Raw genomic sequence first — 57671 nt, forward strand, 5'->3', positions numbered from 1 at the left:
CGGCTCACAAGGGCAGGCCGACCAACGCAATGCCAGCGGCGCCACCGACAGCGGCGGTCGCGGCGAAGCGGCGCGCATGAAAGCCCCCTGGTTGCACCTGGCCTCGCCGGCGGGGATCACCCTGAGTACCCCCGAATCCACCCACCTGGCCCAGGGCCATTCACTGAGTGTCTCCAGCGGCGAAGACGTCAACATCGCCACCGGCAAGAGCCTGGTCGCCTCGATTTCGGAGAAGCTGTCGCTGTTCGTGCAGAAAGCCGGCATCAAACTGTTCGCCGCGCGAGGCAAGGTGGACCTCCAGGCGCAGTCGGACAACCTCGAAACCACCGCCCGCAACGACCTGACCATCACCTCCAGCGACGACACCATCGACTTGTCGGCCGCCGAAGAGATTCTGCTGGTCAGCGGTGGCGCCTACGTGCGCATCAAGGACGGCCATGTCGAGCTCCACGCCCCGGGCAAGGTCACCATCAACGGCGCGACGAAGAGTTTTGGCGGGCCGACGAGTATGTCCAGCGCCTTGCCGAGCATGCCTGACGGGATTTGCGTGGAATGTCTGCTTAAAAATCTGTCCAGTGGATCGCCCATCGTGAACGTCACTTGAGAATGCCATGCAATTGATTGACCACTACTCGTCCGATTGGGCCAGCGAAACGCAAGCGATGATCGACGCATGGCTGGCTCAAGCACCACGGGCCTCTGTCTATTTTCTGCTAGACGCGTCTTTCAGGCACGAAACGTTGTTGGCCTTGATCAGAAAGTTGTGGCCTGAAAACTGCTGGCGCTCGCTCTATCAGGACGCACCCAACACCAGTGAGCGCGTATTGGCGATTTCACCGTTGCTACTCGCTGTCGATAGCGAACGCCTTGATGCCTTGGACGCTCTTGCTAAAGAAACATCCGGCCAGCCCATGTTGAGCCTGATCGTGAGCGACGAATCCATGGATTCCCTGTGGGAGCGACTATCGGTTTTTCGTCTGGTCACCGTCCAGAACGCTCGATATGTGCTGCGTCTGACGGATACGCGCCGCCTGCCGCAAATCACCGAGATGTTGACGGAAGAGCAGCGGGCGCGACTCATGAGTCATATGGCGGCGTGGCGCTATATAGGGCGAGATGCCAACTGGCATGACCTGGATATCACTTTGACTTCCGAGCCCGGCGATATGCGCGACGTGCGCCTCGATGAGCGACAGACGCAAACGCTGCTCGACATGAACCGAATCGATGCGCTCGTCGATGGCCTGCGACAGCATGAACCAACGCTTCATGACGCCTTCGCGACACCGTCACAGCGTTACGCCTGGGTTGAGGAGACGCTGGCCAATGCCGCAGGGCCCGTCGACGGTTATCCGGAGCAGATCGAGTGCTGTCGAAGCGCCGCGATCGAACAGGGCTGGTGGCCCGCCTCGGTCTCGGCCAGTTGATAACGTGGCGAACAGACAAGGAATGGAATTGACCATGCACCACTTTCTTCGGCGAGGGCTCGCCCTTCTCTGGCTGGCGTCACTGACGGCGTGTGGCGACGACTCGGTCAGTCTTAACATCACCGGCGTGGACTACGCGGGGCAGGGCATTGGCTCATATCATGTCGTCGACCCGAACGACGAACAAAACCGCGGTGGCGGCGAGTCCATCGGCCCCTACAGCGCCGGCGGCATCATGTGCTGCTATGAGGTGCCCAGGGAATGGCATGAAGGGGTGAGTGTCGATGTCGTGGTCCGCTATCCCCTCGAGGGAGACACTACGGATGAGCGTTCCGAATCCTTGGCCAGGCGCAGGGCCGAGGGCACGCTGCACGAGACGATTCACGTCGAGATCCCGAAATACGACACACCGGCTAAGGGCACACTCTGGGTGCAGTTCCTGCCGGATAAGAAAGCCAATGTGGTGGTCAGCAACCTGTCACCGGATCATGAAGACTTCCCGGGCGAGGTGAAGGGATGGCCAGTGCCGTCGGATGAGTATCGAAGGAAATTGATTGACCGAGAAATAAAAAATGTTTCAAGCCGTCTTTCTAGAACTGAAGGCCGTCTTTCGGAAGTGGATAAGAAAAACACGCATTCATTAAAAAAAGAGTGGGAAATTGGCCAACAGGTTTATCCTGACAAGATTTCGGAATTTAACGGATGGTCTGATGAAGAGTTTATAAAGTATCTGAAGACAAGGCTTCGCAGCGCCCAAAAAAGAGATAAGAACTACCTGCAAAAATTAAGGGAAGGACGCCCATGAGCGCTCGCTTGTCAGATATTATAGGTTCAGAGTTCTCGGAGCCTGCAAAGAAAAATTCCTTCTTTAAAGGGGCAACAGCCAAGCTTGACGAGACTTTTTCGGAACGAGAAAAAATAGAGACTACCACCGCCCCCTGCGACACCAACCTCTTTATCGGGGTGTTCTTCGATGGCACCGGCAACAACTACGCCGATAGCCTGGATAAGCAGGACCATAGCCAGTCCAATATCGCACGCCTCTACAGTGCTTATCCGGGGCTGAGCGTGCCGGGGGTGCTGCCTCCCGAGACGAACTGGCAGACCAACCCTTCGGATTACGATAATTTTTTCCGCATCTATACCGCCGGCGTGGGAACCCCTTTCGATCAGGTGGGCGACTCGGGGAAAGGCTTTTGGGATGCCACCTTGGGGGCGGGCGCGGGCCGGCTGGGACAAGTCCGCGTTCTGTGGGGGCTGGCACAGGTCATCAACGCCATCAGCCGCTATTTCCTCAAGCAGCCCCTTATCGACAATGCCGAGGTTCAGCAGGCCAGCGCTGTCGGCAGGATGTCCTCGACGGCCCTGCACATCAAGCCGTTGTCTCATGTTGCACCCGGGGATCGTATCGCCGCGCGATTGCCACAAACCCTGGTGGGCTGGCTGCGACGCCTGCACACCGCGATTCGTCCCCACATGACGCTGGAGGGGAGCAGGCCGCGCAATATCGATCCAGGCATCGTCAGGAACATCTACCTGTCAGCGTTCGGCTTTTCGCGAGGCGCCGCCCTGTCACGGGTGTTCGCCAACTGGGTGGTCCGGTTATGCCAGTGGGACGCCCAACTGACGAACCAGAGCGGCCTGACACTGGCCGGCTTCCCCGTGACGTTCGACTTCCTGGGTCTGTTCGATACGGTGGCCTCGGTTGGCATCGCCCACCTGGTGCCGGTCAGCGACGGCCATGCCGCCTGGGCGGATGCGGAGATCTCGCTGGCCATCCCGCCGGAAGTCGCCCGGTGCGTGCATCTGGTATCCGCGCATGAGAACCGCCGTTCCTTTCCGCTGGATTCGATCTACAACGACCACTCCATCGTCAACAATGGCGACGAGATCGTCTTCCCCGGCGTGCACTCGGACATCGGCGGCGGCTACCGGCCCGGCGACCAGGGCAAGGGGGTGGACAACATCGGTCGGGATTTACTCTCCCGCATTCCGTTGGCGGTGATGTACCGCGAGGCGCGGCTGTCCGGCGTACCACTCAAGCTGGAGCAGGCCCTGGTGGACATTCAAGATGGCTTCAAGATCACGCCACAGACTATCAATGCCTTCAATCGCTATATCGATACCTGCGAAGTGACCTCCGGCGAGACGGGGCAGATCATGCGCGAGCATTGGCGCCGTGCCATCGAGTGGCGCCTGAACAATCACCGTGCGGGGGGCGTGTCGGTCCTGGAAAGCTATCAACGCGCCTCTCGCTACGATCAGAACAACCTGTCCAGCGCTTACAGCCAGTTTTGCGAGGAACTCGAACGATTCGCGCAGTGGGAGGCGTGGGTCAGCAAGGGTGACTGGGAGCAGGCCTTCGTGTCGATCCGCGACTTTCTCATCATGGGCCCCGGGTGGTATTACTACGACATGGTCGACGAGCGGGGCCTGGATCCCTCGCTCATCGACGACTGGCGGCGGATATCGAACTTCAAGGACTCGCTCGGGCCGTCACCTCAGGCCATCGCCACGCTGATGGATGAGTACGTTCATGACGCGATCGCGGGGTTTTTGACCGAATGGGATAGCCGGGATGAGGCCCTCACCTACCTGAAAACACTGGTCGCCAAAAAGCACGTGATCGACGACGGGGACATCGAGAGCCGGCGCGGCATCACCCTCAGCGCCGAGGAGCGTGAGCGTGCAGAGTATTACGAACGGACGGGCAGGATACCGCCCATGCATGATCTGGACGGGCGGGAAAGCTTTCTGCTGGGGGGGCGGTTACCTCCGCTTTCGGCGTATATACGCCGGCGCCGATGACCAACTGCTGACCCTGCTGGCGCCGCAATATCGGCCGGGCGCGCAGCAGCCGGACTACGCCCGTCACGAGACGGGGACATCGTCCAGTCGTGCGAGGGTGTAAACGGCGACTCGCTCGATAAGCGCGGATGCCCGTGTATCGCCAAACGGGGCGTGTAGTTGCTGACTATGCGGAAGAAGTCGGTGCCTTTCACCAGGCCTTACAGGATGTGACCTGATGTATTTCGTTGAATGGCTGATGCGCCGGACGTTGACGGCGAGCAAGAAGGATATCACCGGGTTCGAGGGTGATATGAAAGAGTTCGAGAAGGCGACCGAGAAGTACGGTGAGCAGTATCGGGACATGCAGGAGCGGCAGGTCAGCGATGCGCCATCCGATGCGCGCTCCATCTACAAGATGAATGATATCTATATGGATGTCAGAACATTTTTTGATGAGTGGCGGGGGGGTGTTGCTGGGGTTGTCTCCTCTGCTTTTAGGCCTCATTGCTTTTCCAGTTTTTATTCTTCCAGGGCTAACAGATATTTTGTTTACTGGTGTAGTCTCTGAAGCAAAAAGAGTGGCAAATGTTGGTGATTATATTGGCGTTATAGGCTTATGGGTTATCTGGCTTATCATGGTAGCCGCGTTTATCTATCTTTTCTGGATATTCCGCATGGAATGCTTGGTCCAGCGTCATATCGTGGTGCGCTTCAATCGCAAGACCCGCAAGATCACTATCAACCGTCCCAACTTCGCCGGCGGTAATCAGGTCTACGACTGGGACGATGTGGTGGCTTCGGTCGACCCGGATGATCAGGTGGTGACCAAGCAGCGCAAGCGGGAAATCCTGATGCTGTTCTTCTTCAAGCAGCGTACCGGCGCCGAGCATCATGACGTGGTGTTTCTCGGCGCACCGCTGCGCAGCGATCATGAGCTCTATGCGCTGTGGGAGTACATTCGCCGCTATATGGAAGAGGGCCCGGAGAGCCTTCCCAAGCCCAGGTGCATTCCCAGCTTTCCCTGGCCGTGGCGCTCGCTGCTGGCGCCTTGGCGCTTTCTCGAGAACAAGTGGGCACAAGCGCCCTGGAGCCCGAAGATGATCGCGCTGGTGGTGGTCGTCTCGCCGCTCATGCTCGTTCACGCGACGGCGCACTGGTGCTTGCTGCTACTGTGCTGGCCGGTTTACTGGCCGCGAAAGCTTCGCCGGGAAAGTACGTCATCCGGGGCGTCTTGAGTCATTGAGCTGGTCTGTCATCGCGTCGCGGTCATGCATTGCGGGCATTTCGTCGCCATGGCCTGATCATACTTCGCCCCGCTGATGAGATAACGCCGCAACCGGGGCGGGGCGGAATCAAATACTGACCAGCGATTCCCACCAGCGCGTGAGGCTGCGTTGCCAGTCCGGTGTATCGCGATGCGCGTCACGCGTGCCGTTGAGATAGACCGTGGCGGTGAGCCCCGCCGAGAGTTGAACGTCCTCGGGCACGTCGTCAAGAGCGATGCGCACGGGAATGCGCTGCGAGAGTCGTACCCAGTCGAAGGAGGTGCTGACGTTCGCCAGTCCGCTTCCTTGGCTGTCGAGGCTCTTGTCGGAGATACCCCGCGCGATGCTGTCGACATGCCCCCACAGCGGCTCATCGCTGGACAGTAGCTGGATGCGTACCGGGGCGCCGATGTCGATGGCGTCGAGCTTGGTTTCCTCGAAGTAGCCGAGTACGTGGAAGCTGGCGGCGTCGACCAGGGTGACGGCATCCTCGCCGGCCGAGACGTATTCCCCGGGGCGCAACAGTAGATTGGTGATATAGCCGTCGACCGGAGCGCGCACCGTGGCGCGTTCGAGGTCCAGCTTGGCCTGCTCGACCGCCACCTTGGCCTGCTCGACCTGGGCCTGGGCGCTGGAATAGGCGAAGCGCGCGTCGTCGCGGTCTTCCTGAGAGGCGTAGTCGCCGAGTTTCTGGCGGCGGGCGCTGGCGGCCTTGGCTTCCGCGCGTTGCTGTTCGAGGTTGTTGAGATTGGCCTTTGCCTCGGCCAATGCCAGTTCGTAGCGCTTCTTGTCGATGGTGAACAACGCGTCGCCAGCCTGCACGGCGTCGTTGTCCTCGACCTGAAGGTTCTCGACCAGGCCCGCGACGTCGGTGCCGAGGTTGATGACATCGGCCCGGACACGGCCGTCGCGCGTCCAGGGGTCGTGCATGTAGTGGTTCCAGATCTGCGCGATGGCGACCACGGCGATGGCGAGTATCAGCAGCGTCAGCAGCGGGCGCACGAACTTGCGCGCGCGCGGGGAGAGCGTCATGGCGTCATCCTTCTTGTGGGTGGGCGATCGGCAAGGCGCCGGTCAGGGCGAGTACCGACCACAGCAGTAGGGCGTAGAGGGCGATGTCCACGAGCACCGGTTGCCAGAACCAGTGGTAGACGCCGAGGCGCGTGAATAAGCGCCGCAGCAGAAGATAGAGCCCGAGCGCAACGAGTACGGGGACGGCCAGCGGTGGCACCAGAAAGCCGAGGAATGCCCATTCAGCGAACATGCGGCGTCTCCTGCCGAGGCGGTGTTGCTTGTCGATCAAGCGACGCGGCCTGGGCATCGTCGTCGGCGCGGGCCTCCAGCGTGACACCGGGGGCCTCGCGCATGAGATGCCCCAGCATGGCGATTTCTCCCGCCGTGGCGACGGAGAGCTGGGCATCGTGATAAAAGCGGTCGACCCACTCGCGCGCCTGGTCGGAGAGTTGACGCCAGACCTCGGGCGAGTGGTGGCGCCGCGCGGTCAGGCGTTGGCCGATGTCGTCTAGCCAGGCCTCGAGTTCCTGACGATGCGGGGCCAGTTCCTCGCGTAGCCGTCGAATGCGCCAGACGCACAACGCCAGGGCGTGCAGATCGAGCGCTTCGCGCAGCGTGTCATCCGTGCCGCCTAAAGCGACGATGCGCCCCAGGCGGTCGTAAAGACGACTCTCCAGACGCGCCCTGTTGGGCAATGTGGGCTCGCGCATCAAGCGCGCCACGCCTTGCCAGTAGGCGCCGAGCAGTGTGCGGATGCGCTCGGCGGGAGAGCGTTGCTGCATCAGCGAATAGGTGATCATGGCGACGACCGTGCCGAGGACCGATGCCAGTCCGCCGTTGATGTAACGGGTCGGCGAGAAGTTGTAGGTCGATTGTAGATTGAGCAGCGTCATCAGGGTGATGGCGCCGGCCAGTCCGATCAGCGACCAGCGAGGATGCGGTGTCAGCAGGGTGCCGATGGCGACTGGAATGCCGATGGCGATGGCCAACAGCGGGAAGCCGTTGATGACTGGCAACACCAGGAAGAGCAGGACACCGCCGAGAAGCACGGCGGCGATACTCCCCCACATGAACTGGTAGACCACGGCGGCGGGGTTGGGCGCCTTGGCGAACAGCATGGTGAACACGCCCAGCAGCATCATCGCCAGGTAGCCGGAATGCCAGCCGCTGTGGACCCAGAACAGCCCCAGCAACTCGAAGGCGACGAATACACGCAGGGCGTTGAAGCGGGCTACGAAGTGCTCGTTGTGCGTGGTGCGAGTGCGCTTTTCGTGCGGCAAGGTATGCACTTTGGCCGAGGCTGGGTCGTTCAGTGCATGACGCAGGCGTCGGCCATGCTGCAGCAGGCCGAGCACTTCCCCGAGGCGCTGACGTACCAGTTCGGCGCGCACGCGGCTGCGCGGGCTCACCTGCTCGACGTCCCACTCGAAGTCCGGCAGCGTCAGCTTTTCCAGCGGCTCGCCGGCGGGCTGCTCGGCGATCGTGGTAAGTAGCGGCGCGGCATGCGCATTCAATTGCGCCAGCCAGCGCTCGCCGTCTTCGCACGCGCGCAGATAGTCGATGGCGGTTTCCAGCTCGCGGATGGCGGTGATCAGCGCCAGGCTGTCACTGGCGAAACGGTCCAGTGCGGGAATGAAGTGGCTCAGACGCCGCGTTTCCAACCGGGCGAGGCCGCGCAGCTTCTCGAACTGTTGATAATGGCCGAGCAACGTCTTGAGGCGTGCGTCCTGGGTGTCGCGGGAGCGCTGGGTATCCAGGGCTGCGTGGGTTTCCTCGGCGGCGCTTTGTAGAAATTGGGAAAGCGCCTCGGGCAACGCCCGGCTCCCGAAGCGCGGGGCGATGAGCAGGTGCATCAAGACACCGCAGCCGATGCCCAGCGCGGTTTCCGAGAAACGCCCCAGCGCGACGGTCCAGATACCATCGATCCCCGTGCCGATGGCGGTCAACGAGACCAGCGTGGCGGTATAGCCGCTGAGCATCATCACGTAGCCCAGGTACTCGTCCTGCTCGAGCATCACCCAATACATGCAGAACGCCAGCCAGGCGCCAGCGAAAAGCAGGTACAGCATGGGTTGCTGACCGAACAGTGCGATCAGCACCAGCCCGGCGATGGCGCCGAACAGCGTGCCGAAGAAGCGTGCCACGCCGCGCCCGATGATGATGCCGATGGGCGGCGTGCCGCCGGTGAACATCACAGGCTGGAGGGTGACGATCATCACCGCGAGGATGGCCCAGGCGGGCTGGTACAAGTCGAGGCGCAAGGCGAGGAACAGTGCCAGCCAGACGGCCAGCACGGTGCGTAACGCCAATAGCCAATGATCGGTGGAAATGCGCAGCATAACGTCATCCGGCCCCGACCGCGTGGCCGGAGCATCAGGGAAAAAGCAAGATAAATATTAGTCTGCGAATTATCTCAGTTCGCTCGACATATGTCTAACCTCACCGTCAATCTCGCCGGGCCGAGCGGTGTGGCCCCCTGGAATTTTGCGGCGTCGCCCTCACCTTGGAGAGATACTCTGCAGTGATATGTGCAGTGACAGCAGTGACAGAAAAGGAGAACGCAGGATGAGTTTTCAGGGCGAGCAACACCCCGGCGTCGAAACGCCACCGACCGAGACGCAGGGCTTTCGTTTCAACCACACCATGCTGCGGGTGAAGGACCCCGAACGTTCGCTGGCCTTCTATTCGCGGGTCTTCGGCATGCGCGTGCTGCGCAAGCTCGACTTTCCGGAAATGCAATTCACGCTCTACTTCCTCGCCAACCTCGGCGATGACGACGCCGTGCCGGAGGAGCCGGCCGAGCGCAACGCCTATACCTTCGCGCAGAAAGGCATTCTCGAGTTAACCCACAACTGGGGGACCGAAGACCAGGAAGGCTTTGCCTATCATGATGGCAACGCCGAGCCGCAGGGCTTCGGGCATATCTGCTTCTCGGTGCCGGACCTGCATGCCGCCGAAGCCTGGTTCGATGCCAATGGCGTCGAGTTCATCAAGCGCTCCGATCAGGGCAAGATGCAGAATGTCGTGTTCGTCAAGGACGTCGACGGCTACTGGATCGAGGTCGTACAGGCCGACTTGCTGGGCCACATGGGGGATTGACGCAACAGCATCGACGGCTAGTGCGCGCGCATCTCGCCGCGTAGCGGACGGGCAAGGGCGTCGCGCAGCGCCTGGCCGCGCTGCCCGCGGGCCAGCAGCACTTCCAGCTTGGTGATCGCCGCTTCAGGAGTGAGATCCTGTCCGGCGATGACACCGGCCTCCTCGAGCCGCCGGCCGGTTGCGTAGGCCCCCTGCTGCACCGTGCCCTGGCCGCACTGGGTCACGTTGACGATGGCCAGGCCGCGTTCGGTGGCACGGCGCAGGCAGTCGAGCAGTTGGCCGTCGAGGCCGGGCGGGTTGCCGACACCGTAGGTCATCAGCACCAGGCCCTGGAGCTGAGGGTCGTCGAGCTGCCGGGCGACTTGCTGTGGCGACAGCCCAGGGTGGCAATGCAGTACGGCGACGTGCCCTGCCGCGAAGTCGGCCTGCGTCAGGTCGGGGGTGCCGACCGGCAGCGCCGGGAGGCCGCAGAGGCGCAACTCGATGCCTGCCTCACCGAGCCAGGGCGCGTTGGGAGAGTCGAAGGCATCCAGACCTTGAGTTCGGCACTTGCGCGCGCGGTTGCCGCGCAGTAGGCGGTCGTGGAAGGCGATGCAGACCTCGCGGGGGGCGCGCGGATGCCCGGCTGCCTGCATGGCCAGGATCACGTTGTTCAGGGCATCGCTGCGCGGCTCGCCCAGCGGGATCTGGGCGCCAGTGAGCACCACCGGCTTGTCCAGCGGGCCGAGCAGGAAGGAGAGTGCCGAGGCGGTGTAGGCCAGGGTGTCGGTGCCGTGCAGGATCACGAAACCATCGTAGCTCGCCCACGCCTCGGCGAGAACGGCGACCAGCCGATTCCACGCCGCAGGTGCCAGGTCGGCGCTGTCGATCAGCGGGTGCAGGGTTTTGAGGTCGTGGTCGGGCAGGCGACCGGCCGGCTGGAGCGCCAGCGCTGCCTTCAACTGCTCGGCAAACTGCGGCGAGGGCACATAGCCCTTCGGCGAAGGTTGCATACCCAGGGTACCGCCGGTGTAGAGGAGCAACAGGCGAGCCATGCTCACTTCTCCGCTGCAGGGGCCAGCATAGCCTGGGGGCTCAACAGTGCATCAACCCGGGCGGGGTCAAGCAGCCCTTCGGCGATCACCAGCTCGCGGACCGTGGCACCACTGTGCAGGGCCTGTCGGGCGATACGTGTAGCGTTGGCGTAGCCGATGTGCGGTACTAGCGCAGTGACCACGCCGATGCTGTGCTCGACGTGCCGGGCGCAGGTTTCGCGGTTGGCCTCGATGCCGACGATGCAGCGGGTGCGCAGCATATGGCAAGCCTCGCCCAGCATGCGCATGGCGTTAAGCAGGTTGTAGACAATCATCGGCTCCATGGCGTTGAGCTGCAACTGCCCCGCCTCGGCGGCCAGGGTGACCGCCAGGTCGCTGGCTATTACCTGGTAGGCTGTCTGGTTCACTGCTTCGGGGATCACTGGGTTGATCTTGCCCGGCATGATCGAGGAACCGGGTTGCACGGGCGGCAGGGTGATCTCGCCGAGCCCGGTACGCGGCCCGCTGGAGAGCAGGCGCAGGTCATTGCACAGCTTGCCCAGTTTGATGGCGAAGCGCTTGAGCATCCCCGACAGGAAGACGAAGGCGCCCATGTCCGAAGTCGCCTCGATCAGGTGCGACGCCGGCACCAGTGGCCGGCCGGACAGGTGTGCCAAATGCTCGACGGCCAGCGCCTGGTAGCGTACCGGCGCGTTGAGCCCGGTACCAATGGCGGTGCCACCGAGGTTGACCTCACAAAGCAGTTGCTGGGCCTCCTGGAGGCGGTCGATGTCCTCGCCGAGATTCACCGCGAAGGCCTCGAACTCCTGGCCCAGGGTCATGGGTACCGCATCCTGTAGCTGGGTGCGTCCCATCTTGACTACGTCGGCGAAGACCACGGCCTTCTCCTGCAGGGCATCGCGCAGCGTGCCGATGGCCGCTATCAGCGGCTGTGCGGCGAACTGCAGGCTCAGGCAGGCGGCGGTGGGGTAGGCGTCGTTGGTCGACTGGGAGCGATTGACATCATCGTTGGGGTGCAGGTGCTGATAGGCCCCCTTGGGGTGACCCAGCTTGGCCAGCGCCAGGTTGGCGATCACCTCGTTGGCGTTCATGTTGGTCGAAGTGCCTGCGCCGCCCTGGATCAGGTCGACCACGAACTGGTCGTGCAGCGTGCCAGCCTGGATGTCGGCGCAGGCGGCCTGGATCGCTTCGGCCTTGTGGGGCTCGAGCACGCCGAGCTCCTGATTGGCGTGGGCCGCGGCCGACTTGACCATGGCCAGTGCCTGTACCAGCTCGGGGAAGTGGCTGATCGGAATACCGGTGATGCGGAAGTTCTCCAGCGCGCGCTGGGTCTGGATGCCGTACCAGGCGTCCGTCGGCAGGGTACGTTCGCCCAGCAGATCGTGTTCGATACGTGTGGTCATGGCGAAAACGCTCTTGCGTCAAAGAAGCACGCCGGCCCTGTCGAGGGTGGGGCCGGCGCGGTAGTAGAACGGACGGCGGATCACTCCGCTACGTGGGCACCAGGCGCCTTGGTATCGCCGGTCTTGAGGCGCTCTCTATCTTCAGGCTCGAGATCCCAAGCCTGCGGGTAGAGGTTCAGGTCCGGGTGCTGGCTGGCGTCGAAGACCGGCTGGGTCATACCCTGGCGGCGCTGGTCGTCGTAGTCCTTGAGGATGCGCAGGCCCTTCTTGAACAGCAGGATTAGCGCAACCAGGTTGGTCACCGCCAGCAGGCCCATGGTCACATCGGCGAAACCAAACACTGAGTCCAGGTTGGTGGTGGCACCCCAGCACACCAGCAGCACGATCACCACGCGGAAGGCGTTGAACAGGCTCTGGTTGTTGCGGCTGAAGAAGTTCAGGCTGTTTTCGCCCAGGTAGTAGTTGTAGAGGATGGTGCTGAAGGCAAACAGCAGCAGTGCCACGCTGACGAAGGAACGCCCCCACTCGCCGACATGGTCGGCCAGTGCCGCCTGGGTCAGGGCAATGCCCTCGACATTGCCGCTGGCACCCGGCTCATAGGCGCCGCTGAGCAGAATCAAGAAGGCGGTGGAGGAGCAGATGATCAGGGTGTCGATGAATACCGAGAAGGCCTGCACGATACCCTGGTTGGCCGGGTGTGGCACATAGGCGACGGCGGCCACATTCGGCGCACTGCCCAAGCCGGCTTCGTTGGAGAACAGACCGCGCTTGAGCCCCATCATGAGTGCGGCACCGATGCCGCCGCCGATGGCCGGTTCGAGGCCGAAGGCGCTCTTGACGATCAGCGTCACGATTTCGGGGATACGTTCGAGGTTCATGCCCACGACGAGCAGCGCGATGATCAGGTAGCCCACGGCCATGAACGGAACCAATACTTCGGAGATGCGGGCGATCCGCTTGATGCCGCCGAAGATGATCAGACCGACCAGTATGGCGAGAGCGATGCCACTGTAGAGCACCGGCACGCCGAAGGCGTCGTTGAAAGAGGTCGACACGGCGTAGGATTGCAGGGCGGTGAAGGCGAAGCCGAAAGTCAGTAGCAGCAGCGCGGAGTAGACGCCAGCCAGCCAGCGCCAGTTGCGACCGAGGCCCTTGACGATGTAGTAGGCCGGGCCGCCGCGATAGGTGCCGTCACCTTGGGGCTGCTTGAAGGTCTGGGCCAAGGTGCATTCCAGGAAGCTCGTGGCCATGCCCATCAGGCCAACCAGCCACATCCAGAACACCGCCCCCGGGCCGCCCAGGGTGATGGCTACGGCGACGCCGGCGATGTTGCCACCGCCCACGCGGCCGGCTACGGACAGCATCAGTGCCTGGAAGCTGCTGAGGTGGCCATGCTTATCATGACGGAAGGCCTGACGGGATCCCAGAATCTGGAACATGCGGCCGAAGTAGCGAAACTGGACGAAGCGAGAGGCAACGGTGAAGCCGATGCCCACGGTGACCAGCAGAACGAGAAGGACTTTGCCCCAGAGGAGCTCGTTGAGCAATTCAAGCATATGGATCTCCGCTATTGTATTAGTGGTAGCGCTCCTCGATTGAAACAATTGATCGTGCTGAGGAAACTTGGCGCATCGGTGCATTGCGGTGCATACTTGGCGCTACAAAGTGCATCAGACTGCACCACCTCGTTTGGTGTAGTGACCCGGAGCTCATGGCATGCAAGACGACTTCGTGGCCAACCTGCGCCTGCTGTGCGGGTACTATTCCTCCATTGCCGAGGTCTGCCGGCGCCTGCATATCAACCGCTCCCAATTCAATCGCTACCTCAGCGGCCGCTATCGACCGCGCCACGCTGCTCTGCAGCGGATCTGTGCCCTATTCGGTGTCGAGGAACATGAGCTCTATCTACCTCAGGCGGAATTCCGCACGCTGGTGCAGGTCGGTCGCGATGCCCGTGCGGCGGCGTTCGAGCCGCCGTCGGAGTGGCCGAGCGCGCTGCTGGCGCGGGGGCAGGAGGGCATGGCGCGCTACCTCGGGTGCTACTTCGAGTACTACCGCTCGATGTCCCGGCCCGGCCAGGTGATTCGTACTCTGGTATGCCTTGAAACGCGTGAGCAGGGCACCGTCTATCAGCGCACTGAGCGCATGCAGGTGCGACCCGGCACGCGTCCCTGTCACAATCGCTACCATGGCTTGGCGTTTCGCCTCGCCGACCGTATCTTTCTGGTCGACTATGAGACGCTCAATGGCAACGAAATCACCCAGACTATCCTGTTTCCCAGTTTTCAGAGCCAAGTGCATCGCTTAACCGGACTGAAGCTCGGCGTGGCCGATAACAGCGAGCGCATGCCCAGCTGCGTGCGCGTCGTCTACGAACGCCTGGATGAAAAGATGAGCGTGCGGCGAGCGCTCGAGAAATGTGGATTGTTGCCCCCGGACGACCCTGAGCTCGATTCGGAGTTGCACGATAGGCTCCGTAACGACATTGCTCCTGAGGAGCAGCACTTTCGTGCACGCCACTAAGGCGGCGGTACGGTCGTCCTCGGCTAGACGAGTCTCTGTCCAGTCGATGAATTCGCCCACCTAGGCCGGCCTGGTTCGACGCCAACCACGTCGAGTTCAAGAAGCGCCCGGACGACGGCAAGATGAAGGACGTTGCCTTCGTCAAGGACCCCGATGGCTACTGGATCGAGGTCGTACAGCCCGAGCTTTCCAAAGGCCTGGGGCAATAAGCCACGCGATCGCATGAACCTTGAAAACCCGGTGCCGACGCATCGGGTTTTTTGATGCGCCAAGGCATGCGCATGGCGGAGATATTACGTTGAAAGTACGAGAGACGCCGATGGCGTGGGAACCGTTTGTCTCGGGTAACGTCTGATGTAGGTGTACGGCAAGGAAACTTCCACCTTATTGGTAGAGGGACGCCCCCATGATGGACCGTAGGACCCTGCTCAAGCGCTCGCTGGCGCTGGCCGCCTTTTATGGCTTGCCCGCTGCCCCGCTGCTGGCGGCGACGCGCGACATGCCTGAGATCGCCGATGGCGAGTCCAGTGACTTCAGCTTCGATTGGTTGCAACGCGTGGCCAAGGAGATGGCGAACGACAGCTATCAAAACAACGTACGCGAGTTGCCCTCGACGCTGGCGGATATGAACCCGCAGGATTACAACGCCATCGGTTATGACCCAAAGCATTCGCTGTGGCACGATCTTGATGGCAAGCTCGACGTGCAGTTCTTCCACGTTGGCATGGGGTTCAACCAGCCGGTACGCATGTTTGCCCTCGACCCGGATTCCCGCCGTGCCCGCGAGATCCACTACGATCCGTCGTTGTTCCGCTATGACGAGGCGGACGTCGACGTCTCTCAGTTCGAGGATGATGAGGCACTGGGCTTCGCCGGTTTCCGCGTCTTCAAGGCGCCCTCGCTGACCGAGCGCGATATCGTCTCCTTTTTGGGAGCGAGTTATTTCCGCGCCGTGGATGACACCTACCAATACGGTATTTCTGCACGCGGGCTGGCGGTCAACACGTTCGCCGATGCCGAGGAAGAATTCCCCACCTACACGCGCTTCTGGCTGGAAACACCCGCGCCGGATAGTACGACCTTCACGGCTTACGCCTTGCTCGACTCGCCCAAGGTGGCCGGCGCCTATCGCTTCGTCATTCATTGCGAGGCGGAACGCGTGGTCATGGAGATCGACAAGCACCTCTATCCGCGCGAGGCCATCGAACAGTTGGGCATTGCGCCGATGACCAGCATGTTTAGCTGCGGCACTCACCAGCGACGCATGTGCGACACCATTCACCCGCAAATTCACGATTCCGACCGTTTGACGATGTGGCGCGGTAACGATGAATGGGTCTGCCGTCCGCTCAATAACCCGCCGAAACTGCAGTACAACGCCTTCGCCGACGACTCGCCCAAGGGCTTCGGACTGTTGCAGACCGAGCGGGACTTCGACGCCTATGAAGACGTGGTCGGCAATTATCACGAGCGCCCCAGCCTCTGGGTCGAGCCGCGTAATGACTGGGGCGAGGGCGAGATCCAGATGATGGAGATCCCCACCACTGGCGAAACCATGGACAACGTGGTGGCGTTCTGGAAACCCAGCAAAGCCGTTGAGCCGGGGGATTCACTGAACTTCGCGTATCGTCTTTACTGGAGTGCACAAGCCCCGGTGACTACCGACCTCGCTCGAATTCGGGCGACCCGTAGCGGCATGGGCGACTTCACCGAAGGGTGGGCGCCTGGCGAGAACTATCCTGAGGAGTGGGCGCGACGCTTCGCGGTGGATTACGTCGGCGGCGATATCCTGCGTATTGCCAAGGATGGACCGCCGATCATGGCGCAGTTGGAAGTATCGCGCGGCAAGACGGGCGATATTCAGATCTTCCAGGTCGAGGAGTTTGAAGGCATTCGTGTGATTTTCGACTGGTATCCCACCGAGGATTCGGTCGATCCCATCGATATGCGCATGGTCCTGGAAGGCGACGACGAAACGCTGAGTGAAACCTGGCTCTACCAGTACTTCCCGCCGCCCCCCGATCAGCGCGAGCACCCGCCGCACCCGCTGGATGAGTGATATTCGAATGCGGTGGAAGTGTTGATAAGCGATACGACAAAGGGCGGTGCCATGGCACCGCCCTTTGTCGTTTCCGGGGCGGGCGCTCAGTCGTCGAGGGCTTGTGTCAGCTTGTCGACGTTGTGCTTGAACATGCCGAGGTAGGTGCTGGCGTCGCCGTCGCTGGCCAGGGCATCGGCGTAGAGCGTGCCGCCGATGGCGACGCCGGTTTCGTCTTCGAGCTGCTCGAGAAGCGCCGGGTTGGCCATGTTCTCGAGGAATAGTGCCTTGACGTCGCGTTCGCGGATCTGCTGGATCAACTCGGCCATATCGGCGGCACTCGGCTCGGCCGATGTGGAGAGGCCGACGGGCGAGAGGATCTCGAGAGCATAGGCGTCGGCGAAGTAGCCGAAGGCGTCATGGCTGGTGATCAGGACCCGATTGTCTTCGGGAATGGCTTCCAGACGCTGGTGAATCTTGTCGTCTAGTGTGCCGATGGCGTCCAGATACTGTTCGGCATTGTCGCGATAGTCATCGGCATGCTCGGGGTCCGCTTCGACAAGCGCGTCGCGGATGTTTTCCACATACTGCTTGCCGTTCTGCAGGTCTTGCCAGGCGTGCGGGTCTTCCGGGCCATGATCATGGCCGGCATCATGACTGTGGTCGTGGTCGTGGTCGTGGTCGTGGTCGTGGTCGTGGCCGTGGTCGTGGCCGTGGTCGTGGCCGTGGTCGTGGCCGTGGTCGTGGCCGTGATCGTGGTCGGCATGTCCCTCGCGTTCTTCATCGAAACTCAGGGCGTCGATGCCCTGGCTGGCGACAACGATCGGCCCCGCATAACCGCTGGCTTCCACCAAGCGGTCCAACCAACCTTCGAAATGCAGGCCGTTGACGACGAACAGATCCGCTTCGCCCACGGCGCGGGCATCGGTGGGACTGGGCGAGAACACATGAGCGTCGCCATCCGGGCCGACCAGGGTGGTGACATCGACATGCTCGCCGCCGACTTGCTCGACCATGTCGCCGAGAATGCTGAAGCTGGCGACGACATTCATCGGCGCCTCGGCACGCGCTGCACTGGAAAGCGTCAGCGCGGCGGCGCCGAGCAGTAACGTCAAAGACTTGGACATGCAGTTTCCCTCTTGTCGGTAAATAAGGTGGTCAGGTGTAATGCGCTCATGACGGCGTGCATGCGTTCTCGTCTGTCTCCAGCGGTGTGGCGCGGCGGCGCACGCGTGCCAGCAGGCTGCCGTGGCGACCGCACAGCGCCGAGGCGAGATAGGCAATGCCGGCGACCAGGATGATACACGGCCCGGAGGGCAGGCCTAGGTGGTACGAGACCAGCAAGCCGCCGGTGCTCGAGACCATGGCGATGAGGATCGCCAGGCCGATCAAGCCTTCGAGGCGTTGCGACCAGAAGCGCGCGGTGGTGGCGGGCAGCATCATCAGACCCACCGCCATCAGCGTGCCCAGCGTCTGAAACCCGGCCGTCAGGTTGAGTACCATCAGCCCCAGGAAGACGCCATGCACCAGGCCACCACGAATGCCCTGGCCGCGCAGGAACAACGGGTCGAGGCATTCGACCACCAGCACGCGGAATATCAGTGCCATGACCATCAGCGTGGCGCTGGCCACTGAGGCGATCAGCCATAGCGCGGTGTCGTCGATGGCGAGAATCGAGCCGAACAGCACGTGGGTGAGATCGACGCTGCTGCCGCGCAGCGAGACCAGCATCACCCCCAATGCCAGTGAAATCAGATAGAAGCTGGCCATCGCCGAGTCCTCGCGGTGGCCGGTCATGCGCGACACGCTGCCCGCCAGGCCGGCGACCAGCAAGCCCGCGACCAGCCCACCGAGACTCATCGCCGGCAGCGAAAAACCCGCGAGCACGAAGCCCAGCGCCACGCCAGGTAACACCGCGTGAGCCATGGCGTCACCGACAAGACTCATGCCGCGCAGCATCAAGAACACGCCCAGCGGCGGTGCAGCCAATGACAGCGCCAAGCCGCCGACCAAAGCGCGGCGCATGAAGGCGTAGTCGGTCAGCGGGGCGACGAGCCACGCATTCAGCGTGGTCAGTAGGTCGAGCATGGCGGGACGTCCGGCAGGTTCAAGGAAAGAAAGGGCGCATGGGCATGGCGACGCGTCGGTGCGTGATGCCGCTCAAGCAGCGTTTCCGGCTCGACCCATTGGCCGTGCCCGCCCGCCAGCAGCAAGACGCAATCGGCCAACTGCGCCAACTGTTCCATGTCATGCAGGACCACGATCACCGTGGCGCCGGCACTGGCCATCTCGTGCAGGGTATCGCAGAGGATTTCCACGGTATGCGTATCGACGTTGGCGAACGGCTCGTCGAGCAGCAGCAGTTCTGCCTCCTGCATCAAGGTGCGGCCAAGCAAGGCGCGCTGGCGTTGACCGCCGGAAAGCTCGCCCAAGGGGCGATGCGCCAGGCCGCTCAAGCCCAGGCGCTGCATGATGGTATGCATGTGCCGGTAATCGGTCGGCCCGTAGCGCTTGAAGGTGCCGTGTGTGGGCCAACAGCCGCTGAGCATCAATTCCTCGACACTCATTGGAAAGGTCAAGTCCAGCGCCAATTGCTGCGGCAACCACGCGCGGCGCTCCTTGGGCACGTCACAATCGACCTTCCCGCTGAGTGGTGGCAGCAAGCCCATAATGGCCTGGATCAAGGTGCTCTTGCCCGCGCCATTGGCACCTACCAGCGCCGTGATCGCGCCGTCTTCGAAAGTGCCGCTTATATTCTCCAGCACCGTCCGCCCGCCCTGGGCCAGTGTCAGCGCCTCGAGGCTCAGACGACTCATGCAAAGGCCCCCATGGCCCACGCCACGGCCAACCACAGCAGCCCCAGCGGTAGCAGCGTCAACAGCACGCGGCGCCCCGCGCCCATCGACATCAGTGAAAAATGACAAGGCCCATCCGGGCGGTGACGATGTGACATGACGACTCCTTGGAAGGCCGACAAGGTTATAACATAACAAAATTCTTGCCAAGCACTTCGCTCAATTTACCGGCAGGGCGTGAGACGGAAAAGACCGCCCTGAGGGACGCGAAGACGTAATAGGATAACGTTCTCGAGGGGTGGGCAAAAGCATGGCATGGCAACGCGTAACGAGGCCCTTGGGCGTTGAAGTAAAAGCCCTGTAGCCAAGGTATCCAGTGAGCGCCTCGGAGTACGCTGACAGGTTGCTCGGCAAAGTAAGGTATGATGATTTAGGATACATACAATTCACGGCACGGAACGAGGCGATTAAACCAAGCGTTGAATATGTCCCAGTCTCTATTGCCTTGTATCACCTTTGATACGCATGCCTTGCCGTCGCAAGATCGGTTCGAGGCTTGGCGCCAGAACATTGCGCCCATTTTTAATGTCGATCTTCCTGCTAACACTAGGGAGTCTTCCTTTACTGCGAAAACAGATGCCTATCAGGTCGGGGACATCCTGATGGGATGCGTTACAGCCTCTGGGCAGCGTTTTCGTCGCGCCAAGCCATTGGAGCGCCAAGACCATATATTGATTCAGCTATATTGTGAGGGAGGCTATACAGGAGACTTGAACGGTGAAGAAGCCCGTGTCGGCTCCGGTGACATCACGATCGTCGACCTCGCCAAGCCATTGGATACCGTCGCCGCACCCTTGACCAATCTCAATGTCATGCTGCCTCGAGAAAGCCTGGAGCAGTACTCTTCCCTGAATGGCTGGCATGGTTTGCAACTGGTTCCTGAACGTCGAGAGTTTCTAGCCAGCTACCTGATGTCGTTGTATCGACGGCTACCTGTCACGCCCCAAGCCGAAGCTCATGATCTGGCACGTATCACTCGGGACATGATCCTGACGGCTGTTACCCATGATGTTGACGCCCAGCAACGAGCAGAGCCCGCCGCCCATGGCGTGTTGCGTGAGCGTATTCGGCAGTATGTCGAAGCGCACCTTAATGATCCGGCCCTGGCGCCGGACTATATCTGTCGCATTGTCGGCGTGTCGCGCGCGAATCTCTATCGTCTATTTGAGGAGGAGGGGGGTATCGCACGCTATATACAGTTTCGCCGCTTGGCGGCGGTACGTCGCTGCCTTGAAAACCCCGATGAAACGAGGGGTATCGGCGATCTTGCTGAGCAGTACGGCTTTGGTAATCCATCGCATTTTTCGCGACGTTTTCGCGCGCTATTCGATATTTCTCCTCGGGAACTTCGACAACATTCTCGCGAAAGCTGTGCGACCACACTGGGCCCCCTGATACGTCGGCTTGGTCGTTAGTTAGCTATATTAGCCGCTTTTCTCTGTGTCTCATTATAACCTCCCGTAATTTTTCCCCCGTCTCAATACGTGTCACGCCCCTTGGTCACAATTTATTACATTGGTAAAAACATTTACTAACTGTACGGGGTGATCAGTATAACTTCACAAGGTGGCTTGTTCGCCAGCCCCGTAGCGACAAAAAGGGACTGAATGGGCGTCACCATGAATAACATGTATCGACTTGTCTGGAGCATGGCCGAGGGCGATTGGCGCGTTGCGTCGGAGATCGGGCCACGTCGCGCCAAGGGGACTGGGCGGCATCGCACCAGGGCTGCGCGTTGCCTGGCAGTGGGCAGTGCCTGTCTGGTGCCGGCGATGGCCATGGCGGGCGAGCTGCCGTCCGGCGGCACCGTGGTGGCCGGCGATGCCGCCATCGAGCGCCAGGGTGATAACCTCACCATTCAACAGAGCAGTCAACGAGCGGCCATCGAGTGGGATGAGTACTCCATCGGCGAGGGCAATACCGTACGCTACGACCAGCCTGGGGCCGAAGCCGCTGCCCTGAACCGCGTGACCGGCGACCGGATCTCCGAGATTCGTGGTGCCCTGGAAGCCAATGGCCGGGTGTTTCTGGTCAACCCCAATGGCGTGCACTTCTCGCCCTCTGCCCGGGTCGATGTTGGCTCGCTGGTGGCCTCCACGCTGGATATCTCGACCGAAGACTTCATGAACGGCGACTATCGCTTCGAAGGTGGCAGCGCCAATGCCGTCGTGAATCAGGGCAATATCACCACCGCCGAGGGCGGCACGGTGGCAATGATCGCCGCCGAGATCGTCAACACCGGTACCATCGAGACCCCACGGGGCAATACTCTGATGGGAGCGGGCAGCACCGTGACGTTGGACCTGGGCGGCCCGGTACAGATCGAGGTGGAAGAAGCGCGCCTCGACACGAAGATCGAGCAGGGCGGTGCGATTCGCGCCGATGGCGGACGCGTCCTGCTCACCGCCAAGGCTGCCGATGAACTGACCGCCAGCGTCATCAACCACTCGGGCATTACCGAGGCTAAGACGCTGGCCAGCGGCGAGAACGGTGAGATCAAATTGATGGGCGATATGGAAAGCGGCCGCGTCGAAGTGGCGGGCCGGCTTGACGCCAGCGCCCCCGAGGGCGGCGATGGCGGTTTCGTCGAGACCAGTGCCGCCGAGGTCAGTATCGCCAACGAAGTGCAGGTCACCACCCGTGCTAACAGCGGCGAAACCGGTGAGTGGCTAATCGACCCCACCGACTTCAACGTCAGCGACGGCACGGACTCGCAGAGTGATAGTGGCATCGGCGCCGAGACGCTCTCCACCAATCTCGCGAATAACGACGTGACTCTGCAAACCGTTGCCACCGGCAGCGAGGATGGCGATATCAACGTCAACGCCGCCGTCGACTGGGATGCCAACACCATCCTGACCCTCAATGCCCACGGCGATATCAACCTCAACGCCGCCTTGACCGCCACCGGCGACAGCGCCGGTCTGGCGCTCGATTACGATGGCAGCGACTATTACGTCAACGCGCCGGTGACGCTCTCCGGCGACAATGCCAGCCTGTCGGTCAACGGCACCGGCTACACGCTGGTTCAGAATGTCGACGAACTCCAGGACATGAACAACGACCTCGGTGAGCACTACGCCCTGGGTCAGTATATCGATGCCAGCGGAACCTCGGGGTGGCATGGTGGTGATGGTTTTGAGCCTGTTGGTGATGGTCCTGGTTTTGATGGCGCTTTTGAGGGATTGGGGCATAGCATCAGTGATCTGACCATCGAGCGCGGTGACGAATACCAAATCGGTCTGTTCGGCGTTGCCGATGAGGGCAGCGTGATCCGCAATGTCGGGCTGATTAACGCGAGCGTGACGGGCCGCGGATCGACCGGCGCCCTGGTGGGAACCAATCAGGGCCTCATAAGTAGCGCCTATGCTATCGGTGGCGCAGTACAGGGGGAGGATGGCGTTGGCGGCCTTGTCGGGGGCAACGAGGGCATGATCAAGAATGCCTACGCCACCGGCAGCGTGACTGGGAGATATAGCGTTGGCGGCCTTATTGGGGCCAACGTCAGACTCAGCCCCGGCCCCGACAACAACGAAGCCACGGTTAAGAATGCCTACGCTACTGGCTTGGTGACGGGGGACAGCGTCGGCGGCTTATTAGGGGGAGCCTCCAATGGCACCATTGATAACAGCTACTATGCCACCACCGATGCTGATGGCAACGCCATCGACGGCGGTTACACCAATGATATTGGCGTCGGAAAATCTTTTGCTGCGTTGGCTGACCCAACGACTTTCGAGAACTGGGACACAACCAACACTTGGGGCTTCAACGCCGACGCTACGTTGCCAGGTTATCAAGTCAGCCTGCCTTATCTTGATGGCATCACTCGCCAGCAAGACATCCAGACCACCACCTTGTTTGAAGGCGGCCAGGGCACTGAGGCAGAACCGTTCACCCTCACCGACTGGCAAGAGTTGCAGAACATCAACTTCAACAGCGATGTGCTGACCGGTGATTACCACTTTGATCTTATCAACAACCTCGACGCCTCTAGCCTCGGCTACGCCGAACTGGCGGGTGAAAACGCTAATGGCGGCAAGGGCTGGAATCCCATAGGCAATAGCCTTGATGCTTTCAAAGGCTCCTTCGAGGGTCAAGATCATCGCGTCAGCGACCTGACCATTGAACGCCCCGACGAGGACCATATTGGGTTGTTCGAGGCCCTGGGGAGTAGCAGCACGATCCGCAATATCAGGGTGGTCGATGCCGATATTACGGGCAGAGACTATGTCGCTAGCCTGGTTGGCACGACCTTAGGCACAGGTAGTGTCAGGGATGTCTTCGTCAGTGGTCATGTTGCCGGTGAGTATACGGTTGGCGGGATGATCGGTAGCAATAGCGGTAGTTTGGAAAACGCTCGTGCCAGCGTACATGTCGAGGGCGACAATAATGTCGGTGGACTGGCAGGCTTCAACGGGGGTGATATTGCCAACGCTTATGCCACTGGCCAGGTTAACGGCGATGACAAAGTGGGCGGGCTGATGGGACGCAATCTGGCGGCTAACGTTGATGATGTCTATGCTACCGGCCCCGTCAACGGCAATATAAATGTTGGTGGTTTGGTGGGCCTCAACTCGAACAGTACCATCAATAATGCCTATGCCACGGGCTCGGTGACAGGCGAGGAATATTACGTGGGGGGCCTGGTCGGCAACGCTAGCTCCAGTTCCGTCAATGCCAGTTACTACGCCACCACTGACGCTGATGGCAATGCTATCGACGGTGACTACACAAATGATATTGGCGCTGGAAAATCCTTTGCCGCGTTGGCTGACCCAACTATTTTCGAGAACTGGGACACAACCAATACTTGGGGCTTCAACACCGACGCTACGTTGCCGGGTTATCAAGTCAGCCTGCCTTATCTTGATGGCACCACTCGCCAGCAAGACATTCAGACCACCACCTTGTTTGAAGACGGTACCGGCACCTCGAGCGATCCCTACATCCTCACCGGCTGGCGACAGTTGCAGAATGTCAATTTCAACCGTGATGTGTTGACCGGTGACTATCACTTTGATCTCGTCAACAACCTCGACACTGGCACGGCTGGCTACGCCGATCTGGCGGGTGAAAACGCCAAGGGCGGCAAGGGCTTTGATCCTATTGGTGATGATGCAAGCGCCTTTAACGGGCATTTCGATGGCCTCGGTCATGTGATCAGCGATCTCACCATTGATCGCAGTAGCCAGGGCTATGTTGGCCTGTTTGGTTATATCGAAGATGCCACACTTCGCCGGATCGGCCTGGAAGGCGGTAATGTTAAAGGGGGGCGCCCTTCAGTCGGCGGCGGGGTCGGCGGGCTGGTAGGGCGTAGCGACAACAGTGTGATCACTGACACCTACGTTACCGGTAGCGTCACTGGCGAGTACAACAATGTTGGCGGACTGGTGGGATACAACGAAAGCGGCGCAGTCAGCCAGAGCTATGCTACCGGCGATGTATCGTCATCAAGCACCGACTACGTCGGAGGGCTGATAGGGTATAACAACGACGGCACGATTACCCACGCCTATGCCACCGGCGATGTATCATCAGCAAGCGGTTATGGTGTCGGCGGCCTGGTTGGGGAGGCTACCCAAGGCAGCACCATCACCTACACCTATGCTACCGGCGATGTATCAGCAGATTTGTACTCCGGCGGGTTGGTGGGGGTCATTTACGACAGTACGGTCAAAAAGAGCTATGCGACGGGCCATGTCAGTGGTATTAGCAGAATCGGTGGCCTGGTGGGCCATAACGATAACGTCACAGTGACCGACAGCTTCTACGCTACCACCGATGCTGACGGCAACGCCATCGACGGCGATTACACCAGTGATATTGGCACTGGCCAAACCTTGAACGAGCTACAACAGCTTTCCACCTTCACGGGCGCCGGCTGGGACATCGACGCCCAGGGCGGAACCGGGGCTGTCTGGCGCATCTACGACGGCCACACCGCGCCGTTATTGCGCCACTTTCTGACCACGCTGGATGTGGAAACGGATGATGCCACCGTAACTTACAACGGCACCACCCAGACCGGACCCGGCACCTGGAGCGTGAATGGCTCCCACGATGCTGACTTGATCCTAGGCACGGCGACTGCTACTGGCGGCGGCCAGAATGCGGGAACCCACGCCGTCAGCGTGGATGGTCTTTACTCCAATCAGCAGGGTTATGACCTAACCGTCAATGGCGGCACTCTGGAGATTAACAAGGCCGATGCCACAGTGACGGCCAACAGCGATACCGTGACCTATGACGGCACCGAGCAGTACGTCAGCGGCTTCACCGCCACCGGATTGGTGAACGGCGAAGATGAAAGCGTCCTCGCTGATGTAACCACCAGCGGCGGCACCGGCACCGATGCCGGTAGCTACGCCCACACGGCCAGCGGCACCGATAACAACTACGCCCTGACGTTTACGGACGGTGCTCTGACTATCGACAAAGCCGATGCCACCGTCACCGCCAACAGCGATACCGTGACTTATGACGGCACCGAGCAGAACGTCAGCGGCTTCACCGCCACCGGATTGGTGAACGGCGAAGATGAAAGCGTCCTCGCTGATGTAACCACCAGCGGCGGCACCGGCACCGATGCCGGTAGTTACGCCCACACGGCCAGCGGCACCGATAGCAACTACCACCTCACCTTTACCGATGGCGCTCTGACCATCGACAAAGCCGATGCCACCGTCACCGCCAACAGCGACACCGTTACTTACAACGGCAGCGCCCAAAGCGTTACCGGTTTTACCGCCAGTGGCCTGGTCGGCGGCGAAGACGAAAGTGTCCTCACGGATGTTACCACCAGCGGTGGCAACGGCACCGATTCCGGCACTTACGATCACACCATCGCCGGCAGCGATGACAACTACAACTTGACCTTCAACAACGGCGCCCTGGAGATCGACAAGGCACCGCTGACCGTGACCGCCAACGGCGATGGCAAGACCTACGACGGCCAGGCATACAGTGGTGGCAACGGCGTGTCCTACCAGGGCTTCGTCAACAACGAGGATGACGGCGTGCTGACCGGCAGCCCGGATTACAGCAGCAGTAGCCAAGGGGCTACCAACGCCGGTCACTACGTCATTACCCCCGGCGGTCTGAGCGCCGATAACTACGCCCTGACGTTTGCGGACGGCACGCTGACCATCGATCCGGCGCCGCTGACCGTAACCGCCAACGACGACCGCAAGGCCTACAACGGCCAAGCGTACAGTGGTGGTAACGGTGTGTCCTACCAAGGCTTCGTCAACAACGAGGATGACAGCGTTCTGACCGGCAGCCCGGATTACAGCGGCAGTAGCCAGGGGGCTACCAACGCCGGTAGCTACGTCATTACCCCCGGTGGCCTGAGTGCCGACAACTATAGTCTGACCTTTGACGGCGGCACCCTGACCATTGATACCACGTTCCCACTACCATCCCGCAACAGCATCGCCGCCTTGCAGCAACTGACTGTCGAAACCGATGAGAGGAGTCAGGAAGGCCCCGACGGCGACGCCAATTCCGATAGCGGCCTGAGACAGTTGGCGGCGGACAGCACTACTGACATGCAGACTAACGCAGGCGCCGCCGGTGGTGAGGCCGATCACTCGTGGCTAATGGTGGAGAACGGTGGGATTGCACTACCTGCTGTTCAGGACGCCCCGGCTTCCACTGCTCAGTAATTTTTCGGAACGATTTCGATCATGATGCAATACAAGATGGAAAGAGCCTCCCTAACCACCGGCCTGGTCCTTTTGGCAGCGACTCCCGTTCTGGCACAGACGCCTCCCGACGCTGGTCAGATTCTGCAACAAAGCCAGGAAACTCAGATCACCCCACTGGCGCCTTCCGTGGAACTCGAACTCGATGGTGAGCCGCTCACCGAAGGCGAGCCCGGCGGCGCTGAGGTGACGCTTCAGGAGATTCGCTTTTCCGGCAATACGCTATTTGACGCCGAACGACTGCGGGCGGTACTTGGCGAGGCTGTTGAGCAACCGCAGGATATGGCGGGACTGCAGCAACTGGCCAATCGTATCAGCCAGTTCTATCGCGATAACGGCTACCCCTTCGCTCGCGCCTTGCTACCAGCCCAGGACCTCGGTAGTGGCGCCCTCATCATCGAGGTGGTCGAGGGGAACTACGGGCGCGTTCACGCCAGCGGCCCCGAGCCGTTGGCTAGCGATCTCCAACCCTGGCTGGCACCGCTGGAACCCGGTACACCGATCGCCTCTGCCCCCTTGGAGCGCCGGTTGCTGTTATTAGGCGATCTACCCGGGGTGGCCGCCACGCCTGTGATGCGACCAGGTCAGCGTACCGGCACGGGTGAGCTGGAGGTTCAGGTACGACCTGCACAGCGAGTCACCGGCTTGGTCGGTGCCGACAACCACGGCAGCCGTTATTCCGGTGAATATCGGGGACGCACCAGTCTCAACGTTAACCGTCTGGCTCGGGTCGGTGATGAACTCAGCTTGACCGCTCTGTACACCAGCGAATCTACCTGGCTAGGCAACCTGCGCTATGAGTCACCGATCGGTGTCAGCGGGCTGCGCGGCGCGCTGGGCTATGCTCATACCAACTACACGTTGGATCAGGGGTTCGAGGGTTACACCGGTACGGCGGATGTCTATTCGGCAGAGTTGCGTTATCCCCTGCTGCGTCGTCAGCAAAGCAACGTGTCGGTCAGCGCTCGCTACCAGTACAAGGAACTGGACGATGAAGTCGAGTTCGCCGACTACCTGCGCGCCACCGAAAGCCATGGGTTGCCGTTGAGCTTGGAGTTCGACACGCGCGACGCCTTGGGACGCGGAGGTATCACCTTCGGCACCTTGACCCTGACCCCAGGCAAGCTGGAGCGCTCTGATCCCGTGCTGGGCGATAAAGACTACGGCTTCACCAAAGTGAATCTGGACGTGGCGCGCCTGCAGGCACTGGGCGCTGGTTTAGAATTGTATGGTCGTATCAACGCCCAGTGGTCGGACCGTGACGAACTGGACAGTTCAGAAAGCTTCAACCTTGGCGGCCCCAACGGCGTGCGCGCGTATCCGGTCGGCGAGGGCTCCGGCAGCCGCGGTTGGCTAACCCAGTTCGAGTTACGTTATAGCGCGGGCAAGGGCTTCGCACCCTATGCGTTCTATGATGCCGGACGTACATCTGATGGCGGTATGAATGTAGGCGAGGCGCGTGAGGTGGCTGGTGCTGGCGTGGGACTACGCTACCGGGCCGGGGATTTCAAACTGAACGTTGCCAGCGCTTGGAAGACGCAGGGAGGCGATGCCCAATCGGAAGGCCGGCAGCGCGATCCACGAGTGTGGGCAAGTCTTGGGTATCAGTTTTGAATGGCATGTAGTGAAGCGCCTGATTCAATAAAGCCATCGCTGCAGGGGAGGGCGATTTCCGAGTTCGATTTGCTGGGTACGCGGCACCAGGCTTGACTGAGGCATAAAGAATTGTTTTCTTAATACGCCTGTTCAATAAACGGCACTTTTCCGTATTGCTTCTAAGCTAGTAATAGCGGAGTGGCGAGCTGTGCGCACGCTGCCGTGAACGCAAACCTTGCCTGAACCAGATCAGGAATTCCTATGACGACACAATCCAATGACGAGGCGCCGTCACGCGACCGCCTCAATGGGCCGGTGTTTTACAGTTCGGTGGTCGGCATCGTCGCCTTCTCGCTATGGGTGATGCTCGCGACCGACCAGGCCAACTCGATCATCAATGCCATTCTCGGCTGGATCTCCAATACCTTCGGTTGGTACTACTTCCTGACCGTCGTGATCTATCTGGCTTTCGTGATCTACCTGGGGTTCTCGCGCTACGGCAAGATCCGCCTGGGGCCCGAGCATGCACGACCCGATTTCAACATCTTCTCGTGGGCGGCGATGCTGTTCTCAGCGGGGATCGGCATCGGCGTGATTTTCTTCGCCCTGGCCGAGCCACTGACGCAGTTCTACAACGCGCCCAACGCGCCCGATGACCAGGTCGCCGCAGCGCGTCACGCCATGGAACTGACCTTCCTGCACTGGGGGCTTTCCGGCTGGGGTATCTACACCTTGGTAGGCATGGCGCTGGCCTTCTTCAGCTATCGGCATAACCTGCCGCTGACCATTAGCAGTGCGCTCTATCCGATCTTCGGCAACAGGATCTATGGCACCATCGGCCATGTGGTCGATACCGCCGCCGTGCTGGGCACGGTCTTCGGCATCGCCGCAAGCCTGGGCATTGGTGTGATCCAGCTCAACTTCGGCCTGGACTACATGTTCGGCATCCCCGAAAGCAACTGGACCCAGGTGGTACTGGTGCTGGGCATCGTGCTGTTCGCCACCATCTCTGCCGTGACCGGGGTGGAGCGCGGCATCCGACGGCTCTCCGAGTTCAATATCCTGCTGGCGGTTCTGCTGCTGCTGTTCGTGCTGTTCGCAGGCAAGACGATCTTCCTGCTCAACGCACTGGTGATGAACGTCGGCGACTATCTGTCCAACTTCATCAGCCTGTCGTTCAACACTTATGCCTTCGACCGGCCGACCGGTTGGCTCAACGGCTGGACGCTGTTCTTCTGGGCCTGGTGGATTGCCTGGGGGCCGTTCGTCGGGCTGTTCCTGGCGCGCATCTCGCGGGGCCGTACCATCCGCACCTTCGTGCTCGGCACCATGACGCTGCCGATCATCTTCATGTTTCTGTGGATGTCGTTGCTGGGTAATAGCGCCATCGACATGGCGATGAACGGTGCCAGCGAGTTCGGCGAGCAGGTGATGAACAATCCGCCGGCGGGGATCTATCTGTTCCTCGAATCGTATCCGATGCCGATTGTGAGCACCGCTGCGGTGAGTATCCTGGCGATCGTGTTCTTTATTACCTCCGGGGATTCCGGGGCGCTGGTGCTCTCCAACTTCACCTCGAAGCTCAAGAACGTCAGCAGCGATGCGCCGATCTGGATGCGCATTCTGTGGTCGGCGGTGATCGGCATTCTAACCCTGTCGCTATTGCTTGCTGGGGGGCTAACGACCCTGCAGAGTGCCGTGGTGATTACTGGCTTGCCGTTTTCGATCGTGTTGTTCTTCATGATGGCGGGACTGCTCAAGGCATTGAAACTCGAGGCCTTCAAGGAAGACAGCCGGCGTCTGAGCCTGGCCGGTCAGCTTTCCGGGCGTAGCGGCGGTGGTAGTGAACGCGACGCGCGCAACTGGCAGCAGCGTCTCCGGCGTGCCATGAGCTTCCCCGGCAAGAAGCAGACACGGCGCTTCATGGACGAAACCTGCAAGCCGGCCATGGAAGCCGTGCGTGACTCCCTGCAAGGGCAAGGCGTCTCGGCCGAGATCCACCAAGGCGTGCAGAACGGCGACGACTATATGTCGCTCAACGTCGATTTCGAGGACGAGCAGAACTTTACCTACCAGATCTGGAGCCAGAGCTTCTCGACGCCCGGCTTCGCGATGCATGCTCCGCAGGCTGACTCGCGCTACTACCGGCTAGAGGTCTATCTGCTCGAGGGTAGCCAGGGTTACGACCTGATGGGCTACACCCGCGACCAGGTGATCAGCGACATCCTCGACCAGTACGAACTGCACATGCAGTTCCTGCACCTCAACCGGATCGAGCCGGGCAACATCAACATGCCCGACAGCCCGGAACAGCCGCCCGCGTAAGGTGTGCCCGGTCGGCCGTTATGCGGCCGACCTTCGTTATGAAGATGCTTGCCCCCGGCCGCGACGCGGTCGGGGGTTTTTGTGTGTATGGCCGCGAAAAGTCGTTGTCTGCAGCAGTCGCTGATTCGCCCCGAGCGAAGGTAAAGACCATTGCGTATGGCTGAACTGGCATTAATGTGAACTTCGTGCTACATAATAGATCACTATGTAGCGCGAAGGTGTCATATGGCGACTCCTCACAATCCTCCGGCAGCTGTGCGGCGCGCGCTGCGCAAGCTTGGGGCCGACATTTACGATGCGCGACGCCGGCGTAGGCTTACCATGGCCGTCGTTGCGGAACGTGCTTTCACTTCGCGTTCGACCCTGCAGAGAATCGAGGCGGGTGACGCCAGTGTCGGCATCGGTATCTATGCTAGCGTTCTTCAGGCGTTGGGACTTCTCGATGGGCTTGCTCACATCGCTGATATCGGCAACGACAGCGTTGGCCAGGCGCTTTCCAGCGCCGAGCTGCCCAAGCGAGTCGTGTTGACGCGATCACCGAGGTCTTCACGCAATGACTGAGTTCGAAGTTCATATCGATCTTAATGGAGAAACATCTCCAGTCGGCCTGGCCAGGTGCAATCGCGTTCGCGGCACGGAGAAGATTCTCTTCGAATACGACGCCGCATGGCTCGAGTCTCCGGATCGCTTCTCACTGGAGCCTGCTCTTGCGCTAACGCGTGGGGCCTTTGCACCGCCCGCGGGGCTGACCAGCTTCGGCTCAATTGGGGACTCGGCCCCTGATACCTGGGGCCGGCGTCTCATGCAGCGTGCCGAACGCCGGCGTGCCGCGCGGGAAGGTCGCAATGTTCGAACGCTTGCCGAGAGCGATTATCTGCTGGGAGTCGCGGATGAGACCCGGCTTGGCGCCCTGCGTTTTCGCCGAGTGGGCGAGGAGTCTTTCCAGGCGCCGGTTCAGTCTGGCGTTCCCGCGCTCGTCGAGCTGGGCCGGCTGCTCCAAGTCACGGAGCGTGTCTTGCGTGATGAGGAAACGGATGAAGATCTCCAGCTCATCTTTGCACCCGGTTCTTCCCTGGGGGGTGCCCGTCCGAAAGCGTCGGTAATCGACCAACACGGCCATCTCTCTATCGCCAAGTTCCCGAAGGATACCGACGAATATAGCGTGGAGACCTGGGAGGAAATCGCGCTCCGCTTGGCCAACCAGGCTGGCATCGTGACGCCGAAGCACGAACTGGTCGACGTGGGAGGTCGGGCCGTCATGCTCTCAAGGCGGTTCGACCGAGACGGCACCACCCGCACCGCATCCCGTTTCTTTCCGCGATGGCAATGATGGGCGCCAGGGATGGCGAACCTGGCAGCTATCCCGAGATGGTCGATGCTCTGACCGCGCATGGTGCTCAAGGAAGGACAGATGCGCACGCCCTTTATCGGCGCGTCGTCTTCAGCGTGATGATCTCCAATGTCGACGATCATCTGCGCAAGCACGGCTTTCTGTGGTTGGGGAACGCTGGATGGTCACTCGCTCCGGCCTATGACCTCAACCCGGTTCCCAGTGACCTCAAGGCGCGGGTGTTAACGACGAACATCGATCTCGACGAGAGCACCTGCTCGGTCGATCTGCTGGAGGCAGCATCCGGCTATTTTGGGCTCACGCTGGCGAAGGCTCGGCGGATCATCAAGGAAGTTGCGTTGGTAACGGCCACTTGGCGGGATACTGCCAGGGCGGTTGGCGCACGCTCGGCCGAGATCGAGCGTATGACTAGCGCCTTCGAGCATGCTGACTTACAGCGAGGGCTGGCACTGTAAAGGCGTCTTGTACGTTCAACGGGAAGTGTTGTCTCACCTTCACTTTTGAGGGTGAGGACGCCATCTTGGTGGGTTATCAGGACTATGCTGCCATGTGCCGTTACTTCTTGCGTCAATAAAGCCATTGCCGCAGGGCTTCGCGGTTACCGAGTTCGATCTGCTGGGCACGTGGGTCGCCTTCCACATGGCGATGGTTGATGCCGTATTCACGCAACACGTATTGAGCCAGCGCGCAGCGGCAGGTGATCTCCAGCACGCGTGCCGTCATGGCGTAGTCCTGGGCGATCAGTGCTTGCTCGGCCTCGCTGAGCCGCCGGTCGGGGATGATTTCCAGCGTGAGGCGTTGTGCCCAGGCGGTATCGTTTGCGGGGTCGGCGGCGGGTAATACATCGCCGATGGCCTCGGGCACACCGCGAAAGCGCGATAGCACGAAATCGCGAAAGGCGGCGTTCTTCTCGCAATACGCACGGACGTGCCAGCGTCCTGCGGCATAAACCAGGGTGTGCGGGGCAATGAGCCTGTCCTCGCCTTGGGGGGAAGAAAAGCTCGCGTAGACGACCTCCAGACGCTGACGCTCCCGCGCTGCCGACACGACTGCCCGCACCACTTCCGGCGAGACATCGCGAATCGGCATCGGAACCGATTCCGTATTGGCCGCGCCCAGACCCAGCCCCACGAACTGCGGATTCAAGGCATCGTGTGTGCCTAGCAAGTGCAAATATTCATCCACATGGCCGCGAATGAAATACGGCGTGAAATGCGATGTCGGTACCCACGCCTTGCGCGACGTGTCGTAGACAAGGTTATCCACCGCGACTTCCTCGCGATAAGTGCGCAGCACCTGCTGGGCCCGGTCCTTGCCCAGTTGAAAGGCCTCGCGCAGCGCGGCGGCCGTGACGCGACCCTCCCAGTACGCCAACAGCTCGATGAGGTGATAACGCGCCTGCGTGTCCCAGGCGAGCGGCGATGTTTCCTTCATGATGCATCCCTCATGGTCTTTCGCTTGCGCAACCGGCCGGAAAATTCCCCTGGTGTTTTATCCATGGGGTAGTCGGGCTCAATCGACTTTGCTTATATGAGGGTAACAGAGCGTAAGCCGTTGTAGTCGCCCCCAATGCCGGAGGTTCCATGGATGATTTGTCACCGTCGGATCTAAAAACGATCCTGCACTCCAAACGCGCGAATCTGTATTACCTCCAACATTGCCGAGTCCTGGTCAATGGCGGTCGTGTCGAGTACGTCACCGACGAAGGCAAGCAATCGCGCTACTGGAACATTCCCATTGCCAACACGACATCGCTGCTGCTGGGAACGGGCACGTCGATTACCCAGGCCGCGATGCGCGAGCTGGCAAAGGCCGGGGTGCTGGTGGGGTTCTGTGGCGGTGGCGGCACGCCACTGTTCGCGGCGAACGAAGTCGATGTGGATGTCGCCTGGCTGACCCCGCAGAGCGAATATCGACCGACCGAGTATATGCAGCATTGGGTGCGTTTCTGGTTCGATGACGACAAGCGCCTCGACGCTGCCCGCGCCTTCCAGATGGCGCGGTTATCGCGCATCGAATCGCTCTGGCAAAGCCGGCCGCTCAAGGAGGCAGGTTTTGACATATCCGCACAGCATTTGAGTGATGCACTGGCACAACATAGAGAGGCGATTGCCAGTGCGTCCGATACCGTGGAATTGCTGACGCTCGAAGCGCGTTTGACCAAGACGTTGTTCAAGCTGGCGGCGCAAGCGGTGAAGTATGGCCAGTTCACGCGTGCCAAGCGGGGGAGTGGGGCCGACCCCGCAAACCGGTTTCTCGATCATGGCAATTACCTCGCCTACGGGCTGGCGGCAACGGCGACCTGGGTCCTGGGGATTCCCCATGGCTTGGCGGTGCTGCATGGCAAGACGCGGCGGGGCGGCTTGGTCTTCGATGTCGCGGACCTGGTCAAGGACGCCATCATTCTCCCGCAAGCGTTTCTCTCGGCCATGAAAGGAGACGAAGAACAGGAGTTTCGCCAGGCGTGTATCGAGCGACTGACGCGTACCGAATCCCTCGACTTCATGATCGATACGCTCAAAGCCGTGGCCCTCGACCTCGGAGGGCCTGACGCATGAATGTGCTGCTGGTCTCCCAGTGCAACAAGAACGCGCTCAAGGAAACGCGGCGCGTCCTCGATCAATTCGCCGAGCGCCGGGGAGAACGTACCTGGCAAACCCCGATTACGCTCGAAGGGCTCGATACGCTGAGAAAGTTGCTGCGCAAGACGGCGCGCAAGAATACCGCCGTGGCATGCCACTGGATTCGCGGGCACGATCACAGCGAGCTTATGTGGGTCGTCGGCGATGCCAAGCGCTTCAACCTCCAGGGCGCGGTACCGACCAACACCACCTCACGGGATATTCTGCGCCGCGAGGACGAAAACGACTGGCATAGTGGCGAGGATATTCTGCTGCTGGCGTCCATGTCAGCATTGCTGCACGACTTGGGCAAGGCGTCTCTGGCCTTCCAGCAACGGCTGCAAGGCAAGCTGGAAGGGCGCAACCTTTACCGTCATGAATGGGCGTCGCTGCGGCTCTTCCAGGCCTTCGTCGGTGACGATGATGATGCGACCTGGCTCGCGCGACTCGCCGAGGGGCGTTATCAAGAGCAAGACTGGCTAGAGAATATGGAGCGCGATGGGCTCGATCCCGAGCCTTCTGCCATATTCCGGCGTTTGCCGCCCTTGGCTGCGGCTCTCGGGTGGTTGATCGTGAGTCACCACCGCATACCGCTCAAGCCACCCGACGATATCTCGAATCCTGCGACACGTTGGGGTAGCCAGAATGTCACGCTGCAAATGGATCAACTGGGAGACGTGCTGTCGCTGATCAATGCGCAGTGGAACGAGATCCCCACGACTCAGGAGCCGAAACGGGTCACGCCGTATTGGACGTTCAGTCAAGGGCTACCGCTTTCCACGCGACGTTGGCGTGAGCGCGCCGCCAAACAGGCGAAACGATTGCTAGCGCGATTATCCGGTGATACGAACTGGCTCGATAGCCCCTATGTCATGCATCTCTCGCGCCTTTCTCTGATGCTGGCGGATCACCACTACTCGAGTCTTGAAGATCCGGCCAGGCGGGTAAGAGGAGAACCCGGCTATCCGCTGGTGGCCAATACCGTGCGCAAGACGGGGCAACCCAACCAATTGCTCGATGAGCATATTCTGGGAGTCGAAAAGCACGCTAGTGCCATCGCGCGTGCCTTGCCGACCGTGGAGAGCCATTTAGCACGTCTGGCGCGGCATAAAGGCTTTCGTAAGAGAAGCGACCATCCTCGCTTTCGTTGGCAGGACAAGGCGTTCGACCTTGCCCAGTCGCTGCGTGAGCGTAGCCAGCGCCAGGGCTTTTTCGGCATCAACATGGCCTCCACCGGTTGCGGTAAAACGCTGGCCAACGGGCGAATCATGTATGCCTTGGCCGACCCTGAGCAGGGTGCGCGTTTTAGCATCGCGCTGGGACTTCGCACGCTTACGCTGCAAACCGGCCAGGCGCTGCGCGAGCGCTTGCATCTCGGGGAAGATGAGCTCGCGGTGCGGGTCGGGGGCAGTGCCAACAAGGCCCTATTCGAGCACTACGAGCAAGACGCCGAAGCCAGCGGTTCGGCCTCGACGCAAGGGCTGATCGATGAAGATGCCCACGTGGTATACGAAGGCAATATCGACACGCATCCCGTGCTTCGCCGCCTGGGGGATGAGCCGGGCACACGCTCGCTGATCGCCGCGCCCATTCTCGTCTGCACCGTGGACCACCTGGTGCCCGCCACTGAAAGCACGCGAGGTGGACGCCAGATCGCGCCGATGCTGCGTTTGATGAGTAGTGATCTGGTGCTCGATGAAATCGACGACTTCGATATCAACGACTTGCCGGCTTTGACACGCCTGGTCCATTGGGCCGGCTTGCTCGGCTCGCGCGTATTGCTGTCATCGGCCACTTTGCCGCCTGCCTTGGTGCACGGATTGTATGAGGCATATCGCAGCGGGCGTGAAGCTTATCAGTGTCATCGCGGCGAGCCAGGCCAGCCCGTGGATATCTGCTGTGCGTGGTTCGACGAAAATGATCGTCAGCATCAGGACTGCGCCGACGGTGACGCCTTCAGCGCCGCGCATGCTGCCTTTGCGACGCGACGCCTCAAGCGCCTGGCCGAGAGTCCCGTGCGCCGCCGAGGCGAACTCCTTCCCTTGCCGGCATTGGGCAAGCGCCCGGAAGATATTCGTGCTGGCCTGGCCGAGGTGCTGCGCACACAGGCTGCTCAGCTACACGAGCGTCACCATTCGCCTGATCCTGTCACCGGCAAGCGCGTAAGCTTCGGTTTGATCCGCATGGCCAATATCGACCCGCTGGTCGATGTTGCCAGATCGCTCTTCCAACAAGGCGCCTTCGCTGGGCAACGCATCCATCTGTGCGTGTACCACTCGCGGCATCCGCTGGTGATGCGCTCGGAAATCGAACGTCGCTTGGATCGCACGTTGCAACGTGCCGAGCCGGACCGTGTGTTCGAGCAGGCCGATATCCGGCGTCTACTTGATGGCAGCGACGAAGCCGACCATCTGTTTATCGTGCTCGGGAGCCCGGTCACCGAAGTTGGTCGCGACCACGACTATGACTGGGCGATTGTCGAGCCTTCCTCCATGCGCTCGATCATTCAGTTGGCCGGGCGGGTATGGCGCCATCGCGATAAACGCTGCGACACGCCGAATATCCAGCTCCTGGAGACCAACCTCAAGCACTTGGAAGACCCTGGGCGACTCGCTTTCCAGCGTCCGGGATTCGAGACCGATGAGGCTTGGCGACTCAATAATCACTCGTTGGATGCGCTGCTCGCGCCGGATGAATATCAGATCATCGACGCTCGCCCCCGTGTGCTGGCACGCGAGACGCTATCCCCACGCGATAGCCTGGTCGATCTGGAGCACCAGCGGCTGATAACGCAAATGCTGGAGCCACCCACGCCGCCGCTGACCAAAAAAGAGCGCAGGCTGGGCATGGAGCCGTCACCACCGCCCTTGGGAGCTTATAGCTGGTATGCCGTGCCGCGTATGCATCTGACCGGCGTACTCACCCAGCGTCAGCGTTTTCGCCAACCCACCCAGACTGACGTAGCGCTCGCGCTATTACCCGACGAGGGCGGCGAAACCTGGACACTGCATCGCGTGGAAGACGGTGCCAAGCGTGGTGAAACGCTGTACGTAGAAGTCGAAGAGAGCTTGATGGCGCGGATAGACCTGGAGCATGAACGGGGCGAGCGCATTCAGCCCTGGGGCGCCGATGACTACCTGACCGCGCTTGCCGATCTCGCCGAGGACCTGGATATCTCGCTCGATAAAGCCGCACGCACGTTCGGCATCGTCAATGCACCCGAAAGCACGCATGGGTGGCGCTATCATCCCGTGCTGGGGTTTGTGAAGAAGTGAGGGCTGGCTGAGGCCAGCCCGAGCTACCTGTACGGCAGCAAACAATTGATAGCGTTAGGTGATATTTCTGAGCTGCTTTTCGGCAGGCATAAAATCATAGCACAGGTCGACAGAGGAAAGATTAACGTTTAACTGATAGTGTAAGTTGATAGGTTGACTTTTACCTTCTGGGTGCTAGGATTGAAGTCACTGGGCGGCGGTGGCGGCCGACGCCCAGTGGAGAGACAAAATAACCTGGTAACTGTGCTGTAGCAGTAAGGAGGTGAGAGGGTGATTGGCTATTGCTCCGTTAGGAGGGTATAGATTTTCTACCCAAACAGCCCTGAGGTTTTTGCCTCGGGGCTCATTGTCCCATTAGCGCTTGTTTTTACCAAGCCCCATCCCGTAAGGACATGTTATGCCCACTATGTCTGGTGGCTGGCAGAGCATCCGTGAGTTAATTGAGGCGTTCTTGAAAGAGCGCTTCGATACCAAAGCGGAAAAGCTGGCTACCGATGATCCCAAGTATCAAACGTTGGTTGAGCAGTTTCAGCGTGAAAACTGGCTCCAAGACGCCGCGCGGCGTGTCAGCCAATTGCAAGTCGTAACCCACTCCCTTAAACCCATTCATCCAGATGCAAAGGGCTCTAATCTTTATGCGCCCCCAGAGTCTCTGGATAAACATCAAGGGGTGGGAAGCCATGTCTTACCGTCGGATTTCGATGGCGATGTCGTAGGTAATGCGGCTGCACTCGATGTCTATAAATTCCTGAAGCTCGAGTATGATGGCAAATCGCTGCTGGAGCGAGTGTTGGAGGAAGACACCGAGCTGGCGCGTGCCTTGAGCGATAATGCAGAGCAGTCACAAGCTTGGATGAAGGCCTTTGCCGCCATTACCGAGCCTCGCGGTGAACACGCCTCTCATACTCGTGCCAAGCAAGTTTACTGGCTGACGGGGGAAGATGCGGCCGATGACGATGACTTCCATCTATTGGCGCCGCTCTATGCAACCTCGCTGGCACATCAAGTCTTTCAGACGATCAATCGCGACCGGTTTAGCGACGAGGCCAAGGAGGCCCGCAAGGCCAAACGCGAAGGGAAGTTGGGTGAGCAGGAAGTTCATGACTATCCCAATATTGCGTCACAAAAGATGGGCGGTACCAAGCCGCAGAATATCTCGCAACTGAATAGCGAGCGAGGCGGTAATAACTACCTACTAGCCTCGTTACCGCCGCGCTGGAACGTTCGCGATATTCGTCCACCGCTGAAGGTCGAGTCAGTACTAGACGACCCCGGAATATTTGGTTGGCGCAAGGAGGTGCGGGTACTGGTCGGTGACCTGAAGCGATTTCTGGAAACAAACCCCAACACGGATATGCATACCCGTGATCTGCGCGATGACTACACCGCCATGATCCTGGATGAGCTCGCACTATTCACGATGCAGATGCACGGACTTCCACCGGGCTGGAGCGCCGACGAAAACTGTCGCCTGGTGATAGAAGAAGCCTTCTGGCTGGATCCTGGCCGTGCGCAAGACGATAGCGAATTTCGCGACGCCCGCAATAGCACCGACTGGCCTGACGAGATTCGGCGGCGATTCGCTAATTGGCTCAACAAGGCACTCGGCGGCAAGTTGCCCCTGGGCGATGTGGAATTTCGCCATTGGCATAAGGAGCTTGCCCGGGATGCCAGCCAGCAACGCTTGTTTGATAGTGACCGTCGTTGGATGGAGGCCTTGATGGACGACCTGGCAAGTCTCGACGATTGGCAGGAGGGAGAAGGCAATGAGTAACGTCAAAAACCTTCTAGTACTGCCGCGTCTCCGCATCCAAAACGCTAACGCGATTTCCAGCCCGATGACGTGGGGCTTTCCGGCCATGAGCGCCTTTGTGGGCATGATGCATGCACTGGAACGCAAGCTGGTGGCGGCGGATATCAACGTATCGCTGGATCGTATTGGGGTGATATGTCACGACGTCGAGGCGCAAGCGACCGAAGGCGGTTACACCCGCGCTTTTCACCTCACACGCAACCCTGTCGATAAAACCGGTGGTACGGCTGCCATTGTCGAAGAAGGCCGCATCCATCTGGATATTACCCTGATATTTGCGATCACTGCCAAGGCGACGGACGAGCAGCGCCAGCAGATTGCACAACAGGCGGGGGATATCGTGGCCGGTATGCGCATAGCGGGTGGCAGTGTGATGCCGAATCCGCGTGTTTCCCCGGATCGGCAACGCCCGATGTGGATCGCGCTGGATGACGATTCGAGTGAGCGCGAAAAACAGTTCAAGCGTCTGAAACGCCGTTGGTTGCCAGGTTTTGCCCTGGTGTTACGCGATGATCGTCTTGCCGAGCACATCGGGACGCTTCAAGCCCAAGACGAAAACACGACGGCGCTGGATGCGTGGCTCGATCTATCGCGCCTCAACCATGAATGCCATGTCGACCCCGAGAGTGAACAGGTGAGCTGGGAAGTACGGCGCCCTTATCCCGGTTGGCTGGTGCCGATTCCGGTGGGGTATGGCGCCATCTCCGAACACTTCGAGCCGGGTAGTGTGGCGAATGCGCGCGATACGCAAACCCCGTTTCGCTTCGTGGAAAGCATTTACTCCATCGGGCAGTGGATCAGTCCTCACCGTTTGACGTGCCCCGAAGACTTGCTTTGGTACGTCGATAACGACCTCGATGCCGGCCTTTATCGCCTTAACAACGACTATGCCCAGCGCGCGCACCGCGCCTAATGACAAGGAGCCCAACAATGGCTAAGAAAGACGACGCTTTGAAAACTGCTTCCGTTCTCGCCTTTGAACGTAAACTCGATCCCTCCGATGCATTGCTCTATGCCGGGCAATGGTCGCAACGTGATGCGCTGGAAGACTGGCAGGCGGTGTCGGTTCGTGAAAAGTCGGTGCGCGGTACGATCTCCAACCGCCTCAAGGCCAAGGAGCAAGATCCTGCGAAGCTCGATGCCGCAATCGAGAATCCCAACCTCCAGACCGTCGATGTCGCCACCTTGCCCCATGACACCGACACGCTGATGGCACGTTTCACGTTGCGGGTGCTGGGCGGCGCGGGTACCCCTTCGGCATGCAATAACGCCGACTATCAAGCCAAGTTGCAACAGGCCGTTGCGGACTATGTGAAGGCGCAAGGGTTCGGTGAATTGGCGCGGCGTTATGCCCAAAACCTGGCGAATGGGCGTTTCTTGTGGCGTAACCGGGTCGGCGCCGAACAAGTCGAGGTGCGCATTCGACGCATGGAAAAGGGCCACGTCGCCAAAGAATGGACATTCGATGCACTGAGTTTGTCACTCCGCGGTTTTGACAGTGATACGCAAACTTCGGAGTTGGCTCAGGATATTGCGGACGCCCTCGCGGGCGAGCGTCATTTGATCCTGGAAGTCATCGCCTTTGCGCATGTGGGTAACGGGCAGGAAGTTTTCCCATCACAAGAGCTGATTCTGGAGCGCGGACGGGGCGATAAAAGCAAGACGCTCTATAGCGTTGGCGATGTGGCCGCCATCCACTCCCAGAAGCTCGGCAATGCCATCCGCACCATCGATACCTGGTATCCGGCGCCGGAAGATGGCAGTGACCTCGGCCCCATCGCCGTCGAGCCTTATGGCTCCGTGACCACTCAGGGTGCCGCCTATCGCCAGCCCAAGCAGAAAGTGGATTTTTATTCGCTACTGGATAACTGGATGATCAAGGATCAAGTGCCGGAAACGGAACAGCAGCACTTCGTGATGGCGACCTTGATTCGCGGTGGTGTCTTCGGCGAAGCGGGGTAAGTCATGGACCATTATCTCGATATTCGGCTACGGCCGGATCCGGAGTTTCCGGCGTCGATGCTGATGAACGCACTCTACAGCAAGCTCCATCGGGCGCTTTATGATCTGCAGGCCGATGATATCGGCGTGAGCCTGCCCGATCACAAAACCGGCGTGCGGGCACGCACACCGGGTGATCGGTTGCGGCTACATGCGCGACAAGAGCGGCTCGAGCAACTGATGGCGCTTTCATGGTTGGCGGGCATGCGTGACCACGTCGAGCTTGCCGATATTGCACCGGTGCCGGCGGCGACGCGCCATTGTCGTGTTACACGGCGGCAGTTCAATACGGGCGGCCCAAGCCGGGTCAAGCGTTACGCACGTCGCCACGACATCAGCGAAGAAGAAGCGCGCCAGTGCCTATCGGCTCCCGCAGAACGCAAGATCTCACTGCCGTTCGTGCAAGTGAACAGCCGTTCTAGTGGTCAACGCTTTGCACTGTTTATCGAACACGGCGCCCCCCTGGACGAGCCTGCGGCTGGACACTTCAACCACTATGGGTTGAGCCGTGAAGCGACCGTGCCGTGGTTTTGACCCTTTTTTGGCGCTGTTTTTAAGTGCCTTATAAATCAATGACCTAGCGCCACCCCTTACAAAAGGGTGTGGCGCTTTCTTTGCACGAATGCTCTTTAACAATCAGGCATTTAGCTATGATAAGCTCTAGTGCGCTGCCGCCCAGGCAGCTCAGAAAGCGTGCGCTTGCTGGTACAAGACGAAGCGCATGTGCGCTGCCGCCCAGGCAGCTCAGAAAAACGAGCAAGATGTTGAATTGCTTAAAAAAATGTGCGCTGCCGCCCAGGCAGCTCAGAAATTCCCAAACTATACACGCACCCGTTATTCCGTGTGCGCTGCCGCCCAGGCAGCTCAGAAACGTCTCCGCCATCCTCTGTGTCTGGAACGAGAGTGCGCTGCCGCCCAGGCAGCTCAGAAAACGAGGCGACGGCAAGATACAGCTTGAGGCCAGTGCGCTGCCGCCCAGGCAGCTCAGAAAACCGCAAATCCACGCAGCAAGAGGAAAGCGACGTGCGCTGCCGCCCAGGCAGCTCAGAAATTCTTTTTTGCGACGCATTTCGTTTGCGCGCCGTGCGCTGCCGCCCAGGCAGCTCAGAAATGATCGAAGACCCGATCAAGGAAAGCATCAAGGTGCGCTGCCGCCCAGGCAGCTCAGAAATTGCCGCAATTGGGGTTCAGCCAGGTCTACCCGTGCGCTGCCGCCCAGGCAGCTCAGAAATGAAAGCGTGGTGATCGTCTCGAGCGGCGAGGGTGCGCTGCCGCCCAGGCAGCTCAGAAAAATGACCGCCGTCATTCTCCTCATCATACTGCGTGCGCTGCCGCCCAGGCAGCTCAGAAACAGATCCCTTCCTCGACAGCGCTGGCCGCGTGGTGCGCTGCCGCCCAGGCAGCTCAGAAAATGCAGGACGACTTCAAGCATTGGGCGACTCATGTGCGCTGCCGCCCAGGCAGCTCAGAAAGTGTGACGATAACCACAAGTCGATACTCTACGGTGCGCTGCCGCCCAGGCAGCTCAGAAAATTTCAGCACGCACGCCTGCGGCGTTAAATCGGTGCGCTGCCGCCCAGGCAGCTCAGAAAATTAAGCGCAACACGCGGCCTAATTGTTGTACGTGCGCTGCCGCCCAGGCAGCTCAGAAATCATTTAGCAGGAAGGCCGCAAGCGCTTCGCGGTGCGCTGCCGCCCAGGCAGCTCAGAAAAGCTTCCGTGATGGTGGAGCCGATGCAGTGGCGTGCGCTGCCGCCCAGGCAGCTCAGAAAACGAAAGCGCATGCGGGGTTTGGTCATGTCAGGTGCGCTGCCGCCCAGGCAGCTCAGAAATGCGTCCTGGCGATATTATCGCCGTGTCCGACGTGCGCTGCCGCCCAGGCAGCTCAGAAATGCGTCCTGGCGATATTATCGCCGTGTCCGACGTGCGCTGCCGCCCAGGCAGCTCAGAAAATCTTCTACGACCTCGATCTGCGAGCGGTAGTGTGCGCTGCCGCCCAGGCAGCTCAGAAAAGCGGGATGAGTGAAGACGAATACCGCATGGCGTGCGCTGCCGCCCAGGCAGCTCAGAAAAACGACCGCGAGGCGCTGCGCTTCTTTCTCGCGTGCGCTGCCGCCCAGGCAGCTCAGAAAGTTGGTCTTGAGCCAGGTGAAGAAGCCACCGGGTGCGCTGCCGCCCAGGCAGCTCAGAAAATCTTGATCAGGCGTCCGCCGAATGACTGCGAGTGCGCTGCCGCCCAGGCAGCTCAGAAATCTCAGACAACAGACTTCAGTATGGAGCTCCGTGTGCGCTGCCGCCCAGGCAGCTCAGAAAATGCGTCACCCATAGTTTTTGGGAATTTTTGAGTGCGCTGCCGCCCAGGCAGCTCAGAAATCCGGCACGGCATCGAGGCGCAGCCGGCCCGTGTGCGCTGCCGCCCAGGCAGCTCAGAAAGTCGTGAGTCGCCAATCGCGCATTGCCGCCGGGTGCGCTGCCGCCCAGGCAGCTCAGAAATGATGAAAACGTATGCAGTAGTTATCGACGGTGTGCGCTGCCGCCCAGGCAGCTCAGAAATAATGGCGAGCCTCAACAAGATCATTAAGGAGGTGCGCTGCCGCCCAGGCAGCTCAGAAAATGTCGCTACGGTCGATATCCCAGTGGCGCCACGTGCGCTGCCGCCCAGGCAGCTCAGAAAAGGAAGGATTCGCGCTGTTCCGCACTAAGTAAGTGCGCTGCCGCCCAGGCAGCTCAGAAAAGATGCCCGGCGCGCCAGCCGACGGCTATCATGTGCGCTGCCGCCCAGGCAGCTCAGAAAAAAAACCACAAGTCAGGCGTGCCAAACGACAAGTGCGCTGCCGCCCAGGCAGCTCAGAAAAATTGCGTTACGACATGGCTTATCAAGCTTACGTGCGCTGCCGCCCAGGCAGCTCAGAAAGCCTGGCGTGAAGCGCGAGAACATGCCCTTGAGTGCGCTGCCGCCCAGGCAGCTCAGAAAAAGCGCCGTCACTGCCTTTGCTCGGCGTCGCCGTGCGCTGCCGCCCAGGCAGCTCAGAAATGGCCATGCTACGGCGCAAACTGACGCGATGAGTGCGCTGCCGCCCAGGCAGCTCAGAAAAGTTTCTTACTTAGGAACCCCAGCGGCTCCCAGTGCGCTGCCGCCCAGGCAGCTCAGAAATAGCGACTGGTGCGACGGGTGGCCACCGCGCAGTGCGCTGCCGCCCAGGCAGCTCAGAAATGGTACGCACCCACCTGGCCGCCGATATCGCTGTGCGCTGCCGCCCAGGCAGCTCAGAAAGCACGTCGAGCTACGAGGCGAACTCGACAATGGTGCGCTGCCGCCCAGGCAGCTCAGAAAACCCGCGTATCTCGCCAAGTGACGAGCATCGTGTGCGCTGCCGCCCAGGCAGCTCAGAAATAATAGCGACTCCGAGCGTCCCGAACCGAGTCGTGCGCTGCCGCCCAGGCAGCTCAGAAATCGAGCCACACATGGCCAATGACGCCGGCGCCGTGCGCTGCCGCCCAGGCAGCTCAGAAACACGACCTCGACATTGCCGATGATCTTGGTAGGTGCGCTGCCGCCCAGGCAGCTCAGAAATGCTCGTAGGCACTTTCATGCTCGGGCCCGACGTGCGCTGCCGCCCAGGCAGCTCAGAAATTGCCGCGTATCACCATCTGCGCGACGCGGCGGTGCGCTGCCGCCCAGGCAGCTCAGAAAAGTGCCCGATCTGTGGGTCGGCAATCCAGACGGTGCGCTGCCGCCCAGGCAGCTCAGAAAGCGTGATGCTGATGCTGGGGCGCGGCGTGCTGGTGCGCTGCCGCCCAGGCAGCTCAGAAAAGGAGATGACGCAGGGCTTCATCCAGGATTGCGGTGCGCTGCCGCCCAGGCAGCTCAGAAAATTGACATACGTCGTCGGTAAGACGGTCTCGAGTGCGCTGCCGCCCAGGCAGCTCAGAAAATAGTAGCCGCCGAGCTAGGCGACACAGTAGAGTGCGCTGCCGCCCAGGCAGCTCAGAAATAGCCCATTGAGCGTCTGATTGATTGCCGTAATGTGCGCTGCCGCCCAGGCAGCTCAGAAATGGTACATCGTGCTGAATTACGCGCGCTATTCGTGCGCTGCCGCCCAGGCAGCTCAGAAATTGGTCAAGCAAGCCCATCGGCGAACCCTTCGGTGCGCTGCCGCCCAGGCAGCTCAGAAATTCCGGCGAACCTGATGAGAGAGACGCGGCATGTGCGCTGCCGCCCAGGCAGCTCAGAAAACCGTTCGGTAGAGAACCTGCTGCATCGCAAAGTGCGCTGCCGCCCAGGCAGCTCAGAAATTCACAGGTTGCCCAATGCGGCGAGACAGCTCGTGCGCTGCCGCCCAGGCAGCTCAGAAAACCCGTATCTTGCCGCGACGGGGTTTGCTGCAAGTTCGCTGCCGCCCAGGCAGCTCAGAAATGGGCGACGAGGACGCCCAGAGCGACCTGGCCGTTCGCTGCCGCCCAGGCAGCTCAGAAAGCATCGACAATTTCGGTCAGAACCTGGTCGCCGTTCGCTGCCGCCCAGGCAGCTCAGAAAAAAGGGGAACACGAGCAACATGTACAAAATCAGTTCGCTGCCGCCCAGGCAGCTCAGAAAAGTGCTTCCATGTAACACCCGATCCTAATACTTGTTCGCTGCCGCCCAGGCAGCTCAGAAATTGCAGCGCGACGGGCAAATCTCACAAAAGCAAGTTCGCTGCCGCCCAGGCAGCTCAGAAATTCTATGCAGTGCGTTTCGTGATTCGGTAGGGGTTCGCTGCCGCCCAGGCAGCTCAGAAAAGTAGAAAGACGGCATAGGCTAGCCCGATGACGTTCGCTGCCGCCCAGGCAGCTCAGAAATGAGGACGCACCACGGACGCATGTGGCCAGGGGTTCGCTGCCGCCCAGGCAGCTCAGAAACAGTTCGCCGGCGGGCGCTCGCTCTACGTGCCGTTTGCTGCCGCCCAGGCAGCTCAGAAATTGACCCAAAGCGGGTACATGGCGCGCTCTCGGTTCGCTGCCGCCCAGGCAGCTCAGAAATTCGCCGGCGACCCGCCGGAGCTTTTCGTATTGTTCGCTGCCGCCCAGGCAGCTCAGAAAATGTCCTCGTTGAGTGGGTCATCGGGATCGACGTTCGCTGCCGCCCAGGCAGCTCAGAAAATGCGGGGTCGGAAAGATAAATTTTCTTTCCTGTGCGCTGCCGCCCAGGCAGCTCAGAAAGGCATGAACTTGCGTTCGTGAGTGAAATTGGCTGTGCGCTGCCGCCCAGGCAGCTCAGAAATGCGCGGCAAGCAGGGCGTGGTGGTGATCGACGTGCGCTGCCGCCCAGGCAGCTCAGAAAGCACGTACTCGACAGCCTCGCTCTCGTCCATTGTGCGCTGCCGCCCAGGCAGCTCAGAAAGCCAGTTCTTATGCGCGCATGGAACTTCTGTCGTGCGCTGCTGCCCAGGCAGCTCAGAAAGTTTTTTGAGAAGTTCATGGCGTTCTTCCAACGTTCGCTGCCGCCCAGGCAGCTCAGAAAAAATCAAACACGTTGGGAACCGGCGGTGCCGGGTTCGCTGCCGCCCAGGCAGCTCAGAAACGATGACGCTCGATTGGCAGCCCGATCCCGAGGTTCGCTGCCGCCCAGGCAGCTCAGAAAACTCACGATCAAGCAAGCGATGTTCGTGGTTTGTATAGCGTATATATATGCTATACAACATCGAGGTGGTGAACTACGAGGATTACCACTGACAAGGGCGTGAGCATGCCCCCCCGTTTGGCTCAAGCAACAGTATATCGGCCCGAGCGGTCGCGTGTCCGAAGTGTTGAACCGCAAGCGCAAGCTCAGTCTGCGCATGATTCGGCGGCTTCACGATGGGCTCAATATTCCTTACGAGAGCCTGATGAACGAGACGGGCGCCTGAATTATTACTCTTTTTCTGCCAGTACTTCCTTCAGCCGATCGGGAAAGTTGGTGAAGAGGCCGTCGACGCCCCAGTCGAGCAGTTGGCGCATCTGGTCTTTTTCGTTGATGGTGTAGACGTGCACCAGCAGGTCGTTGGCGTGGGCCTGCTCGATGAAGCCGGCGTCGATGACGGGTTCACCTTCGTAAAGGTCGTTGGGGCCGACGCCGTCGGCGTAGTCGGCGATGGCTTGGAAGTCGGCATCGGTGATGTCGGCTGGGCTGGGGGTGACGCCGGTCCATTCCTCGAGGGTGTTGCCGTCTTCGCTGGGGGAGTACCAGAGCAGTTGGACAAGCGGAATATCGGGGTTGAGGTCGTGAACTTCCTGCAGGCTGGCTTGGCTGAAGGATTGGATGACCACGGCGCCCGATTGCACCAGGCCTTCGGCTTCGAGCTTGCTGACCAGGGCGTCTTGCAGTTCGGGGTAGTCCTTGGGTGACTTGGTCTCGATATAGTAGCGCACGTCCTGACCGTAGCGGTCGATGACTTCGTCCAGAGTAAGCAGCTTGGCGCCGGCGTAGGCGTCGTCGGCGTATTCCGGGTGGGCTGCGTTGAACCAACTACCGGCGTCGAGTGCCTTGAGTTCGTCGAGGCTGTGTTCCTTCACCGGCCCTTGGCCATCGGTGGTGCGTTCCAGGGTGGTGTCGTGAATGGCCACCAGGCGCCCATCGGCACTCATGTGGACATCCAGCTCAAGGTAGTCGGCGCCCATGGCGAGCGCTTTGTCGTAGGCGTACCAGGTATGTTCCGGGGCGTGGCCGCTAGCTCCGCGGTGAGCGATGACCTGGAAATTCTGAAGATCCTGGCGTTGCTGTTCGAGTGCCTCGGTCTGGGCGGCCACGGGCGCCACGAGTGTGGCGCTGCCGAGCAGGGCCAGCGTGGACGAAAGCACAGGGCGAAGAGTCGACATGGTCATCCTTTTGTTGAGTGTTTATGCAACAACCTAACCGGGGCCGGGTATGTGCTGCAATCCGATGCCGATGAAGGCAGCGGCTCGCACGGCCGCGCTAGTCTTCTTCGTCCTCGAGCGTGGGTTCCAAGGCGCGTTTGTCGTCGGGAAGGCGGACGAAGTCGCCGACGCTGAGATCGCCGTGGCGCTGGTGGCGCTTGCCTTGGGTGTCGATGAGGGCGGCGACCTTGCCGATGCTGAGGACGTCGTCTGCGCGGTAGGCTTCGACTTCGACGCGTACCACCATGCCTTGGTAGCGGGCGGAGAGCATCATGCCGGGGTGGGGCTGGACTTCGTGCTGCTTGTCGCTGGCGTAGTGGCGGGTCACGCTGGCGTTGCCGGGGGCGTCCCAATCGATGTGCTTGTGCATGGCGGGCTCCTGTTGCGTCCGTGTGTGTTCACAGGGTAGCCCGCCAGATGGTGGAACGCCTAGCCGTGCGGCTGTCACAACGAGCGGCTGTCAGAACCGGTAGCTGAGGCCGCCCATGACCACGATGGGGTCGATCTCCACGTCGGCGTGATAGTCGTTGCCGTCGAGCGTGGCGGTGGCGTCGCTGTCGATATCCAGGTACCAGGCGGCGGCGTTGAGCGCCCAGTGGTCGTCGATCAGCAGGTCGACCCCGACTTGCGCGGCGCCGCCCCAGCTATCGTCGAGTTCGAGCTCGCCGCCGTCGAGTTTTTCGTCGGAGAAGTGGGTGTAGTTGATCCCGGCGCCGAGATACGGCTGCACGCGGGCGTCGGTGCCACCCAGCGGGTAATACTGCAGCGTGAGGGTCGGCGGCAGGTGGTGGATGCTGGCCATGTCGCTGCCGTTGAGCCGCACCTGATGCTCGAAGCGTTGCGCGGCGAGCAGTTCCACGCCGAGCTTGTCCTGGAAGCGATACCCCAGGGTAAAGGCGAAACCGCTGTCGTCGTCGGCGTCGATCTTCATGTTCAGCGGGGCGCCGAAGTCACCGTTATCGCTTTGCGGGGCGACCTTGGCGACACCGAAGCGGGTGTAGAAATCCCCTTGGCCGTAGGCAAACGCTGAGGTGGCGGGTACGAGCGCGGCGGTGAGGGCGAGAGAAGAAACGAGCAGTACACGGCGCATGGGGCGACTCCTTGGTTTGAGGCGAGTTGGTTTAGGGTGGGTTCGGAAGCGACGTGCGCTTCGTATGCATCAAGCCTAAACCAAATAACCACATAAAAAATGTGGTTTTATGTCGCAGCCCCCTTGGCTGTCGACGCTGGCCCCGAAAACGACGAAGCCCACCAAAAGGTGGGCTTCGTGTTCCTGTCGAGTACGTGGCACCGTTACACAGGCGACAATACAGGAACCAATATCTCTTTCTGTATTTAACTCACATTACATGAATTATTAATGTTAAAGGTTTATTTTAATGAGGTGTTTGATGCCTCGTCGATGGCATTGTAAATATTGAGATCTAGTTCCCCTTCACTCTTGCCGACCAGCGTGGTGACCATCAGGTCGCCAGCGACGTTGACGCTGGTACGTGCCATATCGAGGATGCGGTCGATGCCCGCGACCACGGCGATGGCTTCTAGCGGCAGGCCGACCTGAGCCAGCACGATGGAGAGCATGATCAGCCCGGCGCCGGGAACGCCGGCGGTGCCGATCGAAGCTAGAGTGCCGGTGGCGATGATCATGCCGTAGTCCATTAGCGACAGGTCGACGCCGACCAACTGGGCGATAAACAAGACGACCACGCCCTGGTAGATGGCGGTGCCATCCATGTTGATCGTTGCTCCTACGGGTAGTACGAAGCCGGAAACCCCCTCGGAGACCCCGAGGTTTTTCTGTGCGCAGCGCAGCGAGACGGGCAGAGTGCCGGACGATGATGCTGAGGAGTAGGCGACTACCAGCGCATCGAGGATGCCGCGTAGGTAGCGCATAGGGTTGAGGCGTCCCAAAAACGCGAGTAAACCGCTGTAGACCACAAGTACATGCACGAGGCTGGCGAGGTAGGCGACACCGATCACCTTGGCCAGTGGCAGCAGTACCTCCATGCCATAGCTGCCCGAGACGGTGGCGATCAAGCCGAATACCCCGAACGGGGCGAAGGCCATGACAATCTCGGTGAGCTTATACATGGCTTGTGCGAAGCTCTCGAAGACGCGCACCACCGGCTCGCCTTTGTCGCCGATCAACGTCAGGGCGATACCCAGGCCGATGGCGAAGACGATGATCTGCATGATATTGCCATTGGCCAGAGCGTCGACAGGGTTCTGTGGCACCAGGCCGACAAGGATTTCGACTAGGGTTGGTGCTTCCTTGGCCTCGACGGGCTTGTCGAAGCTCATCTCTAGGCCGACACCGGGCTGGAAGAGCGTTGAGGCCAGCAGACCGATGGCAATCGCGAAGGCAGTTGTGATGAGGTATAGGCCTATGGTGCGCGCCCCGATGCGCCCCATCTTCTGTGGGTCGCGCATCGAGGTGATGCCGACCACCAGAGTGGTGAATACTAGCGGCACGATTAGCATCTTGATGGCGCTGATGAAGATATCGCCTATCGGCTTGAACACTGTGGCGTCTTCACCCAGTAGCGCCCCGGCGAGAATCCCCAGGGCCAGGCCGGCGAGGATTTTTTGCCACAAGGGAATGCGCCGCCAGAAGTTGGATTGCTTGGGATGGGTGTTATTTGTCATGACAGATTCCGTTGCCGTTTATATCGTGTTGTGGTGGACATAGGACGAGGACCGCTAAGCTACCGCAAAATATGCTATTTTTTAGATAGGAAAGGGTTCTATTTTTTCATAAAACGGGTGGTTTTGTGGTTAAAACTTTCGTCAAGTCGCTATTAATTGTGACGGTTATCTTCCGTCTTTGATTCGAAAGTGTTCTTGTCGTCGTTGAGATAGGTTTCGACGCTGGCCCCAAAAACGACGAAGCCCACCAAGAGGTGGGCTTCGTGTTCCTGCCGAGTACGTGGCGCCGTTACTTCTTCTTGGCGCGCTTGCGTTCGTTCTCGGTGAGGTGCTTCTTGCGCAGACGAATATGGTCAGGGGTGATCTCTACCAGTTCGTCGTCATCGAGGAACTCGATGGCTTGCTCGAGGCTGAAGCGGATCGGCGGCGTCAGCACCAGGGCTTCGTCGGTGCCGGCGGAGCGCATGTTATCGAGCTTCTTGGCCTTGGTAGGATTGACCGACATGTCGTCGGCACGGTTATTGATGCCGATCAGCATGCCTTCGTAGACCTCGGTGCCATGCTCGACGAGCAGCTTGCCGCGATCCTGCAGGGCGAATAGCGCGTAGGCCAGCGCCTTGCCGGGGGCCATGGAGACCAGCACGCCGTTGCGACGCTCGACGGAGGCGTCGGGCTTGAGCGGGCCGTAATGGTCGAAGCGGCTGGTGAGGATGCCGGTGCCGGAGGTCAGCGTCAGGAACTGGCCACGGAAGCCGATCAGCCCGCGCGCGGGGATGATGAAGTCCAGGCGCACACGACCCTTGCCATCCGGGTTCATGTTGGTCATCTCGCCCTTGCGGTAGCCGAGCTCTTCCATCACCGCGCCTTGGTGCTGCTCCTCGCAGTCGATGATGACTTCTTCGTAGGGCTCCTGCTTGACGCCATCGACCTCGCGGATGATGACCTCGGGGCGGCCCACCGCCAGCTCGAAGCCCTCGCGGCGCATGCTTTCGATGAGCACCGAAAGGTGTAGCTCGCCGCGTCCGGAGACCTTGAACTTCTCGGGCGTTTCGCCTTCCTCGACACGCAACGCGACGTTGTGGATCAGCTCCTGCTCGAGGCGGTCACGAATGTTGCGGCTGGTGACGAACTTGCCTTCCTTGCCGGCGAACGGCGAGTCGTTGACCTGGAAGGTCATCGAGACGGTAGGCTCGTCGACGGTCAGCACGGGCAGCGCTTCGACGTTGGCCGGATCGCACAGCGTATCGGAGATCGCCAAATCGCTGATGCCGGTGATGCAGATGATGTCGCCGGCTTCGGCCTTTTCGGTCTGCACGCGCTCGAGGCCGAGGTGTGTCATGATCTGGCCGACCTTGCCCTTGCGGACATTGCCTTCCTTGGAGATCACGCTGATCTGCTGCCCCGGGCTCACGTTGCCGCGCTTGATGCGGCCCAGGCCGATGACGCCGACGTAGCTGTTGTAGTCGAGCGCGGAGATCTGCATCTGGAACGGACCATCACGTTCGACCTTGGGCGGTTCGACGATATCGACGATCGACTGGAACATCGGCGTCATGTCATCTTCGAGCGTTTCCGGATCCATGCCGGCAACGCCGTTGAGCGCCGAGCAGTAGATGATCGGGAAGTCGAGCTGATCGTCGGTAGCGCCGAGGTTGTCGAACAGATCGAAGATCTGGTCGATGACCCAATCAGGGCGCGCACCGGGACGGTCGATCTTGTTGACGACGACGATGGGCTTCAAACCGCGATCGAAGGCTTTCTGGGTGACGAAGCGCGTCTGCGGCATGGGGCCGTCGACGGCATCCACCATCAGCAGTACGGAATCGACCATCGACATGACGCGCTCGACCTCACCACCGAAGTCGGCGTGTCCGGGCGTGTCGACGATGTTGATGTGGTAATCGTGCCACTGGATCGCGGTATTCTTGGACAGAATGGTGATACCGCGCTCTTTCTCCTGGTCGTTGGAGTCCATGATGCGCTCTTGCCCTTCGGCCTTGCGGTCGAGGGTGCCGGACTGACTCAGGAGTTGATCGACCAGGGTGGTCTTGCCATGGTCGACGTGGGCGATAATGGCGATGTTGCGAAGGTTCTCGATCACGTAGGGATCCTGCTTGAAAATTGGGCCGTATTATAGGGTCAGGGGGCCGACGACTGCCAGTTTGATGACCGTTGCCAATAGGCGCGGCACGACAAAAGACGCGTTGGTGCGACGATAACCGTGGCACTATCAGGGGCTTGGGTCGTTTGGACGGCAGGGCAAAAAATACGCAAAAAAATGGCGGCACGCTCGTCCATCGCCAATTATCGCGTCGGGGGCGACGCGTGACGTGGGGTCGAGTGTACCGATCTAGAGGGCTATCCACTCATTAGAGGTGCCCGAGCAGCCAATCATAGAGACGCCCCGCGCTGCTGGCAACGGGTTGCGTGATCTGAAAGCGCGGCAATGCTAGCGGGTCATCGCGATGCGAGAGCCAGCCGGCATGGCTATGCAGGGCTTCCTGAACGCCGCAGCGCTGAGCCAGTTGGCGTATGCGAAGCGACGCTTCCGGCTGCGGATAGGCAAAATAAGACAACGGGTCGCGGCATAGCACGCCGAGTTGGCGACGCGAATGGCGAATCTGCCATTGGATCTGACGGTCGTCGAGGGTATCTAGCGGTGTGGCGGCGACGCCGCGCGCGCCGAATCGCACCAGGCCGTCGCTTTCCAGGCGGCGCACACTGAAGGGGTCGAGCGTTTGCGGCGCGGTGTCGAACTCGGCACCCAGGGTCGCGCCGAGCCGAGCCAGCGTCGATGGAGCGGCTTGCTGCGGAAGTCGTTCGAGATAGTCGTGCAATGCGCTGCTGTAGGCGGTGTCCGGATGGCTGGGCCGTGGCGGCGGGAGCGGGAGCCCGGCATCCCCGAGGCATTCGCGAACGCGCGTGGGTTGAGTGCCGTCCCAGAGAATGTCACCGAGCGTCATCCGCCAGTCGCCTTGCGGACGGCCGGTATCGCCCGTGGTCAGAAACATGCTGGCCGGCAATGCCAGGCGCTCGAGCTGCCGTAGCGCGACCTCAGCGGTGTCGCGCCAGCCGCCGTCGAAGGTCAGCGCGATGCGTGGCATCGGGTCGCGATGCAAACGGCGGGCGCTGGCCAGGGAGACGATCTGGGCGTGGTCGGTGAGATGGTCGAGCAGCCGTCGAAAGCTTTCCGGGCCGAGGCAGTAGGGTGCCCGGTGCGGCAGGCGTGCGGCGGCTTCGTCGGGCAACACGCGCTGGATGACCAGAACCGCGCTGCGTCCACGAAGCGGCTCGCTCAGGTTGCGTCGCCAGTGCCCGCGCAGGCGCTGCACGACATCATGGGCAAGACTGAGATGACTCATGGCGTGTCCCTCCGCACTGCTGGTTGCTCGGTGTGCCAAGCGTTGTTGCCGTGGTGACATCCTGTCGCGTACGGCAAGGGGCTCCTTTGAAGGGTGATGTTGTGCTGAAGGTTACGATATCTATCAGCATATCTCTTTGTCTCGATTTAGCCAGTCAGTCCCGGCTTGTCTCGCCGGCAAAATGTCATCAGCGCCGCGCCGGTGGCGGTCAACTGCAAGGCGTGCAAGCTCCAGCGGTACCAGTAAACGCGGTAGGCCATGCGCGGCGCCGGTGTGTTGTCGCGCCAAGCCATGAGTCCTGCGGGAAGCGCGCTGAAGGTCAGGCCGGCCATTCCCACCCCCGGTGACAAGGGCAGCCATAGCAGCAAGGCCAGGGGTAGGCTCGTGCCCTGGAGGAGTGCGGCACTCACGCGGGGGACGAGGAAGCGCGGATGGCGTGCGGCGCTGAAGATGTACAGACAATGCCGCTGGTGCCGGCGCTGCCGGCGCCACCAGGGCACGAGGCGGCGTGGGGCTGCATGGTCGATCAGCAAGGGTGCGTGCTGCCAGCAGAGGTGCGCATGGCAACGCCATAGACGCACGAGGATATCCAAGTCGGCGCCTGCCTCGAGGCGCGGGTCATGGCCTCCAAGACGCTCGTACCACTCGCGGGTGATGGCCAACTGACCGGTGGGCCAATCCCAGGGGTGGTCTTCGAAGCCGCGTTGCGTGCGGCTGAGATACCAGCTGGCGAGCGGCGGCGGTAGCGGATTAGCTGGGTATTGGGCGCAGACGATGGCGTCGGCGGCTTGGTGGCTGAAGGCACTGGCGAGACCGGTGAGCCAGTGCTCGGGCACCTCGAGTGCCGCGTCCAGAAATACCAGCACATCGCCATTGAGATAGCTGGCGCCATGGTGACGAAGCGCGCCTTGTCGATGTTGGGGCAGCACGGCGAAGTGGACCTTACGTTCAATCAGCAGGCGCTGGGTGGACTCATCGAGCCTCGTGAGTTGTACCAACGTCTCGGTATGTCCGCTGAAGCGCGCGATACTGCGTGCCAGGGCGCCCAGACAGCGCTCCAGGTGCTCGGGGGTGTGGCTGGCGTCGATTAGCAGACTGTAAGTGCGCATCGCTGGGAGTGCCTTGGGATCAGAGCCCGTGTCGGGAGCTGCTTAACAGACTGGGGCGAGGCGCGACCCCTGGCAATCATCGCCGGGGCTGGTTTTTCTAAAGAGATACTGACTACGGGCCTGCGCGATTGCACCCTGACAGGCTACGATGCTCAGCCGTCGAGCGGGCTCTGAGAATGCTCTTGCACCATATTGGTTCATAAGGGCGATGCACTGCACCTTTGCGGGGCTTTAAAAGGCCTCTGCACTTTAATGTGGCGCGTCTGGCGCTAAAGTGGTGCTGGCCGACGCGCCAAGATGGTCTATTTTTTCTCGGTGGATCATGCGGTTATAGAAGGCGCACTTAGATGGCTCAATGATTGGCATGCCTTCTGCATTGAAAAACGTAAAGTGCATACCCGTGGGCAGTTGCCGGCGGGCGTGCTACAAACGACGTTGAACACGCAAGCAAACGACCCGAGCCGTGGGCTCATAGTGGAGGAAATCATGTCCGAGAAGACCCTCGCCCTGATCGAAGAACACGATATCAAGTGGGTGGATCTGCGCTTTACCGATACCAAGGGCAAGGAGCAGCACGTCACGATTCCGGCCAGCGCCGTCGATGATGAGTTCTTCGAGGACGGCCAAATGTTCGATGGCTCCTCCATTGAAGGCTGGAAAGGCATCAATGAGTCCGACATGATCCTGCGCCCGGAAGATGGCAGCGGTTATCTCGACCCGTTCACCGAAGACGCTACTCTGGTGCTGCGTTGCGATATCATCGAGCCGGCCACCATGCAGGGTTATGAGCGTGATCCGCGTTCCATCGCCAAGCGCGCCGAGGCGTACCTGAAGTCCACCGGGCTGGGCGACACCGCCTTTTTCGGACCGGAACCGGAATTCTTCATCTTCGATGAAGTGCACTGGAACGCCGATATTCAGGGCGCGATGTACAAGATCACTTCCGAGGAAGGCGCCTGGGCGACCGACTCCACCAACGTGGAAGGCGGCAATCTGGGGCACCGTCCGCGCGTCAAGGGCGGCTATTTCCCGGTGCCGCCGGTGGACAGCTTCCATGATATCCGCAGCGCAATGTGCAACACCCTGGAAGCCATCGGCCAGTCGGTCGAGGTGCATCACCACGAGGTGGCCAACGCCGGCCAGAACGAGATCGGCGTCAAGTTCAACACCTTGGTCAAGAAAGCCGACGAAGTTCAGGAAATGAAGTACGTGATCCACAATGTGGCCCACGCGTACGGCAAGACCGCGACCTTCATGCCCAAGCCGCTGGTGGGTGACAATGGCTCCGGCATGCACGTGCACCAGTCCTTCTGGAAGGACGGCGCCAACATGTTCGCCGGCGACGAATACGCCGGGCTGTCCGAAACCGCGCTGTATTATATCGGCGGTGTCATCAAGCATGCGCGTGCCTTGAATGCCTTCACCAACGCATCGACCAACTCCTACAAGCGCCTGGTGCCGGGCTTCGAGGCGCCGGTCATGCTCGCCTACAGCGCGCGTAACCGCAGTGCGTCGATCCGCATTCCGTATACCGCGAGCCCCAAG

Annotated in this window: 41 protein-coding genes, 2 pseudogenes and 1 CRISPR repeat array (1 of these 44 running past the window's edge); of the genes and pseudogenes, 25 read left to right on the forward strand and 18 right to left on the reverse strand. The window is 60.6% G+C overall.

The features are described 5' to 3' along the window. The 6 genes from L1073_RS08095 to L1073_RS08120 all read left to right on the forward strand — a co-directional run. On the forward strand, nucleotides 1-604 hold a 604-nt coding region (locus L1073_RS08095; RefSeq protein ID WP_246898298.1), incomplete at its 5' end, for a DUF2345 domain-containing protein. Nucleotides 605-611: 7 nt separating this feature from the next. Beyond that, nucleotides 612-1427: a DUF4123 domain-containing protein gene (locus L1073_RS08100; protein WP_246898300.1), complete on the forward strand. Its 816-nt coding sequence runs from the start codon at nucleotides 612-614 to the stop codon at nucleotides 1425-1427. 34 nt (nucleotides 1428-1461) lie between these two features. Further along, the gene (locus L1073_RS08105; RefSeq protein ID WP_246898302.1) at nucleotides 1462-2232 is read left to right on the forward strand and encodes a DUF3304 domain-containing protein; all 771 of its coding nucleotides are present in this window, start codon (nucleotides 1462-1464) and stop codon (nucleotides 2230-2232) included. A gap of 8 nt (nucleotides 2233-2240) precedes the next feature. Continuing rightward, nucleotides 2241-4235, forward strand: a complete 1995-nt coding sequence (locus L1073_RS08110) for a T6SS phospholipase effector Tle1-like catalytic domain-containing protein (RefSeq protein WP_246898303.1) — start codon at nucleotides 2241-2243, stop codon at nucleotides 4233-4235. Between the two features lie 217 nt (nucleotides 4236-4452). Then, complete coding sequence (locus tag L1073_RS08115) at nucleotides 4453-4785, forward strand: hypothetical protein (RefSeq protein WP_246898305.1); 333 nt, start codon at nucleotides 4453-4455, stop codon at nucleotides 4783-4785. A gap of 106 nt (nucleotides 4786-4891) precedes the next feature. Further along, entirely contained in the window at nucleotides 4892-5452 is a 561-nt protein-coding gene (locus L1073_RS08120) for a DUF6708 domain-containing protein (protein ID WP_246898306.1), read from the forward strand. A gap of 117 nt (nucleotides 5453-5569) precedes the next feature. Here L1073_RS08120 and L1073_RS08125 read toward each other — a convergent pair whose 3' ends face one another. Genes L1073_RS08125 through L1073_RS08135 form a run of 3 tightly spaced genes read right to left on the reverse strand, consistent with a single transcriptional unit; the run spans nucleotide 5570 to nucleotide 8835 of the window. Continuing rightward, nucleotides 5570-6514 (reverse strand): efflux RND transporter periplasmic adaptor subunit, encoded by a 945-nt coding sequence (locus L1073_RS08125; protein WP_246898307.1) that lies wholly within the window; start codon nucleotides 6512-6514, stop codon nucleotides 5570-5572. Between the two features lie 4 nt (nucleotides 6515-6518). Further along, nucleotides 6519-6746: a DUF1656 domain-containing protein gene (locus tag L1073_RS08130; protein WP_246898309.1), complete on the reverse strand. Its 228-nt coding sequence runs from the start codon at nucleotides 6744-6746 to the stop codon at nucleotides 6519-6521. Further along, nucleotides 6736-8835 (reverse strand): FUSC family protein, encoded by a 2100-nt coding sequence (locus L1073_RS08135; protein ID WP_246898310.1) that lies wholly within the window; start codon nucleotides 8833-8835, stop codon nucleotides 6736-6738. The genes L1073_RS08130 and L1073_RS08135 overlap by 11 nt, the downstream gene beginning before the upstream one ends. 226 nt (nucleotides 8836-9061) lie before the next feature. Here L1073_RS08135 and gloA point away from each other — a divergent pair, with 226 nt between their 5' ends. Continuing rightward, complete coding sequence (gene gloA / locus L1073_RS08140; RefSeq protein WP_246898312.1) at nucleotides 9062-9595, forward strand: lactoylglutathione lyase; 534 nt, start codon at nucleotides 9062-9064, stop codon at nucleotides 9593-9595. Between the two features lie 17 nt (nucleotides 9596-9612). Here gloA and L1073_RS08145 read toward each other — a convergent pair whose 3' ends face one another. The 3 genes from L1073_RS08145 to L1073_RS08155 form a co-directional block, all read right to left on the reverse strand. Then, the gene (locus L1073_RS08145; protein WP_246898313.1) at nucleotides 9613-10629 is read right to left on the reverse strand and encodes an asparaginase domain-containing protein; all 1017 of its coding nucleotides are present in this window, start codon (nucleotides 10627-10629) and stop codon (nucleotides 9613-9615) included. 2 nt (nucleotides 10630-10631) lie between these two features. Continuing rightward, the gene (locus L1073_RS08150) at nucleotides 10632-12032 is read right to left on the reverse strand and encodes an aspartate ammonia-lyase (protein WP_246898315.1); all 1401 of its coding nucleotides are present in this window, start codon (nucleotides 12030-12032) and stop codon (nucleotides 10632-10634) included. Between the two features lie 80 nt (nucleotides 12033-12112). Further along, complete coding sequence (locus L1073_RS08155; protein WP_246898316.1) at nucleotides 12113-13588, reverse strand: alanine/glycine:cation symporter family protein; 1476 nt, start codon at nucleotides 13586-13588, stop codon at nucleotides 12113-12115. A gap of 160 nt (nucleotides 13589-13748) precedes the next feature. Between L1073_RS08155 and L1073_RS08160 the strand changes: the two genes are divergently transcribed. The 3 genes and pseudogenes from L1073_RS08160 (at nucleotide 13749) to L1073_RS08170 (ending at nucleotide 16614) form a co-directional block, all read left to right on the forward strand. Further along, entirely contained in the window at nucleotides 13749-14555 is an 807-nt protein-coding gene (locus tag L1073_RS08160; protein ID WP_246898318.1) for a helix-turn-helix domain-containing protein, read from the forward strand. A gap of 68 nt (nucleotides 14556-14623) precedes the next feature. Beyond that, a pseudogene (locus L1073_RS08165) lies at nucleotides 14624-14764 on the forward strand (VOC family protein); the annotation flags it as partial. Nucleotides 14765-14961: 197 nt separating this feature from the next. Further along, nucleotides 14962-16614, forward strand: a complete 1653-nt coding sequence (locus tag L1073_RS08170) for an OpgD/OpgG family glucan biosynthesis protein (RefSeq protein WP_281506037.1) — start codon at nucleotides 14962-14964, stop codon at nucleotides 16612-16614. An 86-nt stretch (nucleotides 16615-16700) separates the two neighbouring features. Here the strand turns inward: L1073_RS08170 and L1073_RS08175 are convergent, their stop codons facing one another. Genes L1073_RS08175 through L1073_RS08190 form a run of 4 tightly spaced genes read right to left on the reverse strand, consistent with a single transcriptional unit; the run spans nucleotide 16701 to nucleotide 19546 of the window. Then, on the reverse strand, nucleotides 16701-17720 hold the full coding sequence (locus L1073_RS08175; RefSeq protein ID WP_246898319.1) for a metal ABC transporter solute-binding protein, Zn/Mn family: 1020 nt from the start codon (nucleotides 17718-17720) through the stop codon (nucleotides 16701-16703). 46 nt (nucleotides 17721-17766) lie between these two features. Next, entirely contained in the window at nucleotides 17767-18681 is a 915-nt protein-coding gene (locus L1073_RS08180) for a metal ABC transporter permease (RefSeq protein WP_246898321.1), read from the reverse strand. Next, nucleotides 18666-19409, reverse strand: a complete 744-nt coding sequence (locus L1073_RS08185) for a metal ABC transporter ATP-binding protein (RefSeq protein ID WP_246898322.1) — start codon at nucleotides 19407-19409, stop codon at nucleotides 18666-18668. The genes L1073_RS08180 and L1073_RS08185 overlap by 16 nt, the downstream gene beginning before the upstream one ends. Then, a complete protein-coding gene (locus L1073_RS08190; RefSeq protein WP_246898324.1) occupies nucleotides 19406-19546 on the reverse strand; it encodes a hypothetical protein in 141 nt (46 codons plus the stop codon). The genes L1073_RS08185 and L1073_RS08190 overlap by 4 nt, the downstream gene beginning before the upstream one ends. 327 nt (nucleotides 19547-19873) lie before the next feature. Between L1073_RS08190 and L1073_RS08195 the strand changes: the two genes are divergently transcribed. The 8 genes and pseudogenes from L1073_RS08195 (at nucleotide 19874) to L1073_RS17235 (ending at nucleotide 32881) form a co-directional block, all read left to right on the forward strand. Continuing rightward, entirely contained in the window at nucleotides 19874-20863 is a 990-nt protein-coding gene (locus L1073_RS08195) for a helix-turn-helix domain-containing protein (protein WP_246898325.1), read from the forward strand. Nucleotides 20864-21076: 213 nt separating this feature from the next. Beyond that, entirely contained in the window at nucleotides 21077-27115 is a 6039-nt protein-coding gene (locus L1073_RS08200; RefSeq protein WP_246898327.1) for a GLUG motif-containing protein, read from the forward strand. Nucleotides 27116-27136: 21 nt separating this feature from the next. Next, nucleotides 27137-28768, forward strand: coding sequence for a ShlB/FhaC/HecB family hemolysin secretion/activation protein (locus L1073_RS08205; protein ID WP_246898328.1), 1632 nt, complete (start codon nucleotides 27137-27139; stop codon nucleotides 28766-28768). A gap of 243 nt (nucleotides 28769-29011) precedes the next feature. Further along, nucleotides 29012-31075 carry a choline BCCT transporter BetT gene (gene betT / locus L1073_RS08210; protein WP_246898330.1) on the forward strand — a complete coding sequence of 688 codons (2064 nt, stop codon included), beginning with the start codon at nucleotides 29012-29014 and terminating at the stop codon, nucleotides 31073-31075. Continuing rightward, nucleotides 31050-31199: pseudogene (locus tag L1073_RS17345) on the forward strand (hypothetical protein); the annotation flags it as partial. The gene betT and the pseudogene L1073_RS17345, both read left to right, overlap by 26 nt. A 101-nt stretch (nucleotides 31200-31300) precedes the next feature. Further along, nucleotides 31301-31636 (forward strand): helix-turn-helix domain-containing protein, encoded by a 336-nt coding sequence (locus tag L1073_RS08215; protein WP_281504520.1) that lies wholly within the window; start codon nucleotides 31301-31303, stop codon nucleotides 31634-31636. Beyond that, nucleotides 31629-32405: a type II toxin-antitoxin system HipA family toxin gene (locus tag L1073_RS17230; RefSeq protein WP_281506038.1), complete on the forward strand. Its 777-nt coding sequence runs from the start codon at nucleotides 31629-31631 to the stop codon at nucleotides 32403-32405. Before L1073_RS08215 ends, L1073_RS17230 begins: the two co-directional genes overlap by 8 nt. Beyond that, on the forward strand, nucleotides 32405-32881 hold the full coding sequence (locus L1073_RS17235) for a HipA domain-containing protein (RefSeq protein WP_281506039.1): 477 nt from the start codon (nucleotides 32405-32407) through the stop codon (nucleotides 32879-32881). Before L1073_RS17230 ends, L1073_RS17235 begins: the two co-directional genes overlap by 1 nt. A 112-nt stretch (nucleotides 32882-32993) precedes the next feature. Here the strand turns inward: L1073_RS17235 and L1073_RS08225 are convergent, their stop codons facing one another. Then, nucleotides 32994-33860: a WYL domain-containing protein gene (locus L1073_RS08225; RefSeq protein WP_246898333.1), complete on the reverse strand. Its 867-nt coding sequence runs from the start codon at nucleotides 33858-33860 to the stop codon at nucleotides 32994-32996. Between the two features lie 149 nt (nucleotides 33861-34009). On the opposite strand from L1073_RS08225, the gene cas1f reads away from it, so the two are divergent. The 6 genes from cas1f to cas6f all read left to right on the forward strand — a co-directional run bounded on the left by cas1f (nucleotide 34010) and on the right by cas6f (nucleotide 42670). Beyond that, nucleotides 34010-34984 carry a type I-F CRISPR-associated endonuclease Cas1f gene (cas1f, locus tag L1073_RS08230; RefSeq protein ID WP_246898334.1) on the forward strand — a complete coding sequence of 325 codons (975 nt, stop codon included), beginning with the start codon at nucleotides 34010-34012 and terminating at the stop codon, nucleotides 34982-34984. Next, complete coding sequence (cas3f, locus tag L1073_RS08235) at nucleotides 34981-38322, forward strand: type I-F CRISPR-associated helicase Cas3f (protein ID WP_246898336.1); 3342 nt, start codon at nucleotides 34981-34983, stop codon at nucleotides 38320-38322. The genes cas1f and cas3f overlap by 4 nt, the downstream gene beginning before the upstream one ends. A gap of 406 nt (nucleotides 38323-38728) precedes the next feature. Then, nucleotides 38729-40096 carry a type I-F CRISPR-associated protein Csy1 gene (gene csy1 / locus L1073_RS08240; RefSeq protein ID WP_246898337.1) on the forward strand — a complete coding sequence of 456 codons (1368 nt, stop codon included), beginning with the start codon at nucleotides 38729-38731 and terminating at the stop codon, nucleotides 40094-40096. Beyond that, complete coding sequence (gene csy2 / locus L1073_RS08245; protein WP_246898339.1) at nucleotides 40089-41048, forward strand: type I-F CRISPR-associated protein Csy2; 960 nt, start codon at nucleotides 40089-40091, stop codon at nucleotides 41046-41048. Before csy1 ends, csy2 begins: the two co-directional genes overlap by 8 nt. A gap of 17 nt (nucleotides 41049-41065) precedes the next feature. Next, nucleotides 41066-42097 (forward strand): type I-F CRISPR-associated protein Csy3, encoded by a 1032-nt coding sequence (gene csy3, locus L1073_RS08250; RefSeq protein WP_246898341.1) that lies wholly within the window; start codon nucleotides 41066-41068, stop codon nucleotides 42095-42097. Between the two features lie 3 nt (nucleotides 42098-42100). Further along, nucleotides 42101-42670 (forward strand): type I-F CRISPR-associated endoribonuclease Cas6/Csy4, encoded by a 570-nt coding sequence (gene cas6f / locus L1073_RS08255; protein ID WP_246898343.1) that lies wholly within the window; start codon nucleotides 42101-42103, stop codon nucleotides 42668-42670. A 129-nt stretch (nucleotides 42671-42799) separates the two neighbouring features. Next, nucleotides 42800-47756: direct repeats of the CRISPR family, unit length 28 nt; unit sequence GTGCGCTGCCGCCCAGGCAGCTCAGAAA. Between the two features lie 269 nt (nucleotides 47757-48025). Here cas6f and L1073_RS08260 read toward each other — a convergent pair. The 7 genes from L1073_RS08260 to L1073_RS08290 form a co-directional block, all read right to left on the reverse strand. After that, nucleotides 48026-48970, reverse strand: a complete 945-nt coding sequence (locus tag L1073_RS08260; protein WP_246898345.1) for a glycerophosphodiester phosphodiesterase — start codon at nucleotides 48968-48970, stop codon at nucleotides 48026-48028. A gap of 97 nt (nucleotides 48971-49067) precedes the next feature. Then, nucleotides 49068-49379 carry a hypothetical protein gene (locus tag L1073_RS08265; protein WP_246898348.1) on the reverse strand — a complete coding sequence of 104 codons (312 nt, stop codon included), beginning with the start codon at nucleotides 49377-49379 and terminating at the stop codon, nucleotides 49068-49070. 90 nt (nucleotides 49380-49469) lie between these two features. After that, entirely contained in the window at nucleotides 49470-50099 is a 630-nt protein-coding gene (locus L1073_RS08270; RefSeq protein WP_246898349.1) for an OmpW/AlkL family protein, read from the reverse strand. Nucleotides 50100-50380: 281 nt separating this feature from the next. Further along, nucleotides 50381-51655, reverse strand: a complete 1275-nt coding sequence (locus tag L1073_RS08275) for a dicarboxylate/amino acid:cation symporter (protein WP_246898350.1) — start codon at nucleotides 51653-51655, stop codon at nucleotides 50381-50383. Nucleotides 51656-51944: 289 nt separating this feature from the next. Then, complete coding sequence (typA, locus tag L1073_RS08280) at nucleotides 51945-53756, reverse strand: translational GTPase TypA (RefSeq protein ID WP_246898352.1); 1812 nt, start codon at nucleotides 53754-53756, stop codon at nucleotides 51945-51947. Nucleotides 53757-54024: 268 nt separating this feature from the next. After that, nucleotides 54025-55017: a polysaccharide deacetylase family protein gene (locus L1073_RS08285; RefSeq protein ID WP_246898353.1), complete on the reverse strand. Its 993-nt coding sequence runs from the start codon at nucleotides 55015-55017 to the stop codon at nucleotides 54025-54027. Nucleotides 55018-55163: 146 nt separating this feature from the next. Then, on the reverse strand, nucleotides 55164-56126 hold the full coding sequence (locus L1073_RS08290; RefSeq protein ID WP_246898355.1) for a glycosyltransferase: 963 nt from the start codon (nucleotides 56124-56126) through the stop codon (nucleotides 55164-55166). 486 nt (nucleotides 56127-56612) lie between these two features. On the opposite strand from L1073_RS08290, the gene glnA reads away from it, so the two are divergent. Next, nucleotides 56613-57671: the 5' portion of a glutamate--ammonia ligase gene (gene glnA / locus L1073_RS08295; RefSeq protein ID WP_246898357.1), read on the forward strand. 351 nt of this gene lie beyond the right edge of the window; 1059 of the gene's 1410 nt are visible here — the first part of the coding sequence; the start codon lies at nucleotides 56613-56615; its stop codon lies off the right edge, out of view.

Origin of the sequence: Chromohalobacter nigrandesensis, from assembly GCF_023061285.1 — a bacterium.
GTDB classification, from domain to species: Bacteria; Pseudomonadota; Gammaproteobacteria; order Pseudomonadales; family Halomonadaceae; genus Chromohalobacter; species Chromohalobacter nigrandesensis.

Coding starts and splice junctions, on each gene's coding strand:
- L1073_RS08125 (WP_246898307.1), bottom strand. CDS start 6,514: ATGACGCTCTCCCCGCGCGCGCGCAAGTTCGTGCGCCCGCTGCTGACG.
- cas1f (WP_246898334.1), top strand. CDS start 34,010: ATGGATGATTTGTCACCGTCGGATCTAAAAACGATCCTGCACTCCAAA.
- csy2 (WP_246898339.1), top strand. CDS start 40,089: ATGAGTAACGTCAAAAACCTTCTAGTACTGCCGCGTCTCCGCATCCAA.
- L1073_RS17235 (WP_281506039.1), top strand. CDS start 32,405: ATGGGCGCCAGGGATGGCGAACCTGGCAGCTATCCCGAGATGGTCGAT.
- L1073_RS08270 (WP_246898349.1), bottom strand. CDS start 50,099: ATGCGCCGTGTACTGCTCGTTTCTTCTCTCGCCCTCACCGCCGCGCTC.
- L1073_RS08265 (WP_246898348.1), bottom strand. CDS start 49,379: ATGCACAAGCACATCGATTGGGACGCCCCCGGCAACGCCAGCGTGACC.
- L1073_RS08200 (WP_246898327.1), top strand. CDS start 21,077: ATGTATCGACTTGTCTGGAGCATGGCCGAGGGCGATTGGCGCGTTGCG.
- L1073_RS08175 (WP_246898319.1), bottom strand. CDS start 17,720: ATGTCCAAGTCTTTGACGTTACTGCTCGGCGCCGCCGCGCTGACGCTT.
- L1073_RS08155 (WP_246898316.1), bottom strand. CDS start 13,588: ATGCTTGAATTGCTCAACGAGCTCCTCTGGGGCAAAGTCCTTCTCGTT.
- L1073_RS08170 (WP_281506037.1), top strand. CDS start 14,962: ATGATGGACCGTAGGACCCTGCTCAAGCGCTCGCTGGCGCTGGCCGCC.
- L1073_RS08150 (WP_246898315.1), bottom strand. CDS start 12,032: ATGACCACACGTATCGAACACGATCTGCTGGGCGAACGTACCCTGCCG.
- L1073_RS17230 (WP_281506038.1), top strand. CDS start 31,629: ATGACTGAGTTCGAAGTTCATATCGATCTTAATGGAGAAACATCTCCA.
- L1073_RS08215 (WP_281504520.1), top strand. CDS start 31,301: ATGGCGACTCCTCACAATCCTCCGGCAGCTGTGCGGCGCGCGCTGCGC.
- L1073_RS08190 (WP_246898324.1), bottom strand. CDS start 19,546: ATGTCACATCGTCACCGCCCGGATGGGCCTTGTCATTTTTCACTGATG.
- csy1 (WP_246898337.1), top strand. CDS start 38,729: ATGTCTGGTGGCTGGCAGAGCATCCGTGAGTTAATTGAGGCGTTCTTG.
- L1073_RS08205 (WP_246898328.1), top strand. CDS start 27,137: ATGATGCAATACAAGATGGAAAGAGCCTCCCTAACCACCGGCCTGGTC.
- L1073_RS08100 (WP_246898300.1), top strand. CDS start 612: ATGCAATTGATTGACCACTACTCGTCCGATTGGGCCAGCGAAACGCAA.
- L1073_RS08160 (WP_246898318.1), top strand. CDS start 13,749: ATGCAAGACGACTTCGTGGCCAACCTGCGCCTGCTGTGCGGGTACTAT.
- L1073_RS08130 (WP_246898309.1), bottom strand. CDS start 6,746: ATGTTCGCTGAATGGGCATTCCTCGGCTTTCTGGTGCCACCGCTGGCC.
- L1073_RS08290 (WP_246898355.1), bottom strand. CDS start 56,126: ATGCGCACTTACAGTCTGCTAATCGACGCCAGCCACACCCCCGAGCAC.
- betT (WP_246898330.1), top strand. CDS start 29,012: ATGACGACACAATCCAATGACGAGGCGCCGTCACGCGACCGCCTCAAT.
- L1073_RS08135 (WP_246898310.1), bottom strand. CDS start 8,835: ATGCTGCGCATTTCCACCGATCATTGGCTATTGGCGTTACGCACCGTG.
- L1073_RS08225 (WP_246898333.1), bottom strand. CDS start 33,860: ATGAAGGAAACATCGCCGCTCGCCTGGGACACGCAGGCGCGTTATCAC.
- L1073_RS08145 (WP_246898313.1), bottom strand. CDS start 10,629: ATGGCTCGCCTGTTGCTCCTCTACACCGGCGGTACCCTGGGTATGCAA.
- L1073_RS08120 (WP_246898306.1), top strand. CDS start 4,892: ATGGAATGCTTGGTCCAGCGTCATATCGTGGTGCGCTTCAATCGCAAG.
- L1073_RS08195 (WP_246898325.1), top strand. CDS start 19,874: ATGTCCCAGTCTCTATTGCCTTGTATCACCTTTGATACGCATGCCTTG.
- gloA (WP_246898312.1), top strand. CDS start 9,062: ATGAGTTTTCAGGGCGAGCAACACCCCGGCGTCGAAACGCCACCGACC.
- L1073_RS08105 (WP_246898302.1), top strand. CDS start 1,462: ATGCACCACTTTCTTCGGCGAGGGCTCGCCCTTCTCTGGCTGGCGTCA.
- cas6f (WP_246898343.1), top strand. CDS start 42,101: ATGGACCATTATCTCGATATTCGGCTACGGCCGGATCCGGAGTTTCCG.
- L1073_RS08260 (WP_246898345.1), bottom strand. CDS start 48,970: ATGTCGACTCTTCGCCCTGTGCTTTCGTCCACGCTGGCCCTGCTCGGC.
- L1073_RS08115 (WP_246898305.1), top strand. CDS start 4,453: ATGTATTTCGTTGAATGGCTGATGCGCCGGACGTTGACGGCGAGCAAG.
- cas3f (WP_246898336.1), top strand. CDS start 34,981: ATGAATGTGCTGCTGGTCTCCCAGTGCAACAAGAACGCGCTCAAGGAA.
- L1073_RS08285 (WP_246898353.1), bottom strand. CDS start 55,017: ATGAGTCATCTCAGTCTTGCCCATGATGTCGTGCAGCGCCTGCGCGGG.
- csy3 (WP_246898341.1), top strand. CDS start 41,066: ATGGCTAAGAAAGACGACGCTTTGAAAACTGCTTCCGTTCTCGCCTTT.
- L1073_RS08185 (WP_246898322.1), bottom strand. CDS start 19,409: ATGAGTCGTCTGAGCCTCGAGGCGCTGACACTGGCCCAGGGCGGGCGG.
- L1073_RS08180 (WP_246898321.1), bottom strand. CDS start 18,681: ATGCTCGACCTACTGACCACGCTGAATGCGTGGCTCGTCGCCCCGCTG.
- L1073_RS08275 (WP_246898350.1), bottom strand. CDS start 51,655: ATGACAAATAACACCCATCCCAAGCAATCCAACTTCTGGCGGCGCATT.